Annotated in this window: 46 protein-coding genes, 3 tRNA genes and 1 pseudogene; 35 read left to right on the top strand and 15 right to left on the bottom strand. The window is 66.9% G+C overall.

What is annotated here, in order from left to right:
* The 5 genes from ACTXPP_RS11075 to ACTXPP_RS11055 all read right to left on the bottom strand — a co-directional run.
* Positions 1-177: SRPBCC family protein (locus tag ACTXPP_RS11075; protein ID WP_443342141.1), on the bottom strand; the 177-nt coding region annotated here is incomplete at its 3' end.
* Positions 177-488 carry an ArsR/SmtB family transcription factor gene (locus tag ACTXPP_RS11070; RefSeq protein WP_301498988.1) on the bottom strand — a complete coding sequence of 104 codons (312 nt, stop codon included), beginning with the start codon at positions 486-488 and terminating at the stop codon, positions 177-179. The genes ACTXPP_RS11075 and ACTXPP_RS11070, both read right to left, overlap by 1 nt.
* 166 nt (positions 489-654) lie before the next feature.
* Positions 655-2,508, bottom strand: coding sequence for a dihydroxy-acid dehydratase (ilvD, locus tag ACTXPP_RS11065; RefSeq protein ID WP_301520783.1), 1,854 nt, complete (start codon positions 2,506-2,508; stop codon positions 655-657).
* 199 nt (positions 2,509-2,707) lie between these two features.
* Positions 2,708-3,334 carry a PH domain-containing protein gene (locus tag ACTXPP_RS11060; RefSeq protein WP_301498924.1) on the bottom strand — a complete coding sequence of 209 codons (627 nt, stop codon included), beginning with the start codon at positions 3,332-3,334 and terminating at the stop codon, positions 2,708-2,710.
* A gap of 97 nt (positions 3,335-3,431) precedes the next feature.
* The gene (locus tag ACTXPP_RS11055; protein ID WP_443342136.1) at positions 3,432-5,138 is read right to left on the bottom strand and encodes a mechanosensitive ion channel family protein; all 1,707 of its coding nucleotides are present in this window, start codon (positions 5,136-5,138) and stop codon (positions 3,432-3,434) included.
* Between the two features lie 336 nt (positions 5,139-5,474).
* Between ACTXPP_RS11055 and ACTXPP_RS11050 the strand changes: the two genes are divergently transcribed.
* The 7 genes from ACTXPP_RS11050 (at position 5,475) to ACTXPP_RS11020 (ending at position 14,001) form a co-directional block, all read left to right on the top strand.
* Positions 5,475-7,337, top strand: a complete 1,863-nt coding sequence (locus ACTXPP_RS11050; protein WP_301498013.1) for an acetolactate synthase large subunit — start codon at positions 5,475-5,477, stop codon at positions 7,335-7,337.
* Positions 7,337-7,843 (top strand): acetolactate synthase small subunit, encoded by a 507-nt coding sequence (gene ilvN / locus ACTXPP_RS11045; RefSeq protein ID WP_301498015.1) that lies wholly within the window; start codon positions 7,337-7,339, stop codon positions 7,841-7,843. Before ACTXPP_RS11050 ends, ilvN begins: the two co-directional genes overlap by 1 nt.
* Positions 7,844-7,986: 143 nt before the next feature.
* On the top strand, positions 7,987-9,000 hold the full coding sequence (ilvC, locus tag ACTXPP_RS11040; RefSeq protein ID WP_443342133.1) for a ketol-acid reductoisomerase: 1,014 nt from the start codon (positions 7,987-7,989) through the stop codon (positions 8,998-9,000).
* Between the two features lie 413 nt (positions 9,001-9,413).
* Positions 9,414-10,385, top strand: coding sequence for a cation diffusion facilitator family transporter (locus tag ACTXPP_RS11035; protein ID WP_443342132.1), 972 nt, complete (start codon positions 9,414-9,416; stop codon positions 10,383-10,385).
* A gap of 203 nt (positions 10,386-10,588) precedes the next feature.
* On the top strand, positions 10,589-12,184 hold the full coding sequence (serA, locus tag ACTXPP_RS11030; RefSeq protein WP_301524822.1) for a phosphoglycerate dehydrogenase: 1,596 nt from the start codon (positions 10,589-10,591) through the stop codon (positions 12,182-12,184).
* A 119-nt stretch (positions 12,185-12,303) separates the two neighbouring features.
* Positions 12,304-12,831 carry a MarR family winged helix-turn-helix transcriptional regulator gene (locus tag ACTXPP_RS11025; RefSeq protein ID WP_443342130.1) on the top strand — a complete coding sequence of 176 codons (528 nt, stop codon included), beginning with the start codon at positions 12,304-12,306 and terminating at the stop codon, positions 12,829-12,831.
* Between the two features lie 117 nt (positions 12,832-12,948).
* Positions 12,949-14,001: a 3-isopropylmalate dehydrogenase gene (locus ACTXPP_RS11020; RefSeq protein WP_443342128.1), complete on the top strand. Its 1,053-nt coding sequence runs from the start codon at positions 12,949-12,951 to the stop codon at positions 13,999-14,001.
* Positions 14,002-14,032: 31 nt separating this feature from the next.
* On the opposite strand, the gene ACTXPP_RS11015 is transcribed toward ACTXPP_RS11020, so the two are convergent.
* From ACTXPP_RS11015 to ACTXPP_RS11005, 3 genes are all read right to left on the bottom strand, one after another.
* Entirely contained in the window at positions 14,033-14,350 is a 318-nt protein-coding gene (locus tag ACTXPP_RS11015) for a HigA family addiction module antitoxin (RefSeq protein WP_301497819.1), read from the bottom strand.
* Between the two features lie 325 nt (positions 14,351-14,675).
* Positions 14,676-16,811, bottom strand: coding sequence for an FAD-dependent oxidoreductase (locus ACTXPP_RS11010; protein ID WP_443342126.1), 2,136 nt, complete (start codon positions 16,809-16,811; stop codon positions 14,676-14,678).
* 70 nt (positions 16,812-16,881) lie between these two features.
* Positions 16,882-17,463, bottom strand: a complete 582-nt coding sequence (locus tag ACTXPP_RS11005; protein WP_443342124.1) for a PadR family transcriptional regulator — start codon at positions 17,461-17,463, stop codon at positions 16,882-16,884.
* A 142-nt stretch (positions 17,464-17,605) separates the two neighbouring features.
* Between ACTXPP_RS11005 and ACTXPP_RS11000 the strand changes: the two genes are divergently transcribed.
* The 3 genes from ACTXPP_RS11000 (at position 17,606) to ACTXPP_RS10990 (ending at position 21,327) form a co-directional block, all read left to right on the top strand.
* Positions 17,606-19,585: a DUF294 nucleotidyltransferase-like domain-containing protein gene (locus tag ACTXPP_RS11000; RefSeq protein ID WP_301520890.1), complete on the top strand. Its 1,980-nt coding sequence runs from the start codon at positions 17,606-17,608 to the stop codon at positions 19,583-19,585.
* 59 nt (positions 19,586-19,644) lie between these two features.
* Positions 19,645-20,331 carry an exonuclease domain-containing protein gene (locus ACTXPP_RS10995; protein ID WP_443342139.1) on the top strand — a complete coding sequence of 229 codons (687 nt, stop codon included), beginning with the start codon at positions 19,645-19,647 and terminating at the stop codon, positions 20,329-20,331.
* A 180-nt stretch (positions 20,332-20,511) separates the two neighbouring features.
* Complete coding sequence (locus ACTXPP_RS10990) at positions 20,512-21,327, top strand: fumarylacetoacetate hydrolase family protein (protein WP_301496039.1); 816 nt, start codon at positions 20,512-20,514, stop codon at positions 21,325-21,327.
* A gap of 74 nt (positions 21,328-21,401) precedes the next feature.
* Here the strand turns inward: ACTXPP_RS10990 and ACTXPP_RS10985 are convergent, their stop codons facing one another.
* Both ACTXPP_RS10985 and ACTXPP_RS10980 read right to left on the bottom strand, forming a co-directional pair.
* Entirely contained in the window at positions 21,402-22,544 is a 1,143-nt protein-coding gene (locus tag ACTXPP_RS10985; protein WP_443342121.1) for an isochorismate synthase, read from the bottom strand.
* A gap of 69 nt (positions 22,545-22,613) precedes the next feature.
* The gene (locus ACTXPP_RS10980; RefSeq protein WP_301496043.1) at positions 22,614-23,471 is read right to left on the bottom strand and encodes an SDR family oxidoreductase; all 858 of its coding nucleotides are present in this window, start codon (positions 23,469-23,471) and stop codon (positions 22,614-22,616) included.
* Positions 23,472-23,525: 54 nt separating this feature from the next.
* On the opposite strand from ACTXPP_RS10980, the gene ACTXPP_RS10975 reads away from it, so the two are divergent.
* The 5 genes from ACTXPP_RS10975 to ACTXPP_RS10955 all read left to right on the top strand — a co-directional run bounded on the left by ACTXPP_RS10975 (position 23,526) and on the right by ACTXPP_RS10955 (position 27,077).
* Complete coding sequence (locus ACTXPP_RS10975) at positions 23,526-24,317, top strand: TIM barrel protein (RefSeq protein WP_443342119.1); 792 nt, start codon at positions 23,526-23,528, stop codon at positions 24,315-24,317.
* Between the two features lie 11 nt (positions 24,318-24,328).
* Positions 24,329-25,825 carry a glutamate--tRNA ligase gene (gene gltX / locus ACTXPP_RS10970; RefSeq protein WP_301496047.1) on the top strand — a complete coding sequence of 499 codons (1,497 nt, stop codon included), beginning with the start codon at positions 24,329-24,331 and terminating at the stop codon, positions 25,823-25,825.
* A 153-nt stretch (positions 25,826-25,978) separates the two neighbouring features.
* A tRNA-Gln gene (locus ACTXPP_RS10965) sits at positions 25,979-26,050 on the top strand.
* A 44-nt stretch (positions 26,051-26,094) separates the two neighbouring features.
* Positions 26,095-26,167: transfer RNA gene (locus ACTXPP_RS10960), tRNA-Glu, on the top strand.
* Positions 26,168-26,255: 88 nt separating this feature from the next.
* Positions 26,256-27,077: a histidine phosphatase family protein gene (locus ACTXPP_RS10955; protein WP_301496060.1), complete on the top strand. Its 822-nt coding sequence runs from the start codon at positions 26,256-26,258 to the stop codon at positions 27,075-27,077.
* A gap of 17 nt (positions 27,078-27,094) precedes the next feature.
* Here ACTXPP_RS10955 and ACTXPP_RS10950 read toward each other — a convergent pair whose 3' ends face one another.
* Entirely contained in the window at positions 27,095-27,805 is a 711-nt protein-coding gene (locus ACTXPP_RS10950; RefSeq protein WP_301496048.1) for a DNA glycosylase AlkZ-like family protein, read from the bottom strand.
* A gap of 482 nt (positions 27,806-28,287) precedes the next feature.
* Here ACTXPP_RS10950 and ACTXPP_RS10945 point away from each other — a divergent pair.
* Positions 28,288-28,360, top strand: a tRNA-Glu gene (locus ACTXPP_RS10945).
* A gap of 199 nt (positions 28,361-28,559) precedes the next feature.
* Positions 28,560-30,623, top strand: coding sequence for a VWA domain-containing protein (locus ACTXPP_RS10940; RefSeq protein WP_301496052.1), 2,064 nt, complete (start codon positions 28,560-28,562; stop codon positions 30,621-30,623).
* On the opposite strand, the gene ACTXPP_RS10935 is transcribed toward ACTXPP_RS10940, so the two are convergent.
* Entirely contained in the window at positions 30,611-31,363 is a 753-nt protein-coding gene (locus tag ACTXPP_RS10935) for an IclR family transcriptional regulator (protein WP_301496053.1), read from the bottom strand. The genes ACTXPP_RS10940 and ACTXPP_RS10935 overlap by 13 nt on opposite strands.
* Positions 31,364-31,460: 97 nt before the next feature.
* On the opposite strand from ACTXPP_RS10935, the gene leuC reads away from it, so the two are divergent.
* The 3 genes from leuC (at position 31,461) to ACTXPP_RS10920 (ending at position 34,506) form a co-directional block, all read left to right on the top strand.
* Positions 31,461-32,906, top strand: a complete 1,446-nt coding sequence (gene leuC / locus ACTXPP_RS10930) for a 3-isopropylmalate dehydratase large subunit (protein ID WP_301520208.1) — start codon at positions 31,461-31,463, stop codon at positions 32,904-32,906.
* Between the two features lie 12 nt (positions 32,907-32,918).
* Positions 32,919-33,506: a 3-isopropylmalate dehydratase small subunit gene (gene leuD / locus ACTXPP_RS10925; protein WP_301520209.1), complete on the top strand. Its 588-nt coding sequence runs from the start codon at positions 32,919-32,921 to the stop codon at positions 33,504-33,506.
* A gap of 94 nt (positions 33,507-33,600) precedes the next feature.
* Complete coding sequence (locus ACTXPP_RS10920; protein WP_301496589.1) at positions 33,601-34,506, top strand: VOC family protein; 906 nt, start codon at positions 33,601-33,603, stop codon at positions 34,504-34,506.
* A 22-nt stretch (positions 34,507-34,528) separates the two neighbouring features.
* Here the strand turns inward: ACTXPP_RS10920 and ACTXPP_RS10915 are convergent, their stop codons facing one another.
* Entirely contained in the window at positions 34,529-35,566 is a 1,038-nt protein-coding gene (locus ACTXPP_RS10915) for an NUDIX hydrolase (protein WP_301496590.1), read from the bottom strand.
* A 152-nt stretch (positions 35,567-35,718) separates the two neighbouring features.
* Here ACTXPP_RS10915 and ACTXPP_RS10910 point away from each other — a divergent pair, with 152 nt between their 5' ends.
* Positions 35,719-36,750, top strand: a complete 1,032-nt coding sequence (locus ACTXPP_RS10910; RefSeq protein WP_301496592.1) for an NAD(P)H-dependent glycerol-3-phosphate dehydrogenase — start codon at positions 35,719-35,721, stop codon at positions 36,748-36,750.
* Positions 36,751-36,772: 22 nt separating this feature from the next.
* The gene (locus ACTXPP_RS10905) at positions 36,773-37,903 is read left to right on the top strand and encodes a D-alanine--D-alanine ligase family protein (RefSeq protein WP_301496593.1); all 1,131 of its coding nucleotides are present in this window, start codon (positions 36,773-36,775) and stop codon (positions 37,901-37,903) included.
* A gap of 63 nt (positions 37,904-37,966) precedes the next feature.
* Here the strand turns inward: ACTXPP_RS10905 and ACTXPP_RS10900 are convergent, their stop codons facing one another.
* On the bottom strand, positions 37,967-38,857 hold the full coding sequence (locus ACTXPP_RS10900; RefSeq protein ID WP_301496595.1) for an arginase family protein: 891 nt from the start codon (positions 38,855-38,857) through the stop codon (positions 37,967-37,969).
* Between the two features lie 51 nt (positions 38,858-38,908).
* Positions 38,909-40,045, bottom strand: coding sequence for a DUF3515 domain-containing protein (locus ACTXPP_RS10895; protein ID WP_443342116.1), 1,137 nt, complete (start codon positions 40,043-40,045; stop codon positions 38,909-38,911).
* 69 nt (positions 40,046-40,114) lie between these two features.
* Here ACTXPP_RS10895 and ACTXPP_RS10890 point away from each other — a divergent pair, with 69 nt between their 5' ends.
* The 13 genes and pseudogenes from ACTXPP_RS10890 (at position 40,115) to ACTXPP_RS10830 (ending at position 52,632) form a co-directional block, all read left to right on the top strand.
* Complete coding sequence (locus tag ACTXPP_RS10890; protein ID WP_443342115.1) at positions 40,115-41,200, top strand: thiamine-phosphate kinase; 1,086 nt, start codon at positions 40,115-40,117, stop codon at positions 41,198-41,200.
* Positions 41,201-41,253: 53 nt separating this feature from the next.
* A pseudogene (locus ACTXPP_RS10885) lies at positions 41,254-41,898 on the top strand (uracil-DNA glycosylase); the annotation flags it as partial.
* Between the two features lie 89 nt (positions 41,899-41,987).
* Positions 41,988-43,610: a DAK2 domain-containing protein gene (locus ACTXPP_RS10880; RefSeq protein ID WP_301520212.1), complete on the top strand. Its 1,623-nt coding sequence runs from the start codon at positions 41,988-41,990 to the stop codon at positions 43,608-43,610.
* A complete protein-coding gene (locus tag ACTXPP_RS10875; protein WP_301524585.1) occupies positions 43,611-45,905 on the top strand; it encodes an ATP-dependent DNA helicase RecG in 2,295 nt (764 codons plus the stop codon).
* A 161-nt stretch (positions 45,906-46,066) separates the two neighbouring features.
* Entirely contained in the window at positions 46,067-47,506 is a 1,440-nt protein-coding gene (locus ACTXPP_RS10870) for an HNH endonuclease signature motif containing protein (protein ID WP_443342112.1), read from the top strand.
* Between the two features lie 10 nt (positions 47,507-47,516).
* Positions 47,517-47,768, top strand: a complete 252-nt coding sequence (locus ACTXPP_RS10865) for a biotin/lipoyl-containing protein (RefSeq protein WP_301497515.1) — start codon at positions 47,517-47,519, stop codon at positions 47,766-47,768.
* Positions 47,765-48,343, top strand: a complete 579-nt coding sequence (locus ACTXPP_RS10860) for an RsmD family RNA methyltransferase (RefSeq protein ID WP_301497513.1) — start codon at positions 47,765-47,767, stop codon at positions 48,341-48,343. The genes ACTXPP_RS10865 and ACTXPP_RS10860 overlap by 4 nt, the downstream gene beginning before the upstream one ends.
* A gap of 128 nt (positions 48,344-48,471) precedes the next feature.
* Positions 48,472-48,963: a pantetheine-phosphate adenylyltransferase gene (coaD, locus tag ACTXPP_RS10855; RefSeq protein WP_301497511.1), complete on the top strand. Its 492-nt coding sequence runs from the start codon at positions 48,472-48,474 to the stop codon at positions 48,961-48,963.
* Positions 48,964-49,146: 183 nt separating this feature from the next.
* The gene (locus ACTXPP_RS10850) at positions 49,147-49,902 is read left to right on the top strand and encodes a DivIVA domain-containing protein (protein ID WP_301497509.1); all 756 of its coding nucleotides are present in this window, start codon (positions 49,147-49,149) and stop codon (positions 49,900-49,902) included.
* Between the two features lie 37 nt (positions 49,903-49,939).
* Positions 49,940-50,551, top strand: a complete 612-nt coding sequence (locus ACTXPP_RS10845) for a YceD family protein (protein WP_443342109.1) — start codon at positions 49,940-49,942, stop codon at positions 50,549-50,551.
* On the top strand, positions 50,551-51,282 hold the full coding sequence (gene rnc / locus ACTXPP_RS10840) for a ribonuclease III (RefSeq protein ID WP_301497505.1): 732 nt from the start codon (positions 50,551-50,553) through the stop codon (positions 51,280-51,282). The genes ACTXPP_RS10845 and rnc overlap by 1 nt, the downstream gene beginning before the upstream one ends.
* Positions 51,283-51,292: 10 nt before the next feature.
* Positions 51,293-52,177: a bifunctional DNA-formamidopyrimidine glycosylase/DNA-(apurinic or apyrimidinic site) lyase gene (mutM, locus tag ACTXPP_RS10835; protein WP_443342108.1), complete on the top strand. Its 885-nt coding sequence runs from the start codon at positions 51,293-51,295 to the stop codon at positions 52,175-52,177.
* Positions 52,178-52,245: 68 nt separating this feature from the next.
* Positions 52,246-52,632 (top strand): VOC family protein, encoded by a 387-nt coding sequence (locus ACTXPP_RS10830; protein WP_443342107.1) that lies wholly within the window; start codon positions 52,246-52,248, stop codon positions 52,630-52,632.
* The last annotated feature ends 205 nt before the right edge of the window (positions 52,633-52,837 follow it).

Below are 52,837 nucleotides of genomic sequence, written 5' to 3'. Positions count from 1 at the left end.
CGTTGTGCCCCAGTTGCCCATGTCGATGCTGAACTCGTGCCCTACCTCAGGTTGAAAGTCGGACGACATGAACCACTGACTGAGCTCCTCCGGGTCGGTCAGTGCCTCCCAGATTCGGTTGCTCGGGCAGGGGATGAACTCGTCCGCTTCGATTGCATGGCGGTGTGGCGTTGTCATCAGTTCTTCTCCAGGTGGTTGCGAAGATCCTTCTGGGTGCCGCGCCAGAACTTCTCGTACGGGCTGAGCCAGTCAGAGACAGGTTCCAGTTGCCGTGCATTCAGACTGTAGATCCTCTCCCTTCCTCTCTTTTCCTCGGTGACCAGTCCCGCTTTCCGGAGGATGCTGAGGTGCTCGGACACACTTGGACGTGCCATGTCGAAGTGAGCGGCCAGTGAGTTGACCGACTGGGGTTCGTGGAGGAGGAGGTCCAGTAGCTGACGTCGGTGATTGTTGGCAACGGCGACGAATACCTCGTTCGTGGTCGGCATGACACCACGATATGCGTAGGTAATCCCCTACGTAACAGGTATGGATCCGCTACTTTCCATTCGGAGAATTGCTGACGTCTCGGAGAATTGCTGACGTCGATCCCCGGAGATGCACGAAAGCCCTGTAGGGGTGGACCTACAGGGCATGTGCGGAAAGGGTGGAGGACTAGTCGTCCTCGATGACGCGCACCGCGCCCTTGTCGGCACTGGCGGCCATCTTGGCGTAGGCGCGCAGGGCCTTGGTCACCTTGCGCTGGCGGGTGGCCGGCTTCCAGGGCTTGTCCGAGGCGTTCATTTCGGCGCGACGGGCCTCGATCTCCTCGTCCGGGATGTCCAAGTTCAGCTGGCGGTTGTGCACGTCGATGGTGACGGTGTCACCGTCGCGCACCAGACCGATCACACCACCGTCGGCGGCCTCCGGGGAGATGTGGCCGACCGAGATGCCCGAGGAACCGCCGGAGAAGCGGCCGTCGGTGATCAGGGCGCACTTCTTGCCCAGGCCGGAGCCCTTGAGGAAGGCGGTCGGGTGCAGCATCTCCTGCATACCCGGACCACCGGACGGGCCTTCGTAGCGCACCACGATGACATTGCCCGGCTGGACCTTCTTCTTCAGGATGACGTCCACGGCCTCCTCCTGGGACTCCACGACCAGGGCCGGTCCGGAGAAGTGCCACAGCTCCTCGTCGATACCGGCGGACTTGATGACCGCACCGTCGGGGGAGATATTGCCGCGTAGGATCACCAGGCCACCGTCGACGGTGAAGGCGTGCTCCACGGAGTGGATGCAGCCCTTCTCCGCGTCGGTGTCGAGCTCGTCCCACACATTGTCGGTGGAGAACGGCGTGGTGGTTCGCACGCCACCCGGGGCGGCGTGGAAGAGGTCGATCGCCTCCTGCTTCGGCGACTCAGCCCGGATGTCCCAGGCCTCGAGCCACTCCGGCAGCGTCCTCGAGTGCACGGTGTGCACGTCTTCATTAAGCTTGCCACCGCGCCACAGCTCGCCGAGGATGCGGGGGATGCCACCGGCACGGTGGACATCCTCCATGTGGTAGTCGGAGTTCGGCGAGACCTTCGACAGGCAGGGCACGGACTTCGACAGGTCGTCGATGTCCTGCAGGTCGAAGTCCACGCCACCCTCCTGGGCGGCGGCGAGGATGTGCAGCACGGTGTTGGTCGAGCCACCCATGGCCATGTCCAGCGCCATGGCGTTCTGGAAGGCGTCCTTGGTGGCGATCGACCGGGGCAGCACCGAGGTGTCGCCCTCGCCGTAGTAGCGCTTGCACAGGTCGACGATGGTGCGTCCGGCCTCGCTGAACAGCTCGCGGCGGAATGCGTGGGTGGCCAGGGTCGAGCCGTTGCCCGGCAGGGACAGGCCGAGGGCCTCGGTGAGGCAGTTCATCGAGTTGGCGGTGAACATGCCGGAGCAGGAACCGCAGGTCGGGCAGGCGGCCTGCTCCACGGTCAGCAGGCCCTGCTGGGTGACCTGCTCGTTGGCGGAGGCGGAGATCGAGTGGATCAGGTCGGTGGGGGCGTGGGCGACACCGTCGACGACCACGGCCTTACCGGCCTCCATCGGGCCACCGGAGACGAAGACCACCGGGATGTTCAGACGCATGGCGGCGTTGAGCATGCCCGGGGTGATCTTGTCGCAGTTGGAGATGCAGACGATGGCATCGGCCTGGTGGGCGTTGACCATGTACTCCACCGAGTCGGAGATGATCTCACGGCTCGGCAGGGAGTACAGCATGCCGGAGTGCCCCATGGCGATGCCGTCGTCCACGGCGATGGTGTTGAACTCGCGGGCGACACCACCGGCCTCCTTCACGGCCTCGGCGACGATCTCGCCGACGTCCTTGAGGTGAACGTGGCCGGGGACGAACTGGGTGTAGGAGTTCGCGATCGCGATGATCGGCTTGTCGAAGTCACTGTCGCTCATTCCGGTGGCACGCCACAGCGAGCGCGCTCCGGCGGCGTTCCGTCCCTGGGTGGTCACCGATGACCGGAAGGGGATCTGGTTCATGGTCTCGTCCTACGTCCTCTCGTTCGGACCGTTGTGTGCGCCCCCGGCGGGATCAATGGTGGCCGGGGCGACGCCGTGCTGCCCGGTCCGCGGGGCAGTATGTCGTCGAAATCTGTGTCGTGCTCAGGGTCTTACTCGGTGTCGTGCAGTGTGGGGCAAAGCGGTAACTTACACCGTGCCGGGGCACCCGGGCGAGTGGTCAGCTCTCCCGTGTGTCAGCGGGGCCGTCACCGGCCCCGCTGCCGCTCTCTCCGTTGTCGCTGGCGTCCTGTCCGTCGCGCTCCCGCTGTCGGCGGGCGAGTTCCTCGCGGGCCATGTAGCTGGCACGGCGGCTGGATTCGTAGTCGGCGTATTCCTCTTCGTCCATCAGGACGGCGTCTCCGCTGTCACGTTGGACGACCCGGACACTCTCGTCGATGGTCTCCAGGGTCGGGGTCACCGGGTCGGGGATCCTCCCGTCAGTCACGTCAGCCAGGGTCACCAGCGAATTGAAACTAACTCCCGGGAGGGGGAAGGTGCTGTCGTCGTGGTCAATGGCGAGGCCTTTGCCTCCTCGGGTGAATCGTATCGCCTTGAAGTCCTCCCAGGCCAATGACCTGGTGGGATGGAAAAGGTAGCGGGCGGTCATGCCCTGCTCGGTGAAGGTGGTACGGCACCGCAGGGTCCAGATGATGAACACCAGCGGCAGGAGCGGGAGCCAGAAGAACACCTTCGGCGAGTAGGCGACTCCAATGAGGCTCAGGGCGAACATCAGGGCGGCGGCGATCAGGTGTGCCTGGTCGACTCTGACGGTGTGCGGCAGGGTCGGCGATCCCGTGGAACTCATGGTGGTCCATTTAATCAGGTCATCGGACGCTCCGACTACTCCGGTACCGGGTAGCCGGGGTTCGGGGTCACCGGGGTCACCGGGGTCACCGGGGGAGTCAGGAGACGGTGAGGGCCTGCGGGCCGTCGGTTGCTCCGTCGCCTGAGTCGCCTGTGTTGCCGGTGCCGTTGGCTCCAGCAGCTCCCGAAGCGGTGTCGCCGGTGTTCCCTGAGTTGCCTGAGTTGCCGGAGTCATCGGAGCCGGTGGAACCGGAATCAGAGTCGGTGTTCGCGCCGTCCTGCTGCCCGGCGGGGCTGTCGGTGCCCTCATCGGTGGTGCCCTCATCCACCGGGTCGGTGGTCTCCTGCTCGACCGGAGCCTCCTCGGTGGGGGTAGATGTCTCCTCGGTGACCGAGGTGGTGTCCCCGGTGCTGCGGTAGCGGTCCGGTGACAGCCAACCAGCCGAACCGTCCTCGGGGTTGGTGGAGAACAGGGCGAGGAGGCCGACGACGGCCAGTGCGAGGAACAGGGCGAGGGTGCTGGGGCGGAAGCGTCCACCCAGGCTCAGCACGTTCTTTGTCTTCGAGTCGTACGGCCCGTCGAGGGCTGTGCCATTCGGGTGGTTCTCGTGATGGGTGTCGTCGTCGGTGCCGGAGTCGGCGTCAGAGTCGCCGTCGGACGCTGCTGCGGTCGCTTCGGCACCACCGGTGGTGGCTGACATCACAACCGTTTCATCGGTGGATGTGTCGGTGCTCTCGGCGCCGTCGAGTTCCTCCGTCTGATCAGTGTGGGGATCGCCGCCGGCGGTGGCGGCGTTGACGAGTTTCTGTGTGTCACTGGAGGCGTCGAAGGCGGAGGTGTCGTCAGGCTTCTGTCCGGATTCCGGGGCAGATTCCCGGGCAGATTCCCGGGCAGATTCCTGGGCGGCAGCCCGGGCGGACACTGCCCCGGCCAGTGGCAGGCCGGCCTCCAGCACGCTGCTGGTCTCGCCGGGTGCCTGGTAGCGGTCCCAGAAGGTGTTGATGATGTTGGTGCGGATCGCCCGCTCCACCGCCCACTGCAGGGCGGGACTGGTGGCGACGTTGATCTCCATGCCGACCGTCCACGGCAGTCCGGCCGCGGTCGGGGCAGTGATGCTGCGGGCCGGAAGGAGGGTGATCTCGCCGCGGATGTCATCGGCTACTCCGGCGGCGTCCACCGCATTGTGGGCAGACTCCGAGACCTTGTCCACCAGGTCCGTCATTGACTCGCCCTTGGTCAAGGGGAGGTCGAGCTGGACGACTGCCCGGGCCCACTGCTTGGAGTAGTTGATCGTCACCGTGGCCTTGCTGTTGGGCACGGTAACCAGCTCGCCGTTGAAGGTGCGGATCTGGGTGGTGCGCAGGGTCAGCTTCACGACGGTGCCCATCAGGGCATCGCCGGTGTCGTCGAAGGTGATGATGTCGCCGACGCCGTAGTGACGCTCCGAGATGATGAAGAAGCCGTTGAGGAAGTCGCCGATGATGTTCTGCGCACCGAAACCGACGGCCGCGGAGACCACGGTGGCTGGCACGGCGGCGCCCAAGGGCGGTACACCCAGGTTCGACAACGCCACGAGGATGAGGATGAAGTAGGCGACGATCTCGAGGATGTAGACCAGGGCGCCGACCAGGGCAAGACTGGCCTTGCCGGACTCCTCATCCTCCTCGAATCGTTGACTGACCCACCGGGTCGCCTGTCGGCCGAGGCGGGGGATCAGGATGCCGATGATCAGCAGCGCGGAGAGAGGGAGTCCGTGCGCGATGACCCACTCCCACACCCGGAACAAGAAGTAGCTGAAATCCATGGCGCCGACGATAGCCCCTCCGGATTGGGATTTGCTGAAAAAGGGGGGACTGACTCCACCTCGCGTCCATTCTGTGGGACTGGGGGTATCAGCGGGTGGGAAAAATCTTCGCATTTTCGTTGACCGGTGCCGGACCGTCGGCTAGTATCGCCTGTCATGACGACGTTCCTGATTCTTGTATCCGCCGGGCGCTAGAGCCCCTGCGGTCACCTCGCGGAACTTATCTGGCGCCCCCGCCCCGGCCTGCACCGGGTAGCGGGGGCGTAGTTGGTTCACAAGGAATCTGGAACAGTCGGCCATCCACAACACATGACCATCTAAAGGAGTGCACGGACGGTGAACGACACCTCTCGCCCACACCCCAGTCCCGCCACGCTTGCCGCGTCCGGCCGCGGTAAGCGTCCCGAACGCATCAACGGTGCCCAGGCGGTAGTCCGTTCCCTCGAGGAACTGGGGACTGACGTCGTCTTCGGTCTTCCCGGCGGAGCGGTGCTGCCTCTCTACGAAGCCCTCTACGGCTCCGAGAAGCTCAACCACATCCTGGTTCGCCACGAGCAGGGTGCCGGCCACGCCGCCACCGGCTTCGCCCAGGTCTCCGGTGAGGTCGGCGTCTGCATCGCCACCTCCGGCCCCGGTGCGACCAACCTGGTCACCCCGCTGGCCGACGCCAACATGGACTCCGTGCCGGTCGTGGCCATCACCGGCCAGGTCGGTTCCCACCTGCTGGGCACCGACGGCTTCCAGGAGGCCGACATCCGCGGCATCACCATGCCGATCACCAAGCACAGTTTCATGGTGACCCGTCCCGAGGAGATCCCCGCGGCCATCGCCGAGGCCTTCCACGTCGCCAGTACCGGACGCCCCGGTGCCGTGCTCGTCGACATCCCCAAGGACGTCCAGAACGCCGAACTGGACTTCGTCTGGCCGCCGACCTACCGCCTGCCGGGTTACCACCCGGTCACCACCCCGCACTCCCGCCAGATCGAGGAGGCCGCGCGCCTGCTCGCCGAGGCCAAGAAGCCGGTCATCTACGCCGGCGGTGGCGTGATCAAGGCCAACGCCAATGCCGAACTGCTGGCCTTCGCCGAGCAGACCGGCATTCCGGTGACCACCACCCTGATGGCACTCGGTGCCTTCCCCGAGTCTCACCCGCAGCACCTGGGCATGCCCGGGATGCACGGCACCGTCCCCGCAGTCGCCGCTCTGCAGAAGTCGGACCTGATCCTGGCCCTCGGTGCCCGTTTCGATGACCGTGTCACCGGTGACGTGGACTCCTTCGCCCCCGGTGCCAAGGTCATCCACGCCGACATCGACCCGGCAGAGATCGGCAAGATCCGCGACGTCAAGGTTCCGATCGTCGGCGACGCCCGTGAGGTGCTGAGTGCGCTGAGCCGCACCATGACCGACCTGAACCTGGGGAAGCCGGACACCGAGACGTGGACCGAGTACCTCAACGGGCTCAAGGAGGACTTCCCGCCCGGCTACGATGAGCCGGACGACGGCAAGCTCGCCCCCCAGTTCGTCCTGGAGAAGATCACCGAGGCTGCCGGCCCCGACGCCGTGTATGTCGCCGGTGTGGGCCAGCACCAGATGTGGGCCGCACAGTTCCTCAAGTTCGAGAAGCCGCGCACCTGGCTGAACTCCGGTGGCCTGGGCACCATGGGCTACTCCGTGCCTGCCGCGATGGGCGCGAAGGCTGCCGCGCCGGACACCGAGGTCTGGGCCGTCGACGGTGACGGCTGCTTCCAGATGACCAACCAGGAACTGGTCACCTGTGCCGTCGAGGGGCTGCCGATCAAGATCGCCCTGATCAACAACGGCAACCTGGGCATGGTCCGCCAGTGGCAGACCCTGTTCTTCGACGGTCACTACTCCCACACCAACCTCAAGCCGGGCGAGCGCTACCTCCCCGACTTCGTCGGGCTGGCCGAGTCCATGGGCTGTGCCGGCTTCCGCGTCACCGAGAAGGACGACGTCGAAGAGGTCATCGCCAAGGCCCGCGAGATCAACGACCGACCGGTCGTCATCGACTTCATCGTCGGTGAGGATGCCCAGGTGTGGCCGATGATCGCCGCCGGTGCGTCCAACGACGAGGTGCAGTACGCCCGCGACCTGCGTCCGCTGTTCGACGACGAGAACTCGGCGGCCGAGCAACCCAGCGAGATCCACCAGACGATCAAGGAAGGCGAGCAGAACTGATGTCTCAAGTCCACACCCTGAGCGTCCTGTGTGAGGACGTCGACGGTATCGCATCGCGGATCACCGGCATGTTCACCCGCCGTGCGTTCAGCATCATCTCCATCGCCTCGGGACGCACCGAGGTTGCCGGAGTCAACCGCTTCACCATCCAGGTGGAGGGCGAGGACCACGTGATCGAGCAGATCACCAAGCAGCTCAACAAGCTGATCCCGGTGATCAAGGTCTCCCGCCACGATCCGGACTCCATCGTCTGCCGTGGTCTGATGCTGGTCAAGGTCAGCGCCGACAACTCCAACCGCACGCAGGTCGTCGAGGCCGTGAAGCTGTTCCGCGCCCACGTTGTCGACGTCGGGCCGGAGTCGTTGGTCATCGAGGCCACCGGTACCCCCTCCAAGCTCCAGGCGCTGCTGGAGGTCCTGGAGCCCTTCGGCATCCGCGAGCTGGTGGAGTCCAGCGTCACCGCGGTCAGCCGTGGCCAGAAGGCCATGTACCCGGCGAAGCTCTGACCACGCTCTCGATGGCGTGTGGCCACCGCGCCACACACCATCCACCCTTTGGGACGCCCATCTCACGACCTGAAATTCATTCCTGTTAGCATTGTGTTCAGAGAGAACTCTGCAGCACCCTTCCACTGAAAGGCACACCAACCATGGCAATTGACGTTTTCTACGACGACGACGCTGACCTGTCGATCATCCAGGGCCGCAAGGTCGCCGTCCTGGGCTACGGCTCCCAGGGCCACGCCCACGCCCAGAACCTGCGCGACTCCGGTGTCGAGGTCGTCATCGGCCTGCGCGAGGGTTCCAAGTCCGCCGTCAAGGCCGAGGAGGCCGGCTTCAAGGTCCTGTCCAACGCCGAGGCCACCAAGTGGGCCGACGTCGTCATGATCCTGGTTCCGGACACCACCCAGGCCACCGTCTACACCGAGGACATCGCCCCGAACCTCGAGGACGGCAACGCCATCTTCTTCGGCCACGGTCTGAACATCCACTTCAAGCTCATCGAGCCGGCCGCGAACGTCACCGTCGCCATGGTTGCCCCGAAGGGCCCGGGCCACCTGGTCCGCCGCCAGTTCGTCGACGGCAAGGGCGTGCCCTGCCTCATCGCCGTGGAGCAGGACCCGAAGGGCGAGGGCCGCGACCTGGCCCTGTCCTACGCCGCCGCCATCGGTGGTGCCCGCGCCGGCGTCATCCCGACCACCTTCGAGGCCGAGACCGTCACCGACCTCTTCGGTGAGCAGGCAGTGCTCTGCGGTGGCACCGAGGAGCTCGTCAAGACCGGCTTCGAGGTCCTGGTCGAGGCCGGCTACGAGCCCGAGATGGCCTACTTCGAGTGCCTGCACGAGCTCAAGCTGATCGTTGACCTGATGTTCGAGGGCGGTATCGCCAACATGAACTACTCGGTCTCCGACACCGCCGAGTTCGGTGGCTACCTCTCCGGCCCGCGCGTCGTCGACGCCGACACCAAGTCCCGCATGAAGGACATCCTGACCGACATCCAGGACGGCACCTTCACCAAGCGTCTCATCGCCAACGTCGAGGGCGGCAACAAGGAGCTCGAGGGGCTGCGCGCCGACTTCGCCGAGCACCCGATCGAGGTCACCGGCACCAAGCTGCGCGACCTGATGAGCTGGGTCAAGAACCCGCTCAACGAGACCGCCTAGTCTCTGCTGCACTTTCGGTGGCCGCCCGGCCGTCGGTAGGCGAGGTCCCCCAGGGATCCCGCGCTGGAACTGACCCCCTCCGCTGTCGCGGAGGGGGTTTGTCGTGCGCGGGTAGGGAGGTGGAGGGGGCGAGATCGCTGGGAGGGAAGCGTGACGGATGCGCCCTTTCGCCGGCAGAGGGGATCGATTCCGTCACGGGAACCTCCGCTTCACCCCATTGGGGCCCGAGCATACCTCCCCGGGACCGCTCGTATCGTGCGCTGAAGCCAGGCCGTAGTCAGCTGGCGGACGTCCAGGAGGAGTCGCCGTAATGAAAACGATTATGGTAGCCAAAGGGTGGCGTTGACCTTCTGTGTTATTGCGCCTATCCTCGTTGGTGGCGCTTAATGGAAACGAGAGGAGTGTCGGGGACGATGACCCAGGGGCACAGTCACGATCACGAGCATGGCCACAGCCACGAGCACAGCCACACCCATGCCCAGGGGGTGCGCGGCAAAGCGCTCTGGTTCGTCATCGCGCTGACGCTCACCATCTTCCTGGCACAGGTCATCGGCGGCATCCTCTCCGGGTCGCTGGCCCTGCTTGCCGACGCCGGTCATATGCTCTCCGACGCCGGTGGGCTGATCGTGGCCGCTCTCGCCATGCTGATCGGTTCGCGTCCGGCGACCACGCGGTCGACCTACGGTTTCCGCCGCGCGGAGGTCATGGCTGCACTGGTCAACGCTGGAGCAGTGGCAGTGATCGGCGTGTGGATTGCAGTGGCCGCCTTCCGACGGCTCGGGGAGGGGCCCGAGGACATCCAGACCGGTCTGATGCTCACGGTTGCTGTGGTGGGTCTAATCGCGAACGTCATCTCGGCGGTGATCCTGCACCGCTCGACGGGGGAATCGCTGAATATGCGCGGTGCCTACCTGCACGTCCTGGTGGACCTGCTCGGCTCGGTCGCGGTCATCGTCGCCGCCGTGATCATCCAGTTCACCGACTGGCTCTGGGTGGACGCCGCCGCCTCCCTCATCATCGCGGCGATGATCCTGCCGCGGGCGTGGGCGCTGATGCGCGAGGCGGGCAGCGTCCTGATGGAGCAGGTGCCTGGCGGCGTGGACGCTCTGGGGGTGCAGGACGCCATCCTGGACACCCGTGGTGTTGAAGCGGTCCACGACCTGCACCTCTGGTCGGTCGACGGCGAGTCGACGATGGCCACCGTGCATGTGGTGACCTCCGACCGGGAGGCACGCGTCCTCGATGAAGTCCAGCAGGTCTTCGCCGACGCGGGGATCACCCACAGCACCGTGCAGCTCGAGGCGCCAGAACATCACGGCCACGAACACCTGGACTGTGACTCCCCGTTGGGCGGCGAGGTCCGCGAGGCCGGCGAGGAGCACTGAGCCGAACACTGCCGGGGGAGGGCGTGGGGGATGGTTCGGTGGACCTGTGTGCAGACGCGCGGCCATGGACGTACTAAGCTGTCCATGTCGTACGTCACCCTGGGTGGGCACGAGCCGCCACGGGGAAGAAAGGCGTGGGCCCCGACGCCTTCGACGCGGTCGTGCCGGAGGTGCCGGGAAATGCACACCTGTCAGGAGAACCTGTGAGTCAGAATTCCCGTCCCGTCGTCCTCATCGCCGACAAGCTCGCCCAGTCCACCGTGGACGCCCTCGGCGACTCCGTTGAGGTTCGCTGGGTTGACGGTCCGAACCGTCCTGAACTGCTGGAAGCCGTCAAGGATGCGGACGCTCTGCTCGTCCGCTCCGCCACCACCGTCGACGCCGAGGTGCTCGAGGCCGCACCGAAGCTGCAGATCGTCGGACGCGCCGGCGTCGGCCTGGACAACGTCGACATCGAGACGGCCACCGCCAAGGGTGTCATGGTCGCCAACGCCCCGACCTCCAACATCCACTCCGCCTGCGAGCTCGCGATCTCCCTGCTGCTGGCCACCGCCCGCCAGATCCCGGCCGCGGACAAGACCCTGCGTGACCACGAGTGGAAGCGCTCCGCCTTCAAGGGCGTCGAGATCTTCGGCAAAACCGTCGGCATCGTGGGCTTCGGCCACATCGGTCAGCTTTTCGCGCAGCGTCTCGCCGCCTTCGAGACCGACATCATCGCCTACGACCCCTACGCCAACCCGGCCCGCGCCGCCCAGCTGGGTGTGGAGCTCGTCGAGCTGGACGAGCTGGTCGCCCGCGCCGACTTCGTCACCATCCACCTGCCCAAGACCAAGGAGACCGCCGGCATGTTCAATGCCGAGCTGCTCGCGAAGTCGAAGAAGGGGCAGATCATCATCAACGCCGCCCGTGGTGGCCTGGTTGACGAGCAGGCGCTCGCCGACGCCATCAAGTCCGGCCATATCCGCGGCGCCGGCTTCGACGTCTACGCGTCCGAGCCCTGCACCGATTCCCCGCTCTTCGAGCTGGACGAGGTCGTCGTGACCCCGCACCTGGGTGCCTCCACCGTCGAGGCCCAGGACCGTGCCGGAACCGATGTCGCCGCCTCCGTGCTCAAGGCACTGGCCGGCGATTTCGTCCCGGACGCCGTCAACGTCACCGGTGGCAAGGTCTCCGAGGAGGTCGCACTGTGGCTCGGCCTGGCCGCCAAGCTCGGCACCGTCGCCTCCGGCCTGTTGGACGCCCCGGTCACCGCCGTCAACGTCGAGGCCCGTGGTGAGCTCTCGGGCGAGTCCGTGGACGCTCTCGGCCTGTCCGCCCTGCGCGGCGTCTTCGCCGGCGTCGTCGACGAGCAGGTCACCTTCGTCAACACCCCGCAGATCGCTCAGGAGCGCGGCGTGGAGCTGACCGTCTCCACCGCCGACGAGTCCGTCACCCACCGTTCCGTGCTCGAGGTCACCGTTGTCACCGGCGACGGCGCCTCGGTCTCCGTCATCGGTGCGCTGACCGGCCTGGAGCGCGTCGACAAGATCGTCCGCATCAACGACCGCGGCCTGGATCTGCGTGCCGAGGGCCTCAACCTGTTCCTCACCTACACTGACCAGCCCGGTGCCCTGGGCACTGTCGGTACTTTCCTGGGCCGGGCGGGCGTCAACATCGACGCCGCAGCCCTGTCCCAGAACGAGGACAACGACTCCGCCACCCTGGTGCTGCGTGTCGACAAGGAGATCGAGCAGGATCTGGTCGACCAGGTCGCCGACTCCCTGTCCGCGTCCCGTGCCGTGCTGCTCGACCTGAGCTAGGAACGCTCAAGCGAGGCACGCGCAGTTCGCCGACTCCGGCGGGCGGGCATTCCCCTGACGGGGTGCCCGCCCGCCGGCGTCTTTTTTGGTTAAGTTACTTATGCGGTAATGTTGGTGGTGTGAGCGACGACATTCGAGACACCGAGTCCACAGGCATCGCCGACACCGCCAACACTGCAGGTGCTGATGAGGCTGCCGCGAACGCCGACCTCGCCCTGGCCCGCGGGATCCGCGACACTGTGCGCGTCGGCATGCACATGGTACGCGCCCTGGAGGACACGGGGGAGCTGTCCCTGACGCAGATCGGCATTCTCAACACCCTCGCCGGCGAAGCGCAGTCCATCGGCCTGCTGGCCGGACTCGCCGGCATGACCCAACCCGGGATGACACAGCAGATCGACAAATTGGAGGCCGCCGGCGTCGTCCGCCGCTTCAAGGACGGTCGGGACGCCCGGGTTACCCTGGTCGAACTCACCGATCGTGGCCGTGAGATCCGCGCCAGCGACAACCACAAGCGTGACACCGCCATCGCCGACCACTCCGACCTGCTCAGTGACGAGGACCGTGAGGCTATCGTCCGCGGACTCGAACCATTGGCCCGGTTCGCCACGGAGTACGTCCAGCGCGTCCGGGACGACCACCGCTGAGTCTCTGCAGGATCCTGTGCTGGATACAGCGGGGGTACCGCAGCACGCGGCGCAACCACCGGATATTCTGGTGTCCAGCACAGATTACCCAGTAGTTGAGATGAAGGAACCCACGGAATGAAACTCGCCGTTATCGCCGGAGACGGAATCGGAACCGAAGTCACCGCTGAGGCGCTCAAGATGCTTGATGCCGTGACCGGCGAGGAGACCATCGACACCACCGACTACGACCTCGGTGCCCGTCGCTACCTGCGCAACGGCGAGCTGCTCACCGCCGAGGACCTGGCGTCCCTCAACGAGCACGACGCCATCCTGCTCGGCGCCATCGGCGACCCCCGCTCCGTCCCCGCCGGCGTCCTCGAGCGCGGCCTGCTGCTGCCGCTGCGCTTCAAGCTGGACCACGCCGTGAACCTGCGACCGGCGACGCTGTACCCAGGGTCCACCTCGCCACTGGCCAACCCCGGCGAGATCGACTTCGTCGTCGTGCGTGAGGGCACCGAGGGCCTGTACTGCGGCAACGGTGGCACTCTGCGCGAGGGCACCGACAATGAGGTCGCCAGCGAGGTCAGCCAGAACACCTGGTACGGCGTGGAGCGGGTCGTCCGCGACGCTTTCGAGCGTGCCCGGTCGCGCCGAAAGAAGCTGACCCTGGTCCACAAGACCAACGTCCTGGTCAATGCCGGTGGCCTGTGGTCCCGGGCAATCGACACCATCGGCGCGGACTTCCCCGAGGTTGACGTCGACTACTGCCACATCGACGCCGCGACCATCTACATGGTGACCGACCCGGGCCGCTTCGACGTCATCGTCACCGACAACCTCTTCGGCGACATCATCACCGACCTCGCCGGTGCGGTCACCGGTGGTATCGGCTTGGCGGCCTCCGGCAACATCGATCCCTCGCGACAGAGTCCCTCGATGTTCGAGCCGGTCCACGGCTCCGCCCCCGACATCGCCGGCCAGGGCATCGCCGACCCGTGTGCGGCGATCCTGTCGGCCGCGCTGCTGCTGCGTCATCTCGCCGGTGACGAGGGTGAGGACGCCGACCTGCGTATCGCCCAGGCAGAGAAGATCGAGGCCGCGGTGCTCGCCGAGGCCGGGTCCCGCGATGGCTCGCAGATCCGCACCGCCGAGGTCGGCGACCGGGTCGCCGACGCGGTCGCCGGCTAGTTTGCCGCCCTCGCAAATTCGGTGATGGTTCCTAGGCGACGATTGGCCTGATGGCCTCGATCTCGTCGCGGTTCTGTTCCTTGGCGATCTCGATGTCGTAGTCCATCTGTAGGTTCACCCAGAAGTTCTCGCTCATGTCGAAGGCCCTGGACAGTCGAATACCGGTGTCAGGGGTGATCTTCCGGGTTCCGTGGACGATCTCGTTGATGCGCCGGGGTGGAACATTGATGGCTTTGGCCAGCTTGTACTGGGAGATCCCCATGGGCTTCAGGAACTCCTCCAGGAGAATCTCGCCAGGGGCGAACGGCGCATGTGCCTTTGGGGTGGTTGTGTTCGGTTCGGATGTCATGACAGTCCTCCTCAGTGGTAGTCGGTGATCTCGACGTCTGACGGACCGTCCGGCGTCCATCGGAAGCAAATGCGAAACTGGCTGTTGACCCGTTCGCGCATCCAGACCTTCCTTGTCCGCGAGTCAGCGAATGACTGGATCATCGACCGGTAGTAACGCTGCGCGTTACTACATGGCAAGGGCAGGGGACGCTATACGCCATCTCACGGCACCCGCCGCTATCGATCACACCTCCGACAGTTCCCGCATTGTGAGACCTGCAGTTCAGGGATCTGCGGGGTCGTCGAGGAAAACGCCGGAGGTGTGACGGATTGCCAAGGGCGGATCAGGCGATCGCCGCGGCGGCCTCGGTACCCTGCCTGATCGCCCGCTTGGCGTCCAACTCCGCGGCCAGATCCGCACCGCCGACGATGTCGAAGCTGATCCCGGCGACCTCCAGCGGCTCGGCGAGTTCTTTGACGGACTCCTGGCCGGTGCACAGCACGATGGTCTCGACGTCCAGCACGCGACGGTCCTTCAGCTCCTTGGACAGGACGTTGCCCTTCCTGTCCTTCTTCTCCTCGTAGAACGCCAGGTGCAGGCCGTTGTCGTCGATCTTCTCGTAGGTCGCCCCGCTGATCTGCTCGACCTTCTTCATCTTCACCGCCGCCCGGTGAACCCAGCCGGTGGTCTTGCCCAGGGTCTTGCCCTGGCGGGAGTGCTTACGCTGGACCATGTAGACCTTGCGCAGTGGCTCGGTGGGCCGGGGCGAGGTGAGGAAACCGGGGGTCTCCGGGTCCTCGGTCACACCCCATTCCTGCTCCCACTCCTTGAGGTTCAACGTGGGGGAGTCATCGCCGGTGGGGGTGGTGAGGAACTCGGAGACGTCGAAGCCGATGCCCCCGGCACCCAGCACCGCGACTGTGGAGCCGATCGGCTTCTCGCCGCGCACCGCCTCGGCGTAGGTCAGGACGGTGGGGTGCTCGACACCCTCGATCTTCGGGATGCGCGGGGTGACACCGGACGCCATGATCACGTGGTCGAAGCCGCCCTCACCGTCGGGGCCGTTGACCAGGTCGTCGATGTCGGCGCGGGTGTTCAGCCGCACTTCCACCCCGAGGCGCTCCAGGCGGGTGGTGAAGTAACGGATGGTCTCGTGGAACTCCTCCTTGCCGGGGATGCGGGCGGCGATGGAGAACTGGCCACCGATGTGGTCCCGGGACTCGAACAAGGTCACCTTGTGGCCCTTCTCCGCCGCCGAGACCGCCGAGGACAGTCCGGCCGGGCCGGCACCGATGACGGCGACCTTCTTGGCCGACCGGGTGGGGGAGAGCACGAGTTTGGTCTCCCGTCCGGCCCGGGGATTGACCAGGCAGGAGACCTTCTTGCCGACGAAGGCGTGGTCCAGGCAGGCCTGGTTGCAGCCGATGCAGGTGTTGATCTCGTCGCTGCGGTCCTCGGCGGCCTTGGCCATGAAGTAGGGGTCGGCGAGCATGGGCCGGGCCATGGACACCGCGTCGATCTGGCGGGTGGTCAGGAGTTCCTCGGCGTACTCCGGGGTGTTGATCCGGTTCGAGGCGATCAGCGGGATGGATACCTCGTCGCGCAGGCGCTCGGTGAACTTCACGAAAGCGCCACGCGGCACGGAGGTGACGATGGTGGGAACACGCGCCTCGTGCCAGCCGATGTCGGTGTTGATCGCGTCCACCCCGTGACGCTCGGCGCGCCGGGCCATCAGGGCGATCTCGTCGAAGGTCTGGCCGTCCTTCACGAAGTCGGCGACGGACTGGCGCAGGATCACCGGGAAGTCCCGGGGAACCTGGCGACGGATCTCGTCGATGACCTCGATCAGGAAGCGCTGCCGGTTGGCGGTGGAGCCGCCCCAGCGGTCGGTGCGGTCGTTGGTGTGCGGGCAGAGGAACTGGTTGATCAGGTAACCCTCGCCGCCCATGATCTCGACGGCGTCGTAGCCGGCCTTGCGGGCCAGGCGGGCGGCCCGGCCGTAGGACCGGATGGTGCGTTGGATCGAGGATTCGGTCATCTGCATGTGCTTGAACGGGTGGATGGGGGACGGCTCGCTACCCGGTGCGGACTTGAAGGGGGTGACGCCGTAGCGTCCGGCGTGCAGGATCTGCATGGCGATGCGGCCACCGGCCTTGTGGACGGCGTCGGTGACGCGTCGGTGGTGCAGGACGGCCAGCGGGGTGGCCATGCGTCCGCCGAAGGGCAGCAGGTCACCGTCGCGGGTCGGGGCGATGCCGCCGGTGATGATCAGGCCGACGCCACCCTTGGCGCGCTCGGCGTAGAAGGCGCCGAGCTCGTCGGCGTGCCAGAAGCGGTCCTCGAGCCCGGTGTGCATCGAGCCCATGACGGACCGGTTGGGCAGGGTCATTCCGCCGATGGTCAGCGGGCGGAACAGGTTCGGGTAGGGGCTGGAGCCAGTGTTGGCGCCGGGGTTGGTGCCGGTGGTTTCGTTGCTCACGTCGGTGCTCTTCTCTTCGGAGTCGTCGGTGCAGTTGGTGTAGTCGGGAGGGGTCAGTCAGTCGGGACGGTCAGGCGGCGGGGGCCGGTTCCAGGGCAGCGAGGACCTCGTCGCACCAGGCGATGAAAGCCTCTTCGACCCGGATACCGCCGCGCAGCACTAGGAACTGGTGCAGGCGTCGCCCGGTCAATTGTCCGGTCAGGGGCGGTGTTGCGTCATCGGGGGTCTCGGTCGCTTCCGGGAACTGGGTCGCGGCGTAGCCCTGGTAGAGCGCCAGCTGTTCGACGTGCAGGGCGCGGTGTCGTCGTACATCGGCGAGGACGTCGTCAGCGTCCCCGTGTTCGGCGCCGCGAAGCTTCACGGCGAGGTCGTCGCGGAGTTTCATCAGGCTGGACGGTTCCGCGATCCAGTCGTGAAGTGCCTCGCGTCCGGCAGGGGCCAGGGTGTAGATCTTCTTGTCGGGTCGGCCGTCCTGGGGGACGTCGCAGCAGGTGACGAGACCGTCGGTCTGCAGGCGGGACAGGGTGCGGTAGATCTGCTGGCGGGTCGCGGGCCAGAAGTGGCCGAGTGAGGTCGAGAACTGTCCGCCCAGCTCGTAGCCGGTGCCGGGACGCTCCGCCAGGGAGACCATGATCGCATGTTCCAACGCCATGACAGCAGCGTAACGCGGACCGCCGACAGATCGGGGCATATTCCACAAATTGATGTGCAATTTGTTTCATACAGCCCCGTCGGGGTGGTTTCCCTCGATAAGGTTCACCGGTGAAATCATTCACTCCGATAGACTGCGGGCCATGAGTGTGGAATTGGATGAGGTCCGGCGGTTCCTGGCCGAACAGGAGCCCTACAGCCACCTGCCCGAAGAGGAGATGGCCGAACTCCCGTCGCAGATGGAGATCGTCTACGTCCGACGGGGGGATACCGTCATCACCGCCGGTCACCCCAACGACACCCTCTACATCATCCGGTCCGGGGCGGTCGACGTGCTCGACGACAAGAACGTCCTGCTCGACCGGAGGGAGAGCGGACGCTCCTTCGGTTACTCCACGGTCCTGTCGACCGACCTGTACGCCAGCAACTCGGGCATCGCGCCCGGTGGCAATGGTGGCCCCGGCGGCGGTGGCGCAGTGATCTCGCACTACACAATGACCGCGGTGGAGGACTCCCTGCTGCTCACCATGCCGGGGGAGGACGTCCGCGCCCTCGTCGCCCGCTACCCGGAGGTCTCCCGCTACTACGGCGGACTGTCCGCCCGCATCCGTGCCGACGCCGACCGGCTGCGCCGGCGCTCCGGGGCGGACGTCCTGCGCACCCGCCTGACCGACCTGCTGCCCGGCTCCGACCGTGCCCTGCGCACCGCGGTCACCACCGAGCCGTCCACCACCGTCGCCGACGCCGCCCGCCTGATGGTGGACAAGGACGTCTCCTGCCTCCCGGTGGTCACCCGTCCGACCGGACGCCCCCGCCCCGGCCACGGCGACGGCGCCGAACTCGTCGGCATCATCACCGACCGTGACATGCGCAGCCGCGTCGTCGCCGCCGGACTGTCCGGCGACACCCCCGTCGCCGAGGTCATGACCCCCGACCCCGTCGGCGCGGACACCGACGCCACCGTCTTCGAGGCCATGCTGCGTATGAGCGACATCGGCATCCACCACCTGCCGGTGCTCGACGACCACGGCGGGGTGCTCACCGTCATCGCCGCGACCGACATCGTCCGGCAACTGCGCGCCGACCCGATCTACCTGACCACCGACCTGTCCAAGGCCACCACACCGAACCAGCTCAGCCAGATCATCCGGGACACCAGTCAGATCGCCTCCGGCTTCATTGAGCGGGGGGCCTCACCCGACGAGGTCTCCGACCTGCTCACCGTGGGCCTGGACTCCCTGGCGCGCCGGGTGATCACCCTGGCCGAGGAGGAGGTCGGGCCACCGCCGGTGCCCTACGCCTTCGTCGTCGTCGGCTCGCAGGGGCGGCGCGCGGTGAACTTCGCCTCCGACCAGGACAACGCCCTGATCCTCGCCGACGACTACGACGAGGCCGAGCACGGGGAGTACTTCGCCACCCTGACCTCCCGGATCTGCGACGGTCTGCACGAGGCCGGCCAGATGCACTGTCCGGGCGACATGATGGCGTCCAACCCGAAGTGGCGCATGACGGTCAGCCAGTGGCAGCAGACCTTCCACGAGTGGATCACCGCCCCGCAGCCCGAAGCGCTGCTCTACGCCCAGATCTTCTTCGACATGCGGCTGGTCCACGGCTCCCGCGAGCTCGCCGACCACGTGCACCTGTCGGCCGTGGAGGCCGCCCAGGGCTCCCAGCGGCTGCACGCCCAGCTCGCCGCCCTGGCGGTGCGCAGCGACCCGCCACTGGGCGTCTTCCGCGGACTGGTCGTCGACCGCAAGGGCGACTACGCCCGTACCCTGCACATCAAGGCCGGTGGAACCGCCGCGCTGGTGCAGATCGCCCGGCTCTACGGCATCGTCGCCGGCTCCCCGTTGGTGGGGACCCGAGCCCGGTTGAAAGCGGCCGTCGACGCCAATGTCCTGTCCCGTTCCGGTGCACGGGACCTCTCCGACGCCTTCGAGTTCCTCACCTCGCTCACGCTGCGCCACCAGGCCGGTCAGCTGCGTCGCGGCAAGGAGCCGGACTACCGCATCGCCCCCGACAGCCTCGGCAAGCTCGACCGGGTGAACCTGCGGGACGCCTTCGGGATCGTCAAGTCCATCCAGTCCTCGCTCGCGGTCACCTACCCGGTGCGCAACACATGAGCGCGGCACGAAGAAACACCCCGGAGGAATCACTGTTCGGACGCCTGGTCAGTCGCCTGATGCGCCCGACCTCCCGGCGGGCGACCGGGGCGCTCGCCGAGTTCAACGAGGTGCCCGCCCCGCGGCCCGGCACACCCCTGACCGAGTTACCGATCCTCGCGGTGGACGTGGAGACCAGCGGGTTGGACGCTGCCAACGACAGCCTGCTGTCGATCGGGTGGGTGCCGGTCAACGGCCGGAGTATCGATCTTTCCGGTGCCAGGGAGATCGTGCTGACCCAGCGTCCGGAGGAGGCCGCGGCGTCCTCGGCCGCCGGGGAATCAGCGGTGGGTGACTCGGCCACGGTCCACGGCATCACCGATGATGAGGTGGCCGGGGGAGCAGTCCCGGCGAAGGCACTGGAAGAACTGCTGAAGGCGCTGGCAGGGAGGGCGATGCTGGTCCACTTTGCCCCGATGGAGCAGAACTTCCTCGGTGCGGCGTGCCGACGCGAGTTCTCCGGACCGCTGAACGTCCCGGTGATCGACACCCTGGAGATGGAGCGGCGGCGCATGGAGGTCCAGGGCACGGTCCCGCGCGGCGAGGACCTGCGGCTGCCCCGGGTCCGGGAGCGCTACGGGCTGCCGACCTACCGCAGTCACCGGGCGGTCACCGACGCCCTGGCGTGCGCCGAGCTCTACCTCGCGATCACTGCCCCGGACGGGATGACCCGGCAGTACAGGACGCTTCGCTCGGTGTCGTACTGAGCGAGGGGGACGGGGCACTGCGGGGCGGATACGAGACCGAGCAGGGTGTGAGATTCCTCACGGTGTGATCTCACGATACGGTCACACGCTGGTCTCTCTGTGGGAAATGCCGGTGGGGTGGTCGGACCGCATCCGGGGTTCTGTCGTCTCCACTCCAGTGCCTCTGTAGTGTGTGTGATCATGCGAATCTCAAGAATTGCCCACCCGGAAGGCATGGCCTTCGTGGCTCTGGAAGGGGGCGAAGCTGACGGTACGGGCGCGACCTGCCGTGAGATCGCCGGTCACCCCTTCGGTGAGCTGGAGTACACCGGCCGCACCTGGCCCATCGCCGACGTCCGGCTGCTGGCCCCCATCCTGCCCTCCAAGGTCGTCGCCGTCGGACGTAACTACGCCGACCACGTCAAGGAGGTCTTCAAGGAGTCCGCCGAGCACCTGCCGCCGACGATCTTCCTGAAGCCGCCGACAGCCGTCGTCGGCCCCGGTGCCCCGATCCGCAAGCCCGAGTGGGCCACCCGGGTCGAGTTCGAGGGCGAGCTCGCCATCGTCATCGGCAAGCCCTGCAAGGACGTCAAGCGTGACGACTGGAAGTCCGTCGTCCTCGGCTTCACCATCGTCAACGACGTCTCCTCCCGCGACCTGCAGTTCGCCGACGGCCAGTGGGCACGCGCCAAGGGCCTGGACAGCTTCTGCCCGCTCGGCCCGTGGATCGAGACCGACCTCGACTTCGCCGACCTCTCCGACCTGCCGATCAAGGCCCACCTGACCCACGACGGTGAGACCCAGACCAAGCAGGACTCCAACTCCGACCAGATGATCAAGGCCATCCCGGAGGTCGTGGAGTGGGTCTCCTCCGCCTTCACCCTGCTGCCCGGCGACGTCATCTGCACCGGCTCCCCGGCCGGCACCGCCGAGATGGTCCCCGGCGACTCGATCGACATCGAGATCCCGGGCCTGGGCCACCTGGTCAACCCGGTCGAGGCCTACGAGGCGAAGTAGTTCCCTCGCCCCTCCCACAGCGCGGACGCCCCCAGGGGTGCCCGCGCTGTGACGTTTCCGGGGGAGGGAGCGTCCTACACGGTGCGCAGCGCGGCGGGCACGTTGAGCGCCCGAAGGGCGGTCTGCAGCTTCGCCGTGGTCTCGGCGGCTTCCGCTGCGGGGGAGGACGTCTCGATGACCCCGCCGCCGGCCCACGCCCTCGCTGTCGCCCCGGCGACCTCCGCACAGCGGATCGTCACTATGTACTCCCCGTCACCCTCGGCATTGCACCAGCCGACGAAACCGGCGTAGAAACCGCGGGGACCCTCCACCTCGTTGATGATGCCGATCGCGTCATCCGTCGGGGTCCCGCCGACCGCCGGGGTCGGGTGCAGCATCAACGCCAGGTCCAGGGCCGAGAAGCTCGGGTCCTTGAGTACCCCACGGATCGGTGTGGCCAGATGCCACATCTCATTGGTGCGGATCAGCTCGGGGGAGTCGGGGATGACCAGTTCGCTGCACACCCCGGTCAACACCGTGCGGTAGTGGTCGACAACCAGCTGGTGTTCGGTGAGGTCCTTGGTGGAGTCCTGGAGGGAGCGTCCGACGGCCTCGTCCGCCTGCGGGTCGGGCAGTCGTGCCGCCGACCCCGCCAGCGGGTGGGCCTCGACGACATTTCCGGTGCGTCGGACCAGCACCTCGGGGGAGGAGCCGACGAGCATCGTCCCGCGGTCATCGGCGCGTCCGGTGGCGGACAGGTCCACTGCATAGCCGTCTCGCAACGCCGAAAGGTCGATCATGCGGGCGGCGATGAGAAGCGGGTCGATCTCGTCGGCGAAGGCGACATCCACCGCACGGGCCAGGACAACCTTGCGCAGCCGGGTGTTCTGCATCGTCCCGATCGCCGCGCTGACCGTCATCTGATGCTCTTCCGGGCTGGACAGCGGAAAGACACCGAGGACCTCCAACTGGGCGGCGGCCTCCATGCCCCGGTAGTGCGCCGGCGGCTCCAGCGGACCCTCGCTCTCGAGGACCGACTCCGGGACGGACAGGGCCGCCCGGTTTCCGGTGTCGAAGGGGACCGCCCCGACGACCAGGTCCACCTGCCCCTCGTGCAGCGCAGTCGCCGCCTCGAACGGGTCAGGAAAGGACGCGCTGGTGCCCTGCGTGCGGATGCTGCCCGACGCGCGGGACAGCAGGAAGTCAGGCGCCGTCGACGGGCGATCGTTGTTGATCACGCAGTCAACCGTACCCAGTGTCGGTGAACAGTCCGAATTGTCTTGGTGGTGAACGGGGTTTCCCCGGTCTCATCCCCGGCCGAGGTAGGGCATGCCGGCGGCGGTCACCGTGAACCGGTCCACGCTCACGGAGGTCGGCAGATCAGCCACACTGACCAGCAGGCGGGCGGCCTCCGCCGCATCGAACATCGGCTCGGAGGAACTGAACGCGCCCAACAGCTCCGTCCGCGCGTTTCCGATGTCCAGCTCGGTGGCGGTGACGTTGACATCCCTACCGTCCAGTGCGGTGGACACCGTCAACGACGCCACCGCCGCCTTGGATGCTGCATAGGCTGCCGCCCCGGCCCGCGGGGACTGGGCGGCGATAGACCCGTTGTTGATGATCCGACCGCCACCGTGGGCCGCCATCCAGGCGAACGCCGCGCGGGTGCACAGGAAAGTACCGGTGAGATTGGTGTGCACCGTGGCGGAGAAGTCGGCGACGTCGACACCGTCGAGCCGTCCGGTCGGGCCGGGGATACCGGCGTTGTTGACCAACAGGTCCAGCCGGCCGAAATGGTCGGTGATGGTGTCGAAGGCTATCTGCACCGAGTCCTCGTCGGTGACGTCGCAGACCACTGCGAGGTGCTGCGGGGCGCCTGCCCTGTCGGCCCTGTCGGCACCGTCGGCACCGTCGGCACTGTCGGCCCTGTCGGCACCGTCGGCACTGTCGGCGGGGGAGAGGTCGTCGAGTCCCTCGATGGTCTCCTCCAGGGTGGCCCGGGTGCGTCCCAGGGCGGCCACGGTCCAGCCGGCCGAGGCCAGCGCTGTGGCGAAGGCACGGCCCAGGCCGCCACCGGCGCCGGTGATCACGGCGACGCGGGGTCGGGTCGGCTGTGCGGCGGCGGAGGCGGTGACAGGGGCGGCAGCAGTTTCGGGATCGCTCATGCCGACCGAGTCTACGGAGGATGCTCCGCCCCACGGTCCATGGATACTGGAGACATGTCGTCCTCCAACGCCCCGTACCTCACCGCCGTCAACTGTTCGGTGGGCCTGACGCTCGGGCAGATCGGCCTCGACCGGGCCACGGCGCTGGGCGTGGACCGCATCGAGCTGTGGTGGCCCTGGGCCACACCCGAACCCGGAGCTGCGGCCGTCGACGAACTGGTTGCCGAGCTGCGCCGTCGGGAGCTCATACTGGTCGCCCTGAATTTCTGGGGCGGGGACACCGCTGCCGGTGAGCGGGGCGTCCTGCACCAGGAACCCCTGACCCCGACGCACCTGGACGCCCACGCCCGGCTGGCCGAGCTCACCGGGGCAGATCGGTTCAACCTTCTTGTCGGACGCGGCGGCCGCGACCTCACCAGCGCACAGCGCGACCGCACGGCTGCAGTGGCGGAGTCGGTCACCTCCCGGGGCCAGGGGACGGTGCTGATCGAACCGAGCCGCAGCCCCGGTGTGGGGCCCGCGGACTACCCGGTCCAGGTGATCGACGACGCCACTGCGCTCACCGACACCATTGGTGGTACCGGACTGCTCGCCGACTTCTGGCATCTCGTGGAGACCGTGGGGCACGACGGTATCGGCGAGTGGATCGAGGAGCTGGGTGCCGCAGCGTCCGACACCGCAGCGTCCGGCACCGCACAGACGGGGAACCTGCCCACCCACGTACAGATCGCCGACGACCCGGGGCGCGGCGCGCCGGGCACCGGGGAACTGCCGTTGGCGGATTGGGTGGCTGCGCTGCACTCGGCCGGGTACGTCGGCGACGTGGCAGGCGAGTGGGTGTGGTGAAATAGATGACCATGAGTGACATTCGAGTCCGTTTCTGCCCGTCGCCGACCGGGACCCCGCACGTCGGCATGGTGCGCACCGCACTGTTCAACTGGGCCTACGCCCGCCACACCGGCGGTAAGCTGGTCTTCCGTATCGAGGACACCGACGCCGCCCGCGACTCCGAGGAGTCCTACGAGGCCATCGTCGAGTCGCTGACCTGGCTCGGCCTGGGTTGGGACGAGGGCGTCGGCGAGCCCGGCGGCCCGCACGGCCCGTACCGTCAGTCCCAGCGTATGGACATCTACGCCGAGGTCCTGGAGAAGCTGAAGGCCTCCGGCGACGTCTACCCGGCGTACTCCACGGCCGAGGAGGTCGAGGAGCGGCACAAGGCCGCCGGCCGCGACCCCAAGCTCGGCTACGACAACTACGACCGCGAGCTCACCGAGGAACAGATCGCCGCCTTCGAGGCCGAGGGCCGCCAGCCGGTGTGGCGCCTGCGCATGCCGCAGAAGACCTGGGAGTGGCACGACCTGGTCCGCGGCGACATGAGCGTCGACGGCACCACCGTCCCCGACTTCGTCGTCGCCCGTTCCAACGGTCAGCCGCTGTACACCCTGGTCAACCCGGTGGACGATGCTCTGATGCGGATCACCCACGTGCTACGCGGCGAGGATCTGCTGCCGTCGACCCCACGTCAGCTGGCCCTCTACGAGGCACTGGTGCGCATCGGTGTGGCCGAGGCAACCCCGACCTTCGCCCACCTGCCGTTCGTCATGGGCGAGGGCAACAAGAAGCTGTCCAAGCGTGACCCGGAGTCCAACCTCTTCAACCACCGCGACAACGGCATCATCCCCGAGGGCATGCTGAACTACCTCTCCCTGCTGGGCTGGTCCCTGTCGGCCGACGAGGACATCTTCACCGTCGACCAGCTGGTTGCCAATTTCGACGTCGCCGACGTGAAGCCGAACCCGGCCCGCTTCGACCAGAAGAAGCTGGAGGCGATCAACGCCGACCACATCCGTCTGCTGGAGCTCGACGACTTCACCGCCCGGTTGCGTAGCTACCTGGAGGAGTACAAGGGCTTCCCGGCCGACTACCCGGCCGAGAAGTTCGCCTTCGCCGCCGACCTGGTGCAGACCCGCATCAAGGTGCTCTCGGACGCTGACGGTCTGCTGCGCTTCCTGGTCACCGCCGACGCCGACCTGGTGCTCGACGAAAAGGCGGCGAAGAAGAACCTCAAGGAGGACGCCGTGGAGGTCCTCGACGCCGCCATCGAGGAGCTGACCGCCCTCGGCGAGGCGGAGTTCGTCACCGCCACACTGGAGGAGAAGCTGTCCGGACGTCTCATCGAGTCCATGGAGCTCAAGCCGCGCAAGGCCTACGGGGCACTGCGCGTGGCCATCTCCGGTGCGGCGATCTCCCCGCCGCTGTTCGAGTCCATGGAGCTGCTGGGCCGCGAGTCCGCCCTTGCCCGCCTGCAGGCCGCCCGTGCCGTGACCCCGTTCCAGGCATCAGCTCAGCAGTAGTGGCCGCAGTAGGGCCGACACCGCAGTGCAGGATCCCGAAAAATGGTTGATAACCAGGGAATTTGCCACCGCGGAGGGGGTCTGGTTATAGTATTCCCCGTTGCACAGCACAGCGGCGGGGAGAATATCCACGACGTTATGTTGTAAGACAAATGGCCTATGGTGTAATTGGCAACACAGCGGTTTCTGGTACCGTCGTTCTAGGTTCGAGTCCTGGTAGGCCAGCGGAAACGCTGACAGTCACAGTGTGACTGAGAAATTGTTTTCATGCCCCGTTCGTCTAGCGGCCTAGGACGCCGGCCTCTCACGCCGGTAACACGGGTTCAAATCCCGTACGGGGTACAACAAGCGGACACCCCGCACTGACTAGCACAGCCTGGTTCGGTGCGGGGTTTCCGCTTTTGTCAGATGTACAGTGGGGCAGGTGACCATGCCCAAGAACCTCATCCTCGTCCGTCACGGCCAGAGCGAAGCCAATGTGATCCAGAAGGCTGACAAGGCGGGTGGACAGGCACTGTCCACCGAAGAGACCATGCTCGTCGCGGACCGCTCGTGGCGATTGACCACGAATGGGGTGGCGCAGGCACAGGCGGCCGGAGCATGGATCCGTGACAACGTCAGTACCCTTGACCGGTGCATCACCTCCCCGTATGTACGGACCCGCGAGACAGCCGCGAACCTGGGTCTGCGGGATGCACGGTGGGAGGAGAACCGGGTGGTCCGGGAACGCTCCTGGGGTGAGATCTCGTCGATGCCCCGGAAAGTCTTCCAGGAGCAGTACTCGCACAATGCCCTGTTGAAGCGCAAGGATCCGCTGTACTGGGCGCCGCCGGCCGGTGAGTCGATCGCGAATGTGGCGGAGAACCGGGTGCGTAACCTGCTGAGCACACTGCACCGGGAATCCAGCGAACAGAACGTGCTGATCGTCAGCCACGGCGACTTCATGTGGGCCACCCGCCTGGTGCTGGAACGCTGGAGCGACGAAGAGTTCCTGGAGTACGACAAGGATCCCGGCTTGACCATCTACAACTGTACGGTCGTGCACTACTCACGGGTCGACCCACTGACCGGGGGCGTCGCCGACTGGATGCGGTGGGTGCGCGTCGCCCACCCACGACGGGACCGGGAGACCGGGACCTGGTCGATGGTCGAGAGTCCCTGGGAGTTCTTCGACCGCGACTACCTGAGCAACCAGGACCTGCTCACCGTCGCCGAGGAACAGTCCAGGGTGCTGTCGGACCCGAACTCCTGAGCGCTGACGGACAGTCCCTAACGCCGCCCGGTGACCTGGCCGGCCTGCACCAGGCTGGGATGGACCAGACCGTTCTTTGTCGGACCGACCTCGACGGTGACCTCAGGGGAGATGACGTCGGAGCGGTCACCGTAGCCCATGAGGTACTCGTCGAAGGCGGGCAGCTGGACGTCTGGACGCACTGCACCTGCCAATTCAGCGGGGGAGACGTCCACCTGCCAGTCGGCGAGCAGGACGCTGCGTCCGTCCTCGGTGGTGGCCTCGATGACTGTGCCGGTTTCCGTGCCGCCCTCCAGGGCGAGGGCGGCGGCCTTCTTCGCGTCGGTGACAGTCAGGCCGGTCCACCAGGCGAAGTCCTTCACCGTCGCGGGGCCACGGGAGCGGAAGTAGCGGACGGCGAGCTCGCGCAGGGCGTCCTGCCCGGTGAACTCCGCTGGCTCGGCGACGACCGCGTCGTGGAGGACGAAGGTCCCCACGGACCCCTCCGGGACTCCCTGGATGATGTCGCCCTCGCCGCCGAAGTGACGCAGCAGGTGCCCGCCGCGGCCGCCGTCGGGGCCCACACCGGCGTCCTTGAAGACGCCGTAGCACTGGGTCCTGCTGAGTGTGGCACCGTCGGCCAGGGCGTCCAACAGTGCCGCACGGCAGAGGTCGACGTCGGCGTCGGTCAATCCGATGTTGCCGCGGCGCTTCTCTGAGGCACGTTGTACCCGAGGGGAGCACAGCACGGTGATTCACCGGACGTCCCGGGCGGGCAGCAGATGGTGGGTGCCGCGCTGGGACCAACTGCGCACGATGCCGGCGTCGGCGAGGTCCTGCGGAGACAGAGCCCGCCTCGCGGCTGCTCCGCAGGGCGAGGACGTCGCGTCCTGCCGCCGCATTCTCGGACTGGACGGCCGTCATCCAGGTGGCGACCTCGGCGATCGATCCCGACGCCGTCGACAACGGGTGTGGGGCGGACGGTGCCAGCAGCTGGGCGATGAGGCGGCGGGCGCGGATGTCGGACGGGCTGACGGCGGCGAGAGTCGACATACCCGCGACATTACCGGGCAGTATGGTGCGCGGACTGACGTTCACGTTCTGTAACGCATATCTGCAGGTGGTTGGTGTGATTATGTGGTTTTCGTCGGGGTCGTATATAGTTCTCCCCGTTGCACAGCGCGGCACCGCAGAGTTCTGGGGGAGTCGTAAAGATATGTGTCAACGCCGCGCCCCGTTCGTCTAGCGGCCTAGGACGCCGGCCTCTCACGCCGGTAACACGGGTTCAAATCCCGTACGGGGTACAAAACGTGAGTCAAATCACTCACGAAACGTAAGCGCCCTGCACCGACCTCGTTGGTGTGGGGCGTTTTCGTGTTCCTCTTATGCCTGCCTGGGTATTTGGCAGTGAACCTTGCCCCGCGGTTTTTATGGTCCTTTGATACGTTTGATGGAGCTTTTACACTGATACTAGTTTCAAGAGACTTCAAGGGACGTGGACAAGTGAAGATCAAGGGAGGACGCCGCGGCGTCGGAGCGCGCATCGTGGCGGGAGGGGGAGCCATCGCACTGGCTCTGACATTCGCCACAGTGGTGGATGACGACGTGCCACCGGCATCGGCGCAGTCGACGAGAACTGACGATGTATCCGACGTGACAGGTGAGGAAGTGGACGGTCCGGAGGACAATGAGCTCCTCATGCTCATGGACGCCTCGGAATCCATGTCTGAGAAGGACGAGGGGGACACGGTCCGCATCGAGGCTGCACGCGATGCCTTGCACGGCGTCGTGGGGGGCTTGGACGACTCCCTGAACGTCGGCCTCAGGGTGTTCTCGGGGGAAGTCACCGACCACGATGACGACGCGGCGTGCACCGACTCGGAGCTGGTACAGGAGATCGCGTCCGGTAACCGGGACGAGCTCAACTCGGCGATCGACGAGTACGACGCGGTCGGGGCCCGTACGCCGATCTCCTATGCCCTGGAACAGGCAGCGGAAGACCTGGGCGTCGAGGGGCAGCGGACCATCGTCCTGGTCTCCGACGGCGAGGAGAACTGCGCCCCGGACCCCTGTGTGGCTGCCTCCAACCTCGCCGACAAGGGAGTGGACGTCGCCATCCACGCCGTCGGCTACAACGTGGACGGGGCCGCCCGGGAACAGCTCGAGTGCATCGCCGACGCAGGTAACGGTGAGTACTTCGACGCTACGGACGGAGACCAGTTGAAGAGCACCCTGGCACGCCTGTCGCAGCGTGCCTTTCAGCCGTTCATGGTGGAGGGCGAGGAGGTTGACGGTGCCGCGAACATTGACTCTGCGCCGACGCTGGAGCCTGGCCAGTACGTCGACCAGTGGTCGGGGGACAAGCTCTTCTACCGGATCCCCCGTACAACCAAGGGATCGTCCATCCATGTCGGGTTGACCGCCATCACCGATGAGCAGACCACCGACTCGCTGGCGTTCGGGCTGGGAACCGAATCCACCGAGAACTGGGAACTCTTCGATGGAGCCGGTGCATCTGCGGCCAATTCAGACGTTTGTGTGGCAGAGCGCCTGTACGTGGGTTCAGGCTCAGGCTCCCAACGGATCCGGACCAACCAGGTCTCGGTTTTCCCGGGGCTCGGCCGTAGTGACAACGAGGACTGTGACTCCGCCAGTGACCTCATCCTCGTCGTCGAGCCCGCCGACGCCAGCGATGGAGGCAATGACGGCAATGACTTCGAGGGTCAGTCCTTCGAGATGCTCGTGGAGGAGGAGGCCCCGGTGGGCAACCTCGACAACCTTCCCGACATGGCGGAAGGGCCCATCGCCGACTACCAGTGGGAGGACCTTGAGCTGAGTGACAGCGGGGAGGAACTGATGGGCGGTAACTCCTTCAACAATGCCCCGGAGCTGAACCCCGGCGAAAGCTACGACTCGGAGATCTATCCCGGCGAGACCGTCGTCTACAAGGTACCGGTGGAGTGGGGCCAGCAACTGCAGGCCCAGGTGGACCAGCGCGGTGTGGAGGGCGACGGGGCCGACAATGCAGGTGACGGCTCACAGTCTGGCGATCAGATGCGTGGCGTGAACCTCCAGTTGTTCTCGCCGCGACGTGGTGCAATCGACCACACCTCGACGGCGGACGGGCAGGAGTTCGAGAACTACGGCACAACCGACGGGGCCTGGCAGGACATGACTCATCCGGTGCGGTGGAAGAACCGCGAAGGAGTGGAGGCCGCGGGCTTCGACGAGATGAAGTATGCCTCGACTGCTGGCGACTACTACGTGATGATCAGCCGCTCACAGGAGAACCACTTCAACTCCGGGATCATGCCGATCACTCTCACCACGGACGCCTTCGGCGAGGTCGAGGGTGAACCGGAATACGACACTTCCGGCGGTGGTGAGCCCGGCGACGCGAACGATGCGGCGCAGTCCGGCGACGAGTCTCAGGGCGACAGTCAGAACACGGCCCAGGAGGACTCCGGTACGTCCAGCACCACCTGGGCGATCATCGGTGCCGGCGGTGTCCTTGTGGTGATCCTGGTCGGGGCCGGGATCTTTCTCCTGCGCCGCTACCGCAGGTAGCTCTCCAGCTCCGCAGCCGCGGCCTGCAGGGCCTCGCGGTGGCGGGCGGCGGGAGACGGGCCCATGCGCTCGGCCGGCCCGGAGATCGACAGGGCGGCGATGACCCCGGTACTGTCGCGCACCGGGGCGGACACGCTGGCAAGGGCAGCGTCGCGCTCGCCGACCGATTCAGCGATCTGTCCGACGCGTACCGCCTCGAGGTCAGCGGCGGTGTAGGATGCCGTCGACAGGACGTCCTCCTGGAAACCGAGCGGGGCGAAGGCGACCAGCACCTTCGCCGCGGATCCGGCGGACAGCGTCATCCGGTTGCCCACCGGCACGGTGTCGCGCAGGCCGATCTGCGGTTCCGCTCCGGCGATGCAGACCCGCTGGTGGCCGGAGAGCTTGTAGATCTGCACGGCCTCGCCGGTGCGGGTGACCAGGTCGGGCAGCACGTGCTCGGCGGCCTCCTCCAGGCGGGTGGAGGTCTTCGGTGCCAGCTCGGCCAGGGCGGGCCCGGCGGTCCACAGCCCGTCGTCGAGACGGGTGACCATCCGGTGCTTCTCCAGGGCGACGGCGATGCGGTGCGCCGTGGCACGCGGCAGGCCGGTGGTGTCGCACAGCTCAGACAGGCTGTGTGGCCTGCGGGCGACGATGCCGAGGATGAGCAGGGCACGGTCGAGGACCTGAATGCCACTGGTGGTCGGGGTGGTGCCGGGCGCGAGGGTTGTGCCCGAATCGGAATCGGTGGGGTTTCCCATGATCTGATACTATACATTCCAAATAGTGGAACTTCCAGGACATCCCGAAGTGACGATCGGGAGCATCCGGGAGGGACCTGGAGATGGAGGAGAACCCGTGAATGCTGTGACCCGGCAGTCGCGAACCGAGACCCCGCGCACCCTGGCAGAGAAGGTCTGGGACGCCCACGTCGTGACCAAGGGGGAGGACGGCGGACGCGACCTGCTGTTCATCGACCTGCACCTGATCCACGAGGTGACCAGCCCGCAGGCCTTCGACGGACTGCGCCAGGCCAGCCGGCCCGTCCGACGTCCTGACCTGACCCTCGGAACCGAGGACCACAACGTCCCCACCCTGGGCGTGCACACCGGCAACCTGCTGGAGATCGAGGACAAGGTCTCCCGCACCCAGGTCGAGGCGCTGCGGAGGAACTGCGACGAGTTCGGCGTCAAGCTGCACCCGATGGGCGACGGCGAGCAGGGCATCGTCCACACCGTCGGGCCGCAGCTGGGCGCCAGCCAACCGGGCATGACCATCGTCTGCGGCGACTCACACACCTCCACCCACGGGGCCTTCGGCTCCATCGGTATGGGCATCGGCACCAGCGAGGTCGAGCACGTCCTGGCCACCCAGACGCTGCCGCTGACCCCGTTCAAGACCATGGCCATCGAGGTCAGCGGGACCCTGCAGCCCGGGGTCACCGCCAAGGACCTGATCCTGGCCATCATCGCCAAGATCGGCACCGGTGGCGCCCAGGGGCACATCATCGAGTACCGCGGCGAGGCGATCCGTAACCTCTCCATGGAGGGCCGCCTGACCATCTGCAACATGAGCATCGAAGCGGGTGCCCGGGCCGGCATGATCGCCCCCGACGACATCACCCTCGACTACCTCAAGGGACGCCACTACGCCCCCACCGGCACCGACTGGGACGAGGCGGTGGAGTACTGGCGCTCACTGGCCACCGACGAGGGGGCGTCCTACGACACCGTCGTCGAGATCGACGGCGGTGCGCTGACCCCCTTCGTCACCTGGGGAACCAACCCCGGCCAAGGGCTGCCCCTGTCGGGACACGTGCCCTACCTGGAGGACATCACCGACGAGACCGCGCGCGAGGCCGCAGAATCCGCCCTGGACTACATGGGCCTGGAACAGGGCACCCCACTGCGCGAGATCGCCATCGACACCGTCTTCCTCGGCTCCTGCACCAACAGCCGGATCGAGGACCTGCGCGCCGCCGCCGCTGTCATCGAGGGACACCGGGTCGCAGAGAACACCCGGATGATCGTGGTGCCCTCCTCGACCCGGGTGAAGACACAGGCGGAGGAAGAGGGGCTGGACCGGATCTTCCTCGCCGCCGGTGCCGAGTGGCGCACCGCCGGCTGCTCGATGTGCCTGGGCATGAACCCCGACCAGTTGGCACCGGGGGAGCGCTCCGCATCGACCTCCAACCGTAACTTCGAGGGACGCCAGGGCAAGGGCGGACGCACCCACCTGGTCTCACCGCCGGTCGCCGCCGCCACCGCCGTCGTCGGCCACCTCGCCAGCCCGGCTGATCTGTAAGGAGTCACACCCATGGAGAAATTCACCAACCACACCGGCGTGGCCCTGCCGCTACGTCGCTCCAACGTGGACACCGACCAGATCGTGCCGGCCGAGTACCTGAAGCTGGTCACCAAGACCGGCTTCGAGTCCGGCCTGTTCAAGTCCTGGCGTCGCGACCCGGAGTTCATCCTCAACCAGCAGCCCTACGTGAACTCCTCGATCCTGGTGGCCGGGCCCGACTTCGGCACCGGGTCCTCCCGCGAGCATGCGGTGTGGGCGCTGCTGGACTACGGCTTCCGGGTGGTGTTCTCCCCGCGCTTCGGCGACATCTTCCGCGGCAACACCGCCAAGAACGGTCTGCTCGCCGCCACCATGACAGCCGAGGACATCGAGCTGATCTGGAAGCTGCTGGAACAGCAGCCCGGGGCGGAGATGACCGTGGACCTCACCGAACGTACCGCCACTCTCAGCGAGCACGTCTTCGGCTTCGAGGTCGACGACGACACCCGGTGGCGCCTGCTCAACGGACTCGACGACATCGGTATCACCCTGCAGGACGAGGGCGCCATCGCCGACTACGAGGCGTCCCGCCCGACGTTCAAGCCGGTCATCCGGTAGGACGCTGACGCCGACTGTGGCACCGGCTGCGGCGCCGACCGCCGTGCTGCTGGCACCGGCTGCAGCGCTGACTGCTGCGCTATAGTCAGGAGGTATGGCTGCTCAGCAGAGAATTGTCCCGCTTCTGAGAATCCCGGCCGGGGACCACGGCATCGTCGGCGCCGCCCGGTTCTACCTCGATGCGTTCCGGCCGCTGGAGGAGGCCGGGCTCGAGGTCGGGGCCGGGGCACAGCAGGACGAGGGCGTGGAGGTCTCCATCGCCGGGTTCCGGATCGGGCTGCAGGATGCTGCAGACAGTGCAGGTCATCCGGCATTGATGACACCCGCGACGAGTTTCACCGTGAACGTCGACCCCTTGTTCTTCGGCTGGACTCCGGAAGCGGAGCAGTCGGACCCGGCTGCGGCGAATGCCGCCCGGTCCCGGGCCAGGGCAGCCCTCGACACCGTGTGGGACGCTCTGTCGGATGCTTCGGCCGGTTACGGGACCGGACTGGAGCCTGCGGTGCTCATGCCGCTCGACAAGTACCCGTTCAGCCCCCGCTACGGCTGGATCCAGGACTGCTACGGGGTGAGCTGGCAGCTCATGCTCACCGACCCGGTCGGTGAACCACGACCGGCGATCATCCCGTCCTTCCTGTTCGGAGGGGCGGCGCAGAACCGTGCCGGGGAGGCCCGTGACACCTGGCTCGAGGTGTTCGGGGAGGTGCTGCCCGGGCAGCAGACGGGTGCGGAAACCCGGGCGGGCGAGCGTGTCGACTACCCCGAACAGACCGGACCGGCACCGGCGGGGGCCGTCATGTTCAGCGACATGCAACTGGCCGGAACCTGGTTCACGGCCATGGACTCCGGGGTGGACCAGCCCTTCACCTTCACCGACGCGGTGACCTACCAGATCAGCTGCGGCACCCCGTTCCAGGCGGAGGCACTGCGACGCCGGCTCGGTGGCACCGGTGGCACAGACGACTTCGGTGTCACCTGGGCACCCCGGTACGACGTCTGATCCGCCTCCGCCGGGAAAGCAGCTACACCACCGGCAGGGGAGAGGCCAGGTAGTCCGCGCCCAGCAGAGTGTCGTCCGCCCCCAGGTGCAGCACCCATACGCAGGACTTCTTCACCCGGACGTCCTCGATCTCGATCCCGGCGTCCTGCGCCAGGCCGGTGATCACCCCCGGCATCACCACGCCCTGCGAGCACACCACGCTGACCGGGGCGGCCGTGGCCTTCACCAGTGCCTCCATCACGGTGCGCGGGGAATGCTCCAGGGCCGCATCGCCAAGGTGCGGGTCGGTGACGATGTCGAGCCCCAGCTCCGTGGCGACCGGCTCCACCGTCGACACACAGCGCTCCGGGTCGGCACTGGCCACCGCCCCCGGACGGTAGCCACTGAGCACGCTGGTCAACGCCTCCGCCTGACGACGCCCCTTCTTCGTCAACGGTCGCAGCAGATCGTCCTGCCCCCAGTCGTCCCGGTCCATCGCCTTGGCGTGCCGGACATAGAGGACGCGGCGGGTGCAGCCCAGGGCCAGCACCTCCAGGGCGGCGGCGATGACATCACGGTCGGCGTCGTAGCTCACCCGCTGCGACGCCTCCTCCGGGGTCACCCACTCCAGCACATCGACCTCGTCATTGGCGACGAAGTCACCTTCGGTCACCTCGGCGGTCCAGTAGTAGACGACCTTCGTCTTCTTCTGCACCGGGTAGTGGACGTGTCCCAGCAACCAGCCGAGGGTCGGGGAGTAGCCCGTCTCCTCGAGGATCTCGCGGGCGGCGGTCTCCGGCAGGTTCTCCCCACGGTCGACCTTGCCCTTCGGCAGTGACCAGTCGTCGTAGTGCGGCCGGTGGATCACCGCGATCTCGATGGCGCCGTCGTCGGCGGTTTCGGCGACCCCTCGGCCGGCCGGGGTCGTCCGACGCCACAGCACCGCCCCGGCGGCGAAGACTGGACGCTCGAACTCCTCGGCGGGGGTGCTGCCGATCCGGGCCACATGGCCATCGGAGATCTGCAGGTTTCGTGAGGCCAGCGAAGTGGAAAGGTCGCCGATGCCGTTGTGGGTCGTCACGTTGAGGGGCCTTCCTGTCGACGCGGGTTCAGGTGGAGTCACCACCGTTGCCCCGTGCGTCTGGTTCAATGTTTAGAGGCAGCGTGCATGAGACAGCACTGATGCATCATGCATTCGTCATTCTAGCCAGGACAAGTAAGGGAGAGCAGCGGATGGTTCGGATAGCGGTCATGGGATCGGGCTCCTGGGGCACGACGGTGGCCAAGGTGTGCGCCGACGCTGCAGCAGCGTCCGGCGACGCACCGGATGCCGACAACCCCGTTGTCACCCTGTGGGCCCGACGCGAGGAGGTCGCCGCGGAGATCCGCGAGCAGCACACCAACTCGTCCTACCTGCCGGACGTCATCCTGCCGGAGACGATCACCGCCACCAGCGACGCCGCCGAGGCACTCGCCGGGGCCGACGTGGTCTTCCTCGGGGTGCCGTCCCAGTCACTGCGCTCCAACCTGGCCGGCTGGCGCGACCTGATCGGCCCCGACGCCACCCTCGTCAGCCTCGCGAAAGGTATCGAGCACTCCACCGGACGCCGGATGAGCCAGGTCATCGCCGAGGTCGCCGAGGTCGACGAGTCCCGGGTGGCGGTGCTCTCCGGACCGAACCTCGCCGCCGAGGTCGCCCGGCAGCAGCCCGCCGCCAGTGTCGTCGCCTGCACGGACACCGCCCGGGCCAAGACCATCCAGGCCGCCATGCACGCGCCCTACTTCCGGCCCTACACCAACGACGACGTCATCGGCTGTGAAGTCGGCGGTACCTGCAAGAACGTCATCGCCCTGGCCTGCGGTATGGCCGCCGGCATGGGCATGGGGCACAACACCATCGCCTCGGTGATCACCCGCGGGCTGGCCGAGATCACCCGGCTCACCGTCGCCCTCGGCGGCAACCAGCGGACCATGGCCGGACTCGCAGGCATGGGAGACCTGGTGGCGACCTGTAACTCCCCGCTGTCGCGTAACCGCACCTTCGGCGAACGTCTCGGCAAGGGCGAGTCCCTGGACCAGGCCAGTGCCGCGACGAAGGGCCAGGTTGCCGAGGGCGTGATCTCCAGCATGTCCGTCGAGGAACTCGCCGTGGCCCACGGCATCGAGATGCCGATCACCCGCGAAGTGGTCAAGGTCTGCCACCACGGTGGCGACGTGGACACCGCGATCCGCGCGTTGATGGGCCGCAGCCGGAAGGCTGAGTAGACTCCCGCTACACTTGGGGGCCGTGACTGAACCCGCGAACCAGACCAGCCAGCCCCGCCGCACCACCGTCGCGGTCCTCTACGGCGGTCAGAGCACCGAGCACAGCGTGTCCTGCATCTCGGCAGGAGCCGTGATGTCGCACCTCGACCCGGACCGCTACGAGGTGGTCCCGGTGGGGATCACCTCCACCGGCATCTGGGTTGCCGGCACCACCGACCCCGAGAAACTGACCGCCAAGGGCAGGGAACTGCCGACCGTCAGCGGTGGACGCGCGGTCTCCTTCGACCTCGGGACCCCGGCAGCCGCCGGTGGTGCCGCCGGACACGTGGGGGAAGGGAACTCCGGCGCCGCCCTACGGTTCGGCGACGGCTCGCTCTACGCCCGTGTCGACGTGGTCTTCCCCGTCCTGCACGGGATCAACGGTGAGGACGGCACCGTCCAGGGATACCTCGAGCTGGCCAACGTGCCCTATGTCGGCAGTGGTGTCTTCGCCTCCGCGGCGTGTATGGACAAGCAGTTCACCAAGGCCGTCGCCCGCCACGCCGGTATCCCCGTCGGCGACGAGATCGTGCTCACCGAACAGCGCGAACTCACCGACGAGGAGAAGGCCCGCCTGGGTCTGCCGGTGTTCGTCAAGCCCGCCCGGGGTGGTTCCTCGATTGGCGTGTCCAAGGTCAGCGACTGGGCCGACCTGCTCGCCGCGGAGACAGAGGCATTCCGGCACGACGGCAAGATCCTCGTCGAAGCGATGCTGCACGGCGTGGAGGTCGAATGTGGTGTGCTCCAGTACCCGGACGGCGCCGTGCGGGCGTCCTACCCGTCGATGCTGAAGGGCACCGAGGACGGGCCGGAGGGCTTCTACGGCTTCGACACCAAGTACCTCGACGACATCATCAGCTACGAGATCCCCGCCCCGCTGCCCGAGGCCCAGGTCGCCGAGGTGCGTCGTCTCGCCGTCGAGACCTTCACCGCCCTGGACTGCTCCGGTCTGGCCCGCGTGGACTTCTTCGTCACCGAGGACGGTCCGGTGCTCAACGAGCCGAACACCATGCCCGGGTTCACCCCGATCAGCATGTACCCCAAGATGTTCGAAGCCACCGGCGTGGCCTACCCGGAGCTGCTCGACATCCTCATCGCGCAGGCGCTGCGCTGACGGCGGGGGCGTGGGGCGCAGCGGCTCAGGGACATAGGGGCGCAGCGGCGTAGGGGAGCGGGATCAGTCGAGGAGGGGAAGGTCCTCGACCAGGTCCAGCACAGCCAGGACGTCGCGGGGGATGAACTCGGCGACGGTCATGCCGACGACATCGGCGGCCGCGGAGACATCGGCGAGGACGCGTCGGACCTGCCCCAGCGTCAGTCCACCGGGGATCTGCCCGAGACCGAGGGAGACCTCGTCACTGTCGACCGTGTCGACGTCCAGGTGAACGGCGACCCGGGAGGTGCCGGTGGCGGCGATCCACTCGGTGAGCGCGGAGCTGTCCGTCCGGAGCTGGTCGGGGGAGAAGGTGGTGAGCCCCCACTCGTCAACGTTGGCGTAGGCGTCGTCCTCCCAGGCGTGGATACCGACGAGGGCGACCCGTGACGGGTTGACGTGGGCGGGGAGCCGGTCCAGGATCTCCGGGTCGCCATGTCCCGTGATCGCGCTGACGGCCATGGCGCGGTAGCCGTCGTACCCGGTTTCCGGGGTGTCGGTGTCGGGGTGGGAGTCAATCCAGATCACGGCCAGGTCGTCGCCGTAGCATGCGGCCAGTTCGGTGAAGGGGACGATGCTGACCGAGCACTCGCCGCCGAGCGTGAGGATGCGGTCATGGGGGTGCCGGGCGATGGCCTGCTGTCCGGCCTCCAGTGCGGCCAGAACAGCGGACCGGGACTCCACACCGTTGGTGGGCCCTTCATCAGGCTCGCCGCCGTCGACCGGGACGACCTCGGTCGGGCCGTTGTGCTCCGGCAGGAGGGCGTCCAGCACCCGGGTGCCGACGGTGTATCCGCGCCGGGCCTTGTCCACCGGCATACCGGGGAGCAGCTCGGCGACTGTGGCGGCACCGGCGCCCTGCCACTGCGGCCAGACGAGACGGAGGGTGGTGGGATCGGTGGTGATGTCTGACATCGGGGAAACTGTCCGCTCAAGTGGGGGTGTGGTGAAAGAGAGGGTGGTGGGTTACTCCCCGGTCTTCTCCAGGGTGTCACTGATCACCCGGGAGACCTGGGTGATCACCGCGTCCCCGGCATCGGTCGGCAGGGAGACCGCGACGAGCTCCTCATAACCCAGTGCGTACCAGACCCCGGCGGTCGATCCCTCGACCAAGGCGGTGTCCTGGAACCACGGCACGTCGTTGACCTGGGTGAGCTGCGCACCGGCCTCGTAGGAGTCCGGCAGCGACACCCCACACCGCAGGACGACCGGCTCGCGTCCGGACGCCGTCCACACGATGGCACCGTCCAGGCCACGGTTGCCCGCCCAGTCCGGGGTCTCGGTGATCCGCTGGTAGTCGCCGATGGTCTCCGGCAGGGCGTCCTCGAACGCCCGGCAGGACGCTGCGTCGGTGCCGTCGGTGCCGTTGGTGCCGTTGGTGCCGTTGGTGCCGTTGGTGCCGTTGGTGCCGTTGGTGCCGTCGGTGCCGTCGGAGTCGTCGGTGTCACCGAGGTCGGACAGGGGGATCGGGGCGGGTTCCGGAGCATCCTCCGCCGAGCCGTGCGCGGTGACCGCCTCGCCGATGCCGGTGAGGTCACCGACGCTGAGGTCTGCATCCGTCGTCACCGCCACCACCGGGGACTGTCCCACGGCGTACCAGGTCGACAACTCGGAACCCGGGGTGGCGTCCTGGATCTCCAACCAGGGCGTCCCACCGCCGTCCTGCGGATCGGTCAGCTCACTGACCTGGGTCAACTGTCCCGGGGTGGACACCCCGCAGCGCACCGTGAGCTCGGTGCCGCCACTGTCGCGGAAGCCCGCCGCCCCCTCCGGTGCGGGATCGACGATCCCGACATCACGGAAATCACTGATCCGGTCGGGCAGGTCGTCGATGGTGGCGGCGCAGGCATCGCTGTCGGCGGCCGGGGCCTCCACCGGGCCCATCGCCACGGCCGTGTAGACATTCCGGTCGATGAGAATCTTCGCCCCGGCAAGCACCGCCGCGACGAACACCACCGACAGGATCAGTGCGATCACCGCAGTGCGTCGCGACGATCCACCGGCGGAGTCTGCATTCCCTGTGCTCTCTGGGTTATCTGGTCCAGCGTTTCCGTGTCCGGGGGTACTGCTACCCTGATCGGTGACCTTTGACCGTGAAGACATGCGGATGATTGTACGTAGTCTCCCGGTCCCGCCCACAAGCGACGGTACGTGAACGACCTGAGGAGAAGGATGACCGGCGAGAGTTCCGGACAGCTCACCGTGGCGGACGCCGGGGAAGCGGCGACCATTGCCGCGATCCAGCAGGCTGCCCCCAGTGAGATCAACGGCGACGACGCCGCGGTGCTCGACCCGGCCCCGCCCAACTCCCGCTACATCGCGACGACCGACGTGCTCGTCGACGGCGTCCACTTCCGCTTCGACTGGTCCACCCCCTTTGAGGTGGGGGTCAAGGCCGTCACCCAGAACTTCGCTGACATCCAGGCGATGGGAGGTCGTCCCGCCGCCGTGCTCATGTCACTGGCCACCCCCGGTGACCTGCCACTGGACACCGTCCGGGACATCGCCGCCGGGATCGGCTCCACCGCCGCGCCGTGGGCGGTGGAACTCGTCGGCGGGGATGTGGTGACCTCCAGCCAACTGGTCATCTCCATCACCGCGATCGGCCTGATCGCCGGTCCGGACCCGGCGTTGACCATGGGTGCCGCCGAACCCGGTCACCAGGTGGTCGCCAGCGGTGTCATCGGCCACGCCGCCGCCGGGGAGGCGATCCTGCGGTACTTCGGTTCACGGGACGCGGTGCCGGATGATGCCGTGCTGCAGGAACTAGTCCGCCGGCACTGCGCCCCGACCCTGGTGGTCGGACGCGGTGCGGTGGCCCGCGCCGCCGGAGTCAAGGCCATGACCGACAACTCCGACGGTCTGCTCAAGGACCTCACGAGCCTGGCACGGCGCAGCAATGTGACCATCGACCTCGACGGGGCGGCACTGACCCCGGACGCCCAGCTCTACTACGCCGCCGAGGTTCTCGGCGTCGACCCTTTGCAGTGGGTGCTCACCGGCGGCGAGGACCACACCCTGCTGGCCACCACCGACCAGGAGCCCCCGGCCGGGTACCGCTTCCTGGGCACGGTCGGGAAGGGCACCGGCGAGGTGGCATCGGGTGCGGGAACGGATCCGGCTGCGGATCCGGCCGGGGGACCGGCAGATGCCGCCACCCCGGTGATCGGCGCCACCCCCACAGTGACCGTCGACGGACAGATTCCCGCCTACATCGACGGATGGGACTCCCTGTCCCATGGCGGTGACCGCCGGTGAACGACAGCGAAGCTAGCGACGCCAATGTGCTCGCCGGGCGCATACTGGCGACGATCCACCCCAGCTGGCGGACGATCCTGACGGACGGCGGGGCTGAACCGGCCCTGGACACCGTCGTGCACCAGGTGGCTCAGCGGATCCTCGACGGTGAACAGGTCCAGCCCGCCCCGGAGAACATCCTCCGGGCGCTGTCCCACCCCGCCGACGACACCCGGGTGCTGATCCTGGGGCAGGACCCCTATCCGACCCCCGGACATGCAGTCGGACTGTCCTTCTCCTCGGCACCTCAGACCCGACCGTTGCCGAAGTCGCTGCAGAACATCTACACCGAATACCAGGACGACCTGGGGCACGACCGTCCGCAGTCCGCCGACCTGACCCCCTGGACCGACAACGGGGTGATGCTGCTCAACCGCGTGCTCACCGTGAGCGAAGGGCAGGCCGGCAGTCACCGCGGACTGGGCTGGGAGGCCGTCACCGAGGCGGTGGTCAACCATCTGGCGACCCGTCCGATCGCGGCGATCCTGTGGGGCAAGCAGGCTCAGGAGGTCGCCGACGTCATCGGCCGGGACCGGTGCGTACTCTCACCCCACCCGTCGCCGTTGTCGGCCTACCGTGGCTTCTTCGGCTCACATCCCTTCACCCGTGCCAACGGGATCCTCGAGGCGCAGGGGGTGGCTGCGGTGGACTGGGACCTCGCAGGGCAGGATACCGGGCAGAAGAACAATGCGGTGACTGGACGGACCGTCCTGCACGGCACCGCACCACTGTGGGAGGACGGTGACGCATGCTGACCGCGAAACACATCGCCACCTGGGCGGAGTTGGCCGCGTCCGGCCTGCGCCGGCACCGGGACGAGATCAACCAGCTCAATGTCTTCCCCATCCCGGACTCCGACACCGGATCGAACATGACCTCCACCATGGAGGCCGCAGTCGAGCGGATGAACCAGGAACACGGTGAGCTGGGAACCTCGGGCGACCAGCGTGCCATGAGCTACGGCGAAGGCGGGGAAGCCTCCGTCGCTGACCTGGCTGCGTCTCTGGCCGCCGGTGCCGTCGTCGGCGCCCGAGGTAACTCGGGACTGGTGCTCAGCCAGCTGCTGAGGGCAGTGGCCGACACCGCCGCCCGAACCTCGTCCGGAAACCTCCCGGTCGCTGAAGTGCCGCGGATGCTGCATCGGGCCGAGAAGCTCGTCCGACGCGCGGTCTCCGACCCGGTCGAAGGCACCATCATCACCGTGCTGCACGCCGCCGCCGAACGCGCCGAAGCCGTCTCCACCAGCCAGAACGACCCGCCTATCGTCGAGGTGATCACGGCGTCCCGTGATGCGGCGATCGAGGCTCTGCACCAGACCACCGCCCAGCTGCCGGCGCTGGCCGAGGCCGGCGTCGTTGACGCCGGTGGCAGGGGCCTGGTGGTCATCCTCGATGCGCTTGTCGAGGCATTGGACGGTGAGGAAAGTGACGCAGCCAGCGGAGATGCAGCCGCAGCCACGGCCGCGGACACACCCGCCGCAGCGGCCGCGGACACCGCAGCGTCCTGCGGATCCGGTGCCGCCGGTGCCGCGTCCGGCGCCACCTCCGCGACCGTCCCCGCCGATGCCGCAGCGGAGATCGAGGTGATGTTCACCTACGGCGGTGACATCGACACCCTACGCGGTGAACTCGACCGGGGAGGCAACAGTGTCGTCGTCGTCCCCGTCGATGACGGGCACTGGCGCGTTCATGTCCACACCCTCGTCGGCGGGCCGTTGATCGAGTACGCTTTCGCCCACGGTGAGGTCTCTGAGCTGCGGTTGGAGGCGCTTCCCCTACGCACTGGACCCGTTGTCGACCCGGCCGGTGAACTGCGGCGCCCGGTTCTGGCACTCGTCCCCGAGGGGCGGCTGCGTGACGTGTTCACCGAGGCCGGCGCCACCGTCGGGACGACCGGGAAAGTTGTGGCAGAGCTCAAGGAACGTGCCGGTGAAGACTGCATCGTCCTGACCAACGGGCAGGACACAACCGAGCTTTTCGACATCCTCTCCGACAGCGGAACCGAAGCGATGGTCGTCGACACCGAGAGCTTCGTCGGCGGACTGGCGGCAATGGCCGTCTACAGTGCCGACGCCGACGCCGAAGAAAACGCCGAAGAGATGGCCGACGCCGTGTCCTACCAGCGGTGGGCCACCGTGGACGGCGGCCCCGAAGAACTGTACAACCAGGTCCGGGAACTGCTCATCCCCGGCGGCGAACTGGTCACCGTCCTCTACGGAGACAAGGCCGACGGGCAGGAATGGAGTACCGAGGAGGTCATATCCGTCGAAGACGCCCTGCGGCAGGACCATGCCGCCGACGGGACCGAAATCGAGATTCACGGCTACCGCGCCCCCGGACTCGGGGTCAGCGCCCAGGTGGGGGTGGAGTAGATGCTCGGCTGGGACGATCCGCGGCCGCTGAGTCAGGTCATCCCGCCCGACCGTGCCCGTACCCTCGCCGGGAAACCCGGGCTGGTGACCATGGCTGATGCCCTGCTGAACTTCCCGGCGTCCTACGTCCATACCAGCGGCACCGGTGCCATGAGCGACGGTGGGGACGGACTGGTCGAAGGCGACCACCTCACCTGCCTCGCCGAAATCACCTGGACGCAGGTCCAGGACAACCGCGGTCGACGCGGCCCCCGCGAGATCCTCAACTTCCGCTTCCGCGTCGACGGGGTCGACTTCTCCTCGGCACTCTTCGGGAATGTGCGCTCGCACCAGCCCTTCATCGCCATCGGTGCGAAAGTGATGCTGGCCGGGAAACTCGGCCTGTTCCGCGACGAATGGCAGCTGCGCAACCCCAGCTACATCACCCTTCACCCGCCGCCCGTCGTCGACGGGGAGCCGCTGACCGGTGAAGCCTACGAGGCGGCGTTCGGGGCCTTCGGCCCGCTGAAGACCATCGTCGACGTCGCCGGTGGCATGCGTGCCGCCCAACAGTTGCTCTCCGTGCCGTGGCTCCCCACCTACCCGCGGCGTCACGGAACCAACAATGCCGAGCTGCTGGGGGTGATGGGCCACGTCCTGGACGCGATGGCCAGCCCCCCGGAGATGCTGCCCTCGGCGACGGTCCCGGGCGCGCCGGCGTGGCCGGTCATCGACGGTGCCGAGCTCATCGGGGCCGGTACCGCCCTCCACGACATCCACCGGCCCCCGGAGGACGGGCCGGACGCTGCCCGCACCCGGGTGAAATTCAATGAGGCGCTGGCGCTGCAGCTGGTCATGGCGCTGCGACGGGAGGACAGCACTGCGCGTACCGGCCGTGCCGTCGTACCCGTGAGCCCCGGGTCGAAATATGCCGCGCTCATCCAGAAGCTGCCGTACACCCTGACCGACTCGCAGACGGTGGCCTTGACCGAGATCGGTGCGGCGATGGAGGGCGCCGGGACTGGCGCGGCGTCCGGCGAAGCGACGGCGGCAGCGTCCGGTGCGGCGTCCGGTACGACGCCGATGAGCATGCTGCTCCAGGGCGATGTGGGATCCGGCAAGACGATCGTCGCCCTGCTCGCGATGCTCCGTGTGGTGGACTCCGGCGGGCAATGTGCATTCCTGGCGCCGACCGAAGTGCTGGCAACCCAGCACGCGCAGACTCTCGGCGGACTCCTCGAGGGAAGCGGGGTGAACATCTCCCTGCTCACCGGATCCCAGTCGACCGCGGAGCGGCGGGAAGCCTTGCTCGACATCATCTCCGGTACCGCCGACATCGTCATCGGCACCCACGCGGTGATCCAGGACTCCGTGGAGTTCTTCGACCTGGGGATGGTCGTCGTCGACGAGCAGCACCGGTTCGGCGTGCGTCAGCGCGACCGGCTGCGGGAGACCTCGCCGGTGGACCGCACCCCACACCTGCTCGTGATGACCGCGACACCGATCCCGCGGACGGTGGCGATGACGATGTTCGGCGACCTGACACTGTGCACCCTGGAAACCGCACCGGCGGGACGTGGCGAAATCAACTCTTTCGTCGTCCCGATGTGGAAGAGGTCCTGGGTCGACCGGATGTACGCGGTGATCAGGGAGCAGGCAGAGCAGGGACACCGCACCTACATCGTCGTGCCGAGGATCGAGGGGGAGGGAGGCGTCGATGAGGTGGCTACGAGACTGCAGGGTGGGGAGTTGCGGGGCTTGCGCGTCGGCACGCTCCACGGCCGGATGGACAACAAAGCCGAGATCATGGACGGGTTGGCATCCGGACGCATCGACGTCCTGGTCTCCACGACAGTGATCGAGGTCGGCGTCGACATCCCGGAGGCGACGGTGATGGTGGTCATGGAGGCCGAGAATTTCGGGGTCAGCCAACTCCACCAGTTGCGGGGTCGCGTCGGGCGTGGCGAGGCGGCGTCGATGTGTTTCCTGTGCACGGACATCATGCCGGACGCCGAGGGTACGACGAGGCAGGCAGTGGTGTCCTACCAGCGTCTCGAGGCGGTGGCGGGGACGCGGGACGGTTTCGCACTGGCTGAACTTGACCTGCGGAGCAGGACCGAGGGCGACGTACTGGGGGAGAAGCAGTCCGGGCACCGGGTGCGACGGGTGAAGATTCTCGATCTTTCGGTCGATTCGGAGATTGTGTTCGAGGCGCGTCGGTACGCCGAGGAGCTGGTCGCCTACGACGAGCAGTTGGCCCGGTCGCTGGTTGCGGACATTACCGTGGATGACCAGGACTACATCGAGCGGAACTGACGAGGGCGGAAAGGGGGCCGCAGTATTTACGAAGTGGCCGTTGACGAATGGGTGTTCGATTGACTAAGGTGAGTTTCAAGACAAAAGTACCGGTGGATTGGCGCTGGACGTGAGCGGGGTGATTAGGGGTCATGGTCGGACAGGTTGGCGGGTGTGGCAGCATGGCAGGCCTGCGCACTGCGGTCTCCGCGTTCGTCACTGCCGCCGAGGAGTTGGTTGCCCAGGGGCAGGACGCCTGGGACCGGTTCGGTGTCGATGAGCGGGAGTCAATGTTCCGGGAGGTTGAATCCGCCAGGCGGAGCATGGCTGTCGTGGATACCCGGTTCCTGTGTGCCCATGAGGCTGTGATCCCCGAGAAGGAGTCCAAGAAGGTTTCCTGGCTCGTCGACCGGATGCACATCGTTGGTCGGGATGCCCGGACCAGGGTGCGGGCCGTGCGGCGACTCGACCCGCGAGGCGACGCATTCCGAGCGGATCCGACAGCTCCCTCTGAGCACTACATGCCGACACTGGCAGAGGCAGTGGAGGCTGGGAGTGTCGGTGCCGAGTCCGTCGCGGAACTCGATCGGGCGCTGGATGCGCTGCCGGCGCCGAGTCAGGAGCGCATTACGGCGGTTGTGGACCGTGAACTCGTGCCCGCACTGCAGGTGGACGGGCCCGGACAGATTCGCCGGATCCGCCCCTGGCTGCTGGGCTTGGTCGGGGAGGACGAGCCCTATACACAGCGCGACCATCAACGGATGCGTTCGCTGGTCGTTGGCGAACAGCAGTACGACGGGATGACTCCGATTCGAGGTCTGCTCACCCCTGAGTCGGCGGCAGCGTTGCAGGGGTTGATGGCTGACTATGCCACGGCTGGTTCGCTGATCGACGCTGAAGGAACGCTGGTGGGTGTAGATGGCGGATGTGACCCCACCGAGGACAACCGGACGCCGGAGCAGCGTCAGCACGATGCCTTTGCTGCGGTGCTCGCCGCCGGTTACGGACCGGAAGGGACGATGCGACCGGGCCGCGGGAAGACCACTATCGTTGCTGCGATGACCCTTGACCAGTTGATTGCGGGAACAGGGGTCGCGCCAACTGACGTCGGGACCCGAATTCCGGTCTCGACACTGGTGGAAGGTACGGAGGCGCAGAACTTCTTCTGCCAGGTCATGGACCTCGAGGGGCAGACACTGTCGCTCGGGCGATCACAGCGGCTCGGTAGCCTCGCCCAGTACCTGGCACTTTTCGGTGAAGAGGGCGGCAGCTCCGCGCCGGGGTCCTCGACGCCGGCAGCTCGTTGCCACATCCACCACATCGACGGGTGGGAGCACGGCGGCGAGACGGATCTGCACAATCTGACATTGGCAGACCCCGGTAACCACGCGCGGGTCAACGACCTCCGGGACAACCCGGATCGTGTCGAAACCCACCGGGCACCAGCTGGCAGCGGTGACCGCGTCCACTGGGTGCCGCCGGTGTCCGAGGACCGAGAGCGCGCCCCGAGAGCGAATGTCTGTCTCGCCTTCTGGGACACGCCCGGAGTCAAGATCCGCAGGGTGAGAAGGACGGCACGGAAGCCGGTCCCCGAGGACCCGCCGGACGACAGTGGGCACTAAGCTTCCGGGCATGGACATCTTCGCCCCTTTTGCAGGCATCGTGAGATTCACGGTCGAGGACGGACAGGTCGTCGACACCGGCGAGCAGCTGGCCGTCGTCGAAGCCGTCAAGCTTGAGTCGACCGTGGACGCTCCGGGGCCCGGAGTGGCGCGCCGCCGGGCCGTCGACGATTTCGCCGACGTCGCCGGAGGCGACCTGCTGCTCTCTCTTGAGCAGGTTGATGAGGAGCGCGAGGAGCGCAGTGAGGGGAAGGGCCAGTGACCCGCATCATCTCGGGCAATGCTCGTGGGCGGAAGATCCGCGTCCCCGAGGACGTCACCAGGCCCACGTCCGACCGGGCGAGGGAAGGACTCTTCTCCTCGTTGCAGGTGCGCTTCGGCTTCGAGGGTGAAGTCGTCCTGGATCTGTTCGCTGGTTCGGGTGCGCTGGGCCTGGAGGCAGCGTCCCGCGGTGCCCGCGAGGTGACTCTGGTGGACGACAACCACCGCGCCTGTGAGGTTGCCCGAGACAACGCCGATGTCGTCGGTCACCCTGATGTTCGTGTGGTCGAGACCAAGGCGTCGACCTTCCTTGCTTCGGCACCTCGCGAGCACTACACGATGGTGCTCGCTGACCCGCCGTACATTCTCAGCGACGAGGCGATCAACGAGATGGTGGAAACGCTGATCCCGACGTTGGCGGAGGACTGCGTGGTGGTCGTCGAGCGCCACGTCGATTCCCCCGAGGTCGACTGGCCTGCCGGTTTCGTGAAGACGAATCAGAAGCTGAAGAAGCGCACCTACGGTATCGCGAGGATGGACATGGCTATCTGGCGCGGCGAAGACGCCGCGGAGTAAGTCGCCGTTGGGTAGGGCACCACAGTGTGGGAACCCGGCGGGTAGGAAACTGCCGGGTGAGGCCGTTCCGCGGGGGATTGGCTGAGTATGGGCACTGCACCCGGTGCCGGTGGCAGTAAGATCAGGGCATGCGAGTTTGCTGCCCCGGATCCTTCGATCCCGTCACCAATGGCCACCTGGACATCTTCACCCGCGCGGCGCGGACGTTCGACGAAGTCACCGTGCTGGTGACCTACAACCCCAATAAGTCGGGCCTGTTCACCGCCGAGGAGCGGGTCAAGCTGATTCAGGACTCTCTGAAGGCCACCGGCCTGCCGGAGGCGGAACGGGTCACGGTGGACGTGTGGGACCGATTGTTGGTCGACTACCTCACCGCGCATGACATTCCGGCGATGGTCAAGGGGCTGCGGAGTTCCTTGGACTACGAGTATGAGCTGCCCATGGCGCAGATGAACCAGCGGTTGTCGGGGGTCGAGACGTACTTCCTGCTGACCAACCCGGAGTTCGGTTATGTCTCCTCTACGATCTGCAAGGAGGTCGCGAAGTACGGCGGGGATGTCAGCGGCCTACTGCCGGATAACGTCGCCGAGGCAGTTGCGGCGGCCTACGCTGAAAAGTAGCGGACAGGCACTCGGGATGTTTCCGACGCGTCGTGCACGCGTCGTGTCTGCGCCCTGAATACGTCGAGCCCGCCCGCTGAAGAGGAGAAAAAGCGTCCTCCGCAGACGGCGGGAAATCGCCGGGTGCCGGACGGCCGCGTGTCAGACAGGTGAGGTCGGGGCGTTTCTGGCATGCTGGTCAGCATGTACAAGACTTTCCAGGGCCTCGATGATCTCCAGAACATGGTTGACCAGGCATACGGCGTGCCGATGACGTCCAATTGTATGGTCCCGCGACGCGAGGTCCAGGACATTCTTGACGAGGTTCGCACCGCGATCCCGGTGGAGATGGACGATGCGCAGGACGTCCTCGATCACCGTGACGGCATCATCAATGATGCCGAGGTGAAGGCCGAGACCCTGGTCAGTGACGCGGAGGCGGAACGCGACCGGATTCTCGAGGAGGCGAGGAACCAGGCCGAGGCCATGGTGACCGACGCCGAGGAGCGCGCCCACACCACGGTGGCCCGCGCCGAGTCCGAGGCGGACCGTCTGGTCAGCGACGCCCGCTCCGAGTACGAGCAGACCACCTCCCGCGCTGAGGCGGAGGCGGAGCGTCTGGTCACTGCCGGTAACGATTCTTATGAGCGTTCGGTCAACGAGGGTATCGCCGAGCAGCAGCGGCTGGTCAGCGAGTCCGAGGTCGTCCGTGTGGCGGAGGACGAGGCACGCCGGATCGTCGAGTCGGCGCACTCTGACTCCGACCGACTGCGTCGCGAGTGTGACCACTACGTCGACTCCACCCTGGCTCAGTTCGAGGAGTCCCTGACCAGCACGTTGCGCACTGTGTCCCGGGACAGGGCGGCACTGCGCAAGGGTGCCGGGGCGTCAGGTAACCGTCACTCCGACGGTGGTCGCGAGTACGGCCGGGAGTCGGGACGCGGCGAGTACCGCGACTGATTCGCGCACCGGTGGGTGTCAAGGGTAGAAACATGGTGTGAGCAACGATCCTTTTCTCCTTGATGTCCGCGAGCCGCTGCAGGCGGTCGGAGTTCCGCACCACGTCACGACGACCGGGGACGCTCCGGTCCGGTTGGGCGGTGAGATGCTCGGAGTTGCCGAGGGGACGCCGGTGGAGGTTGTGGCGGACCTGACGAACCTGGGGGAGTCGCTTCTGGTGGATGCCACGGTGCACGCCCGGGTGACCGGCCAGTGCTCCCGCTGCCTGAACCAGCTGGATGTCGAGCACTCCTTGCATATCAGCGATGTCTTCGGCATGACACCTGACTTCATCGGGGGCGATGAGGCTGAGGAGGGCGAGGAGCCGCTGATGGTCGACGAGGATCGCGTCGACATCACTCAGCTGTTGGTCGACGAGGCGGGTCTGACTCTGCCCTTCAACCCGGTGTGCGAGGACTACGGCCTGGAGTGCAATGATGCCATCCCCGCCCCGGACGGGATTTCGGGGGAGGAGACGGTGGTCGACCCGCGGTGGGCTGGCCTGGCCGGCAAGCTCGACGAGGTTGCCGAAGACACCGAAGACACCGAAGACACCGAAGACACGGCAGGCACAGCGGGCACAGCCACCGACACCGACAAGGACGCCTGATGGCACGCAAGCGTCGGCTGACCGGCCAGGCGGCTCTGGACGCCGCGTTCTCCCGCACGGATCACGCTCCGCTGCTGGAGGCGTGGGGTGTCGAGCTGCCGGACGAGATGCTGCGGCTGGCCTTGTCACACCGTTCGTTCGCCAACGAGAACGGCAACCTGCCGAACAATGAGCGACTCGAGTTCCTGGGCGATGCCGTCCTGGGACTCAGTGTGGCGGAGCAGCTGTACCTGGAGTTCCCGGAGCGCACCGAGGCCGATATCTCGAAGATGCGAGCCGGCGTGGTCAACATGTACGCCCTGGCTGAGGTGGCCCGCGAGCTGGGCATGGGCGAGCACATCCTGCTGGGCCGTGGCGAGATGATGACCGGTGGCCGGGACAAGCATTCGATTCTCGCCGACTCGGTCGAGGCGATGCTGGGTGCGATCTATCTGACGCATGGTTTCGAGGTGGCGAAGGCCACGGTGCTGCGCATTTTCAGTTCCCGGATCACCGCTGCACCGTCGACGGGACTGACCATGGACTGGAAGACGGTCCTGCTGGAGAAGATCAGTGAGCTGAAGCTGGGGGTCACCCCGTCCTACCATTCGGAGGTCGAGGGCCCGGCGCACGACCAGACCTTCCGGGCGACGGTGTCTTTCGATGGCACGGTGCGTGGCAAGGGGGTCGGCCACACCAAGAAGGAGGCCGAGCACGGCGCCGCCCGCGAGGCCTTCAAGTCGCTGGGCTGACACCACAACCATGCCTGAGCTTCCCGAGGTCGAGGTCGTCCGCAGCGGTCTGGCGGAGCACATCACCGGTGCGACGGTCATCGGCACTGAGGTGCTGCACCCGCGCGCGGTACGTGGCCAGCCCGGTGGTGCCGCGGCGCTCGAGGCGGGCCTGGAGGACGCCAGGATCACCGCCCTGAGGCGGCGTGGCAAGTATCTATGGATAGACCTGGAGTACCCGCGCGGACACCAGGGATCAGGTCAGGGTTCACACCAGGATTCAGGACGCTGCCTCCTGGTCCACCTCGGTATGTCCGGGCAGATGCTGCTCGGTGAGCCGGGACAGGTGACCTCACCGCACCTGCGCATCCGTTCGGTGTTGGTCGCCGACACCGGGCGGGAACTGGAGCTCAGCTTCGTCGACCAGCGCACGTTCGGACGCTGGGAGCTCACCGCCCCTGGTGTCACTGACCCGGTGCCGCACATTGCCGTGGATCCGTTGGACGCTGCCTTCGACGCCGCGCACACCGCCCGTGTCATCAGGACGAAGCGCTCCGAGATCAAGCGCGTCCTGCTGGACCAGACCGTGGTCTCCGGCATCGGGAACATCTACGCGGACGAGGCGCTGTGGGCCGCGCAGGTGCATCCGCGGAAGAAGGCCACCGCGATGCGTCAGGCCGATGTCATGGTGTTGTTGGACGCCGCCGCCGAGGTGATGAGCCGCGCGCTGGCAGCCGGTGGGACGTCCTTCGATGACCTGTACGTCAACGTCAACGGCGCGTCCGGCTACTTCTCCCGGTCACTCAACGTCTATGGCCGCGAGGGCGAGCCGTGCCCACGGTGCGGGACGCCGATCGTCCGGGAGCAGTGGACCAACCGTTCCTCGCATTTCTGTCCGGAGTGCCAGCGGAGGTAGTCGCGTGTGGCCCAGGGGGTGCGGGACGATGCTGGTGAGCGATCGCGATCATTCGATAGAATGGGATGGTGAAACCGAACCTCTATATTGTGACTTTGGCGGTTGATGACCTCGACAGATCAGCTGCGTTCTATCGGGACGGTCTGGGCCTTGGGGCGGGTGCCCACGGAGGTGACCACGTGCTTTTCGAGCTTCAGGGCGAGCTCACGCTCGTGGTGTTCCTGCGTCCCGAGTTCAACAAGACTGCCGGGCAGTCGAATAGCTCGGCGTCCGATTCCGGCATCAGCCTGACCTACCAGGCTGACAGCGCCGACGAGGTTGATGGCCTACTGCGGAGGTCGGTCCAGGCGGGTGGCTCGCTTCCGAGTGGGACGGTGAAAGAGGAGTGGGGCTACCACGGGTATGTCAAGGATCCTGACGGGCACCTCTGGGAGATAGCCGCTTTCGACGAATAGTGGCGAGTGGGCAGCGCTTGAGATTATCGCAGGATGAGCGAGAGTACGACACCGGGTAACCGAAATGACCAGGTCGAACTGCGTCCGAAAGCGCTGAAAGATCTCTTTTTCGGTGCCCTGCATTCTGCAGGTTCCTCGGAAGAACTCGCGGGCTGCATGGCGAATGCGACGGTCGAGGCTGAACGGCGGGGTCGTTCAAGCATTG

It is taken from the genome of Candidatus Corynebacterium faecigallinarum, from assembly GCF_052264515.1.
Taxonomy (GTDB): Bacteria; Actinomycetota; Actinomycetes; order Mycobacteriales; family Mycobacteriaceae; genus Corynebacterium; species Corynebacterium faecigallinarum.
Note: the sequence above shows the minus strand (reverse complement) of the source record. Positions and strands in the feature narration are given on the sequence as shown.

Bases quoted from the DNA above. Each gene is read 5' to 3' on its own strand.
- ACTXPP_RS11070 (WP_301498988.1), bottom strand. From the start codon at position 488: ATGCCGACCACGAACGAGGTATTCGTCGCCGTTGCCAACAATCACCGA.
- ilvD (WP_301520783.1), bottom strand. From the start codon at position 2,508: ATGAACCAGATCCCCTTCCGGTCATCGGTGACCACCCAGGGACGGAAC.
- ACTXPP_RS11060 (WP_301498924.1), bottom strand. From the start codon at position 3,334: ATGAGTTCCACGGGATCGCCGACCCTGCCGCACACCGTCAGAGTCGAC.
- ACTXPP_RS11055 (WP_443342136.1), bottom strand. From the start codon at position 5,138: ATGGATTTCAGCTACTTCTTGTTCCGGGTGTGGGAGTGGGTCATCGCG.
- ilvN (WP_301498015.1), top strand. From the start codon at position 7,337: ATGTCTCAAGTCCACACCCTGAGCGTCCTGTGTGAGGACGTCGACGGT.
- ilvC (WP_443342133.1), top strand. From the start codon at position 7,987: ATGGCAATTGACGTTTTCTACGACGACGACGCTGACCTGTCGATCATC.
- ACTXPP_RS11035 (WP_443342132.1), top strand. From the start codon at position 9,414: ATGACCCAGGGGCACAGTCACGATCACGAGCATGGCCACAGCCACGAG.
- ACTXPP_RS11020 (WP_443342128.1), top strand. From the start codon at position 12,949: ATGAAACTCGCCGTTATCGCCGGAGACGGAATCGGAACCGAAGTCACC.
- ACTXPP_RS11015 (WP_301497819.1), bottom strand. From the start codon at position 14,350: ATGACATCCGAACCGAACACAACCACCCCAAAGGCACATGCGCCGTTC.
- ACTXPP_RS11005 (WP_443342124.1), bottom strand. From the start codon at position 17,463: ATGGCGTTGGAACATGCGATCATGGTCTCCCTGGCGGAGCGTCCCGGC.
- ACTXPP_RS11000 (WP_301520890.1), top strand. From the start codon at position 17,606: ATGAGTGTGGAATTGGATGAGGTCCGGCGGTTCCTGGCCGAACAGGAG.
- ACTXPP_RS10995 (WP_443342139.1), top strand. From the start codon at position 19,645: ATGCGCCCGACCTCCCGGCGGGCGACCGGGGCGCTCGCCGAGTTCAAC.
- ACTXPP_RS10990 (WP_301496039.1), top strand. From the start codon at position 20,512: ATGCGAATCTCAAGAATTGCCCACCCGGAAGGCATGGCCTTCGTGGCT.
- ACTXPP_RS10980 (WP_301496043.1), bottom strand. From the start codon at position 23,471: ATGAGCGATCCCGAAACTGCTGCCGCCCCTGTCACCGCCTCCGCCGCC.
- ACTXPP_RS10975 (WP_443342119.1), top strand. From the start codon at position 23,526: ATGTCGTCCTCCAACGCCCCGTACCTCACCGCCGTCAACTGTTCGGTG.
- gltX (WP_301496047.1), top strand. From the start codon at position 24,329: ATGAGTGACATTCGAGTCCGTTTCTGCCCGTCGCCGACCGGGACCCCG.
- ACTXPP_RS10955 (WP_301496060.1), top strand. From the start codon at position 26,256: ATGCCCAAGAACCTCATCCTCGTCCGTCACGGCCAGAGCGAAGCCAAT.
- ACTXPP_RS10935 (WP_301496053.1), bottom strand. From the start codon at position 31,363: ATGGGAAACCCCACCGATTCCGATTCGGGCACAACCCTCGCGCCCGGC.
- leuD (WP_301520209.1), top strand. From the start codon at position 32,919: ATGGAGAAATTCACCAACCACACCGGCGTGGCCCTGCCGCTACGTCGC.
- ACTXPP_RS10920 (WP_301496589.1), top strand. From the start codon at position 33,601: ATGGCTGCTCAGCAGAGAATTGTCCCGCTTCTGAGAATCCCGGCCGGG.
- ACTXPP_RS10910 (WP_301496592.1), top strand. From the start codon at position 35,719: ATGGTTCGGATAGCGGTCATGGGATCGGGCTCCTGGGGCACGACGGTG.
- ACTXPP_RS10900 (WP_301496595.1), bottom strand. From the start codon at position 38,857: ATGTCAGACATCACCACCGATCCCACCACCCTCCGTCTCGTCTGGCCG.
- ACTXPP_RS10895 (WP_443342116.1), bottom strand. From the start codon at position 40,045: ATGTCTTCACGGTCAAAGGTCACCGATCAGGGTAGCAGTACCCCCGGA.
- ACTXPP_RS10890 (WP_443342115.1), top strand. From the start codon at position 40,115: ATGACCGGCGAGAGTTCCGGACAGCTCACCGTGGCGGACGCCGGGGAA.
- ACTXPP_RS10880 (WP_301520212.1), top strand. From the start codon at position 41,988: ATGCTGACCGCGAAACACATCGCCACCTGGGCGGAGTTGGCCGCGTCC.
- ACTXPP_RS10875 (WP_301524585.1), top strand. From the start codon at position 43,611: ATGCTCGGCTGGGACGATCCGCGGCCGCTGAGTCAGGTCATCCCGCCC.
- ACTXPP_RS10870 (WP_443342112.1), top strand. From the start codon at position 46,067: ATGGCAGGCCTGCGCACTGCGGTCTCCGCGTTCGTCACTGCCGCCGAG.
- ACTXPP_RS10865 (WP_301497515.1), top strand. From the start codon at position 47,517: ATGGACATCTTCGCCCCTTTTGCAGGCATCGTGAGATTCACGGTCGAG.
- coaD (WP_301497511.1), top strand. From the start codon at position 48,472: ATGCGAGTTTGCTGCCCCGGATCCTTCGATCCCGTCACCAATGGCCAC.
- ACTXPP_RS10850 (WP_301497509.1), top strand. From the start codon at position 49,147: ATGTACAAGACTTTCCAGGGCCTCGATGATCTCCAGAACATGGTTGAC.
- rnc (WP_301497505.1), top strand. From the start codon at position 50,551: ATGGCACGCAAGCGTCGGCTGACCGGCCAGGCGGCTCTGGACGCCGCG.
- mutM (WP_443342108.1), top strand. From the start codon at position 51,293: ATGCCTGAGCTTCCCGAGGTCGAGGTCGTCCGCAGCGGTCTGGCGGAG.